Origin of the sequence: Iodobacter sp. CM08 (assembly GCF_033446605.1) — a bacterium.
Classification (GTDB): domain Bacteria; phylum Pseudomonadota; class Gammaproteobacteria; order Burkholderiales; family Chitinibacteraceae; genus Iodobacter.
In genome coordinates, this window is sequence record NZ_JAWQUO010000030.1 from 1 (window position 1) to 56326 (window position 56326).

A 56326-nucleotide genomic window follows, 5' to 3' on the forward strand; every position below is an offset into this window, starting at 1 on the left:
CGGAACTGGAGCTGGCAAGATGAAGTGCAATTGAACCCGGATCGGGTCATTGAGCCAAAAAAAAGCGAGGAATTACAGGCAGCTTAAATCGTAAAAATATCTCAACTACTTTGACAATTACCGAAACGAGCCCTAAAGATTAGGGCTCGTTTTTTTTAACTAACTAATTAACTAATTACTTGTAGCCATAGCATGTGTATTTGATATCTGATTTGTATGCCACTCCACCCATAAAAGGCCCAAAGAATTTATTTTCATTTGTATCAAGATATATATTCCATTTATAGTGCAATTGCCCATTAATCAACTTACTTTCACCAACTGGACCAGTTGATGGACCACCATGCAAAATACTTCCATCGCCTTCGAACTTTATTTCACATTTAGTGAAGTAACCTCCAGTAAATATACCACCTGGATCATCAAATAAACCAACAACATTGCAAGGTGGAGTTCCATTATTATTGACACAAGATTCTCGACCTCCATTAAATACAAAATTTGTAAATTTCCCTCCGAGAGGATCGCCTACAACTGGAATAACCCCCTCACTAATCATCCGTTGTATTGGTGGTGGTGGCGGTGGATTCGGCTTTTCAATGTGGCAAGGGCTCTCTCCATTGTATTCTCTGATATTCACACACTTGACCTGAAATGCTTCATCTGATGTTTTTGCATGATTTGCAACATCAGCCCAGCCTGCTTGATCTGATCGCGTTGATGTATTGGAATGCCCGGCATTGTTTGCATATTGAATATTGCTCAAGCCTCCCCCATTCCCATTAAAGGTTCCTCCTGAATTAACATTGCCCGCGACTTGCACTTGGCCAGCTGCATTCACATTCTGCAAATTTGCTGTGCCCCTAACCCGAACGTCCCCACCAAATGAAGAACTGCCATTAACGATCTGATCACCTGTGATCATGACATTACCATTCGTTGTGTGCGTCCCATTGACGGTGTGCTGGCCATTGCCCACCGCGTTTCTATAAGCCATATCATGCAAAGTAGTTGATCCACTGATATTTAAAGCACCAGAGCCTGCGCCATTCCTAAAACTCAGATCTTGTGCTGAAATATCTTTTGTATACGTTGGCCCGTTTATGGTCGTTGGTCCATTAATTGTGGTCGTTCCGTTGATGACTTGATTCCCATTAATGGCAGATGATCCGTCTGTCCGTACAAAAGTCCCCCAGCCAGAGGCGTTGTAGCCAATGCGCACCGCAACCATTCCCAGCCTATTGGCTGTATTGGGCGTACTCCACGATCCGTCTGGGCCTTGAAAGACGCCTGCATTTGTCGTTGTTGCTGCAAAATCACCCCCCCCTTTTTTTACCAATGAAGCTGCTCCGATCAGATCCGGTTTCCCATTCGGGCTTAATAAAGAAGTGCTCCCTCGAATAATGGCTTGGAGATCGCAGGCTGGCATGACGCAGCCTGCTGGAGCACGTGCAATTTCAATAACGAAATTTCCACCGAACTTCCCAGAATCAGGAAAATCAGGTCGCAAAAATTTTGTATTGCGCAATTCAGCTATAGTCGGTGAAAGAGGATTTGCAAAACCAGGCAATGGTTGATAATTAATTAATTCATTCTGCTTCTTTGATAAATAGGTGCTGTCAACTGTTTTAGCCAATTCAATTAATTGATTTTGGTAAACGCTTAATGCCTGATTTTGTGCTTCTTCACTAATCCAATTCATCGCCATACCCATCAATAGGCCCGCTATTAATAGCGCCCCCATTGACTCAAGTAAACCAAACCCATTACTGCGATTAAAACGGGAATTTACAGCATTCAATTCTTATCTCCATGCTATTATCATAATTAAAAACGATACATTACCATAATGTTACATTAATGCCGGAGAGGTCTTGGTGCATTTATAGGAAGATCGATCTGTTTTGAGATAAATTGCATACAAATATTTAAATGACATTTAACTTCGAGCCAAACCATTAACAAAAAAAGCCCTTATAGGGCTTTTTTAATATGAGAATCATCAATTTCACGAATACCCGTAACAGGTATATTTTATATCTGATTTATAAGCTGGAGGTCCGGGGTAAGCTCCCACCCTGTTAGGATCGACCGCATTAAATTTATGTTCATTGGTATCAAGATAGATATTCCATTTATAGTGCAATTGACCATTAATTAATTTACTTTCGCCTGTTGGTCCCGTATAGGGACCTCCATGCAGAATGCTCCCATCCCCTTCAAACTTCATTTCACATTTTGTAAAATATCCACCTGAAAAAACTCCACCGGGATCTTTAAATAAACCTACTACATTGCACGGGCCTACTTTGTTAAAGTTGACGCATGTTTGTCCACCACCATTAAACAACCAATTAATTTTACTGTAGCTTTTTGTTCCTATTGGGCCAGTGCAATTCTTGTAACTACAATTAAGAAATTTAAATGTATCCGCAATAGGGTCTCCTACAACTGGAATAACCCCTTCGCTGGTAACACGCAGGATAGGTATTGGTGGTGGTGGATTCGGCTTTTCAATGTGGCAAGGACTCTCCCCATTGTATTCTCGGATATTCACACACTTGACCTGAAATGCTTCATCTGATGTTTTTGAGTGATTTGCAACATCCGCCCAGCCCGCCTGATCTGATCGCGTTGATGTATTGGAATGCCCGGCATTGTTTGCATATTGAATATTATTCAAACCTCCTCCATTCCCATTAAAGGTCCCCCCTGAATTTACATTGCCCGTTACTTGGATCTGGCCAGCGGCATCCACATTCTGCAAATTTGCTGTGCCCCCAACCCGAATGTCCCCGCCAAATGATGAACTGCCATTAACGATCTGATCACCTGTGATCATGACGTTACCATTTGTTGTGAGCGTTCCATTGACGGTGTGCTGGCCATTACCAACTGCATTTCGATAAGTCATATCCTGCAATGTGGTTGACCCACTGATATTTAAAGCCCCAGTACCTGCGGCATTCCTAAAACTGAGATCCTGTGCAGAGATATCTTTTGTATAAGTTGGCCCGTTTATGGTCGTTGGTCCATTAATAGTGGTCGTGCCGTTTAATACTTGATTGCCATTAATGGCAGATGTTCCGTCAGTCCGTACAAAAGCCCCCCAGCCAGAGGCGTTGTAGCCAATGCGCACTGCCACCATGGCCAGCCTATTTACGGGATTAGGCACACTCCAAGCACCATCTGGGCCCTGAAAGATTCCGGCATTTGTCGTCGTGGCCGCAAAATTCCCTCCCCCTTTTTTAACCAGGGTTGCCGCTCCGATGAGATCCGGTTTTCCGTCTGAGCTTAATAAAGAGGTGCTTCCTCGAATAATGGCTTGGAGATCACAGGCTGGCATGACGCAGCCAGCTGGAGTACGTACAATTTCAATAACGAAACTTCCACCGAACTTCCCAGAATCTGGAAAATCAGGCCGCAAAATTTTTGCATTGCGTAATTCAGCGATAGTGGGTGCAAGCGGATTTGCAAAGCCAGGTAATGGCTGATAGTTAATTAATTCGCTCTGTTTTTTTGACAAATATGAATTATCAATTACTTTGGAAAGTTCTTTTAATTGATTCTGATATACATTCAAAGCGTGGATTTTAGACTGCTCGCTCATCCAATTCATTGCCATTGCCATTAATAGCCCCGCTATTAATAACGCCCCCATAGATTCAAGCAAACCAAATCCTTTGCAATGAAAGGGATAATTTTTTGTTTTTATAAGCAGCAAACGGTTTATGCACATAACATATACTTAGTCAAAAAATATTAAAGTAATGTTACAGTATTCCAAGCAAACACATCCAAAACAATCGAAATTTTTGTTAAATATAATAAATATTTACTGTTTATTTCTCATAGAGCGAAAATGAGTGCCATGTAAATAACCAAAAAAAAGCCGACAGACATCGGCTTTTTTAATTAAGTAATTTCTGTATGCTAATAGTAGGTGTTGTAACCTAAACAAGTATAGCTAACATCAACATTTCCGAAGTTATTGTAATATGCAAGGTAATGGTCCCATATATAGGTATTCACGCTGATTGAAATTTTCCACTGGTAATGCATGTAACCATTAATCATTTTACCCGGTCCAATTTTATCAACTGAAAGTGAGTTTATAAAAGAGTTTGGATTGTTTGAAAGTGAAATAGAACATTTAGTAAAATAACCTCCAGCTAAATCATAGCCTGGATCAGGAATAGAGGATAAAGGACTTAAATCTAATACCCCACGAGCATCCATACTACATACTGGAGTTTCACCAGGATCATTTGTCGCCCCACAGTTTCTATCAAAAACAGTAGTAGCAATTTGATGAGTAGCCTTTGCGGCTATAGATTGCTGCACTGCGGCTTGTGGAGGAGGATTGTCTGAAGACATCGAACGGCAAGGAGATCCAGAAGTTACATTGCTAATGTTTTGGCACTTAACACTCAATGCTTCATTAGCAAAATTTGCAGTACCTGCAACAGTAGCATTTGCAGCATTCGTTGCATTGGTTGCATTGGTTGCCCAGCCTGCACCATCTGCCCAACCGGCTTTGGCTGCATATTGAATATTATTTAAACCACCACCATTCCCGTAAAATGCCCCCCCGGAACTAACATTACCCCCTGCTTGAACTTGCCCAGCTACATTCACGTTTTGTAAATTAGAAGCGCCCCATACCGTACTTTGTCCGCCAATGGTGGAGTTTCCACTGATAAAAGCATGAGCTCGCGCAAGGAAGTCACCAAACACTGTATGGGAGCCTCCAACAGTATTGCTCCCATTAACCGTATGATTACCTGACCCAGTTGCATTTTTGTAAAGCATGTCTTGCAAAGTAGTTGACCCTGCGACATTTACATTGCCCGATGCAGTTCCATTCCTGAACGTTAAATCTTGAGCAGTAAGATCCTTTGCTACTGTATTTCCGTTGAGTTGTGTTGTGCCCGATACCGCTATGTTGCCGTTAATTGTTTGTGTTCCATTAATAATCGCTGTGCCATTGATGACCTGGTTGCCATTAATAGCAGATGTACCATCAGTCCGTACAAAAGCCCCCCAGCCAGAAGCGTTGTAGCCAATGCGCACTGCTACCATGGCCAGCCGATTTACGGGATTGGGTGAGGACCAGGAAGCATCAGGACCCTGAAAAATTCCAGCATTTGTTGTAGTGGCAGCAAAATCACCCCCCCCTTTTTGCACTAATGAGGCGGCACCTATAGTGTCAGGCCTGCCCTCAGCGTTCAAAATTGGACTACTGCCACGTATGATTGCCTGAAGGTCACATGTCGGCATGACACAACCTGCCGGGGCACGCGCAATTTCAATGACGAAATTCCCGCCAAACTTACCTGCATCAGGAAAATCAGATCTAATTAGTTTTGCATTTCTTAATTCAGCAATAGTTGGTGCCAAAGGATTTGCAAATCCAGGTATGGGTTGATAATTGATTAGTTCACTATACTTTTTGGAAAAATATGTACTGTCAATTGTTTTTGCCAATTCTTTTAATTGATTCTGATATACATTTAATGCTTGGGTTTTTGCTTGTTCACTCATCCATGATATAGCCATTCCCATCAATAGACCCGCAATAAGCAGAGCTCCCATAGATGTAAGCAGACCAAACCCATGCTGATCATGTTGAATATGGTGTGATTTTTTGTGCGAAATTATCACATAACCTCCTTATATACATAAAAAATCCCACTTAATTCAAAATATATGGTGCATCTATTGATGCACAATATTGGGATAAGTGATTGCTTAATCAGTTAGATTAGCCTTTTAAGAAGCTAAAAATGATAGTGTTATTGTTTTGGTTTGTGCATGCAGCAGCCAGCGCACCTTCATTCGCTGCATTGTCAGTAGTGTTTTTAATAGTCGCAGCATTCACAACAACAGTTAGGAACCCAGAGGCTAATTTTTTAGCAACAGCATTACATTGTTGCTGGTTGTAATGATTCGAAGTAATGGAAATTGCATCATTAGCATTGGTAATTGTAGCTGGCGCAAATACAAAGGTGCCACCCAAATTGTTATTAATCACCGCACCATCAATTTTATCTGCAGGAACGGCGCGATTTGAAATAGCCCACGCAGTCGATACGCCGGATGTATTTGGGCTATTAGAAGTAAATGACATGATTTTGGTTTTAGCAAAATTGGCCATATCTACATCTTTTTCCACTTTTGCATCATCCAACATGGATGAAATGGTTGGAGAGACTGCGGCCACTGCTACTGCACCAATGACAAGCGCTCCAATAACTTCGAGCAAACCAAAACCAGCTTGGTTCTTGAATTTTTTAAATGTTAACGATGGATTTTTTTTCATCTGCAAATTCCCTTAAGGTTAAAATAAAAAACAACTTTCACTACACTTTAAAAAAACACTAACGTATTAAAACATCACGCATAACTAATGCCATTGATGCCATATCAAATCCTAACCAGGCAATTAATCCAATAGCGGAAAGCATGATCAAATTTCCAACCAACCCCATTGCACGCTCAACAGATCTCGCCATTCGGTCGAAACTTTGAGTCCCTGTATTTTTTAATAGGTCATTTTCCCTGTTGTTTTTTTGATACCTCGCTAAACGGGAAATAAAATCAGAAGCAAATAAACCAGTATCTAAAGATTGACTAATTTTTACTCCGTTTTCTAAGCTTGATTCAAACCGATCCAGGTGATAATCAAGGTACGGGTTTGAAAACTTCTTGATTGCCGAGATTGCCTCCGAAGCAGTTTCGTTATTGCGAATTAATGCGGAAATAACAATTAATAAATAAGCAGCTTGAAACTGCTTATAAATAATGTAATGAGGTAAGAATTTATCCGCAATATCTCTGCTTGGGCCATGCCAATTTTTTAAAGACCATATGGATAAAGAAATAAATGATACTAATGCAATAAAAATCAGCCATGAATAATGTGCAACAACATTCCATAGGTAGTATGAAAAAATAAAGCTTTTCCCCATGTTTTCGACCTGAACTCCAGCTAGGGTGAAATTAGGGATGACCATAATTCCGAATAGCGCTGAAAATGCCAGAGCCATCAAAAACATATATGCTGGATGGAATGTTTGTGCAACAAAAATGCTAACCAATTTATCCTTGGCCTTGTTGATCTCCAAGGCCGATTTTAATCCTTCAGCAGTATTGTTGTTCTTTTCACCCGTCTCAATAAGCAATTGATTTGCAGGCGAAAAGTATCCAGCAATAGAAAGGGATAAAGGAACCCCTGCATCTAAAAGTGAATGAATTTTCCCAAAAATCATCTTCATAGGTTTAGAGAAGGTCCCTTTTGACCCATCCCTGCACGCTTCTAAATAATCAGTAAGTTTATTGTTTTCTGCTAATTCTTCAATTGCATCTGTAAGAAAATCTTCCTTTTTTTGCGAAGTAAAAAAAATTGGATTAAGAGCTAATTTATCAAAATTCAATTAATCAACTCCTCTTCTTTGTTATGTATTCTGTTTTTATGAACAATCTTCTTCTCATCTACAGGTGTTGATGAAGTAGGAAGTGGCGAGCTATTAGATTTCTTATTTCTTAAATAAAATTCATGTGGTTCAATATTTGCTTCAATTTCACGTGGATCAATTTCGCCTATAGACATTTTGTATACCGCTATTTCATAGGCTGATTTACCTATGCTCGCAGGCTCCCATAATGGCCCTGCCATTGATTCAACATAACGAATTGCTTCAATTTTCTTTTTGGAATTAATTAATTCAAGTAGCTCATAATTCGGCACAAGAATAGAAGCGCATACAGTTCTATCGTAATTCCCTTTTTTACAGCAGTGACATCCTTCTTCATTCCTAATACGGATATTCGAAATATGGCCGCTTAAAAGCGTATTCAAGGTTGCTTTATACTTGAGGCTAATCGTTCCATCATCAACCGCACGTTCTAAAGGAACTGAACATAGTGGGCACAATTTTTTGAGTAATTGCTGGTAAATCACGCCTAATAAAAAATTAGGTGTAGTTAAAGTATCTAAGTCAATGCCAATTTTTTGTCCTGATAGACGATTAAAAGCGCCTAAAGGATTATCAATGTGAAGAGAAGATAGCGTTAAGTGTCCACTTTCAACGAGTTGTTCAAACGCACTTCCGGTATCTTTCCCTCGAATTTCGGAAATCATAGTAATGTTTGGGTCTGAACGGAGAATTCCCTCCACAATTTCTGTAAGTGCCTGATCCTTGGTTTGCATACTATTTGTTTCAGGGTTCATTTTTGGTGTGACTTGTGACTGAGTGGTCCCATAAATTTTGCATTCAACAGGGTCTTCTGCCGTAATAATTTTCGTATTACCATCCACCAAATGGTTAATGCAGGTATACATAGATGTAGTCTTACCTGAACCAGTTGGCCCACCCCAAACAACCCCCCCAGAGTTCTTGCGTAAAATCAGCTCTATCAATTCGGATTGATCTTCAAGGAAACCCAATTTAATCAAATCATCAAAGAGTGTTTTTCCTTTATGAATTTTCCCGCCGGATTGCCAAAGTAAACGCAGTGTTACATCAAAACCATCACTAGCAGGCAAGGATTGGAAGCGCAAATTAATATGTTCATTTTTCTTTTCTCCATTTTGCCCTTCTAATTCCACTTCAACAGGAATGCCCGTCTTCTGAATCGAATTTTCTGAAAAGATTGAGCCCTGATTTGCACCAGTAGCACTTTGTTCCCAGGCCGACTTAATAATTGACAAACACGTAGGGTAGTCAACCTGATAATTACTTCGTACTAAATCACCATCAATCCGAAAAACAATTTGAACGCCCTCTCCTATCCTGGCTTTTTTTCGAGCAAAAAAATGGATGTCTGATGCATTTAAAGTCGCACCTAATTTTACAATTTCCTTTAAAGCTACAAAATTTGGAGCAACCTTTCCGTCTTTTTCTTTTTCTCCTAATTCTTTTTGTGAAATCTGATTCATTAGCAGAGGGATTAGGAATCCTTCTGCAATAAATGTAGTGACATCTAATTTACTTTCTCGCCTGATTGCCATAATTAGTGCGGAACAATGGCCTTTTTTTTCGGCCATGACCGATTTATCAAAGACAACAACAGCTGAGTCAGAAGTTCGCCAATAGACAACTTCATTAGGCAAAAAGTCAACAATATTTGAGTTCTTTGAGGTTAATTCGACAGGGTCAAAGTTTGATGCAAATGCCCCCATTTCCCCAATTGAGTGAACTTCGACGCCACCTGCCAGTTTTTTATTAGTCCCTGAATTTTTCGAGTCAGCACTAGTTACCTGTTGATCGGAGGTCAATAGTTTTTTTTTATTAGAAAAGATAGAAAAAATTTTGGATAACATAAGTCTGACTACCTTTACTTAGGAATTCGCGGCAAAGCAGGAAAAGGTAAATTTGGCAAATTAGGGAAACTTGATGTCCCAGCTGTTTTGTCAGTTGTTGCCAATTCTTTGGGTATTGATGGCATTGCCATCACCCTTCTTAAAGTCATAGTTTTGTATTTAGCAGGAAAACTTTGAACAATTGTTTTACATTTATGTTTCTTTGAGCATTCTTTTTTTGTTCGAAATTTTTCGTCACTAATCTTTTTAGTAATCACAACTGACTTTTCACTGATTTCCTTTGTGATCCAGCCATTCTCAATCTCTTCGCCTTCTTTAACTGAGAATAAGGAACGATCAGCGTTTGATATTTCAGCCGTCAATGCTGTGCCCAGCCCATATACACCTTCAAGCTTGAAGCTAGTTTCATTTTCAGTTTGTACTGGTGCTGATGACAACGATTTTGGCAATTGAATTGCTGCAGGTGAAGCTGGTACTAAAGAACCGTGGGAGCCAGACTCAGCAGGCGTATTTAGTTTTGTTATTTCTGCTTGTGCTTTTGCCGCTTCAAGTTCTAATTGCTTTGAAATGGCATTTAAACGAGCATTTTTTACATCCTCTACTGTCATAGTAGAAACATTAGTGGCCTGTGATGAAAAGGCCGAAATTGAAAGCAAAATGCTTAATAGAATTTTTTTCACTATTTTGTCGCTCCAGGTGCACTATTTGTCATTGGCTTGGTCTCGCTGATCTTTTTGATTTGATGAGAAACTTCAAACCAATAACTAATAAACGTCATTTGAGGGGGTGAGCTCAATGCAATTTTCAGAGAATCGATATAACTGCCCATAGGCATTTCTTTGAATATATCGATGTATGCGGCATCACAAGTTGTTGATACCTGAACCCATTTAATGTCCATATCGTAAAGCGGCTTTTGAGCTGGACCCGAGTTTTGGCCCGCTGCACTGGGTGCAGCTCCCGGTGCAGCGCCTGCTCCCGGCACTGCATGTCCGGTTGATGCATTCATTGCATCACTTGCAATGAGAGCAGGAATAGCAGAAGGAGCGGACATATCCACCTGGCAATTTAAATCATCCAGCTTCTGCAAGAATGGAATCATTTTTGACTTGATTTCCCCTTGTGCCCATAAATTGGCTAACTCGGCTGGAGTCATATGACTTAACTGACTGCCTTTGATGTTGATATCAAACAGCATGTTGTAATCTTTTATTTGATACAACTCTTTAGTAGCCGGTATTTGCTGCTCCGGTTTATCAGCAGAAAATTGATCCCTTTTGTATTGAAGTTCGCACATTCCGTTGCTTTTCGCGCATGCAATACTCAGCAACTTCCACCCTTTATTATTTACGGATAGGTTTTTGATCATTCCTTGTAAATGATCAATAAAAATTGGCGTGATAATTCTATTTTCACTATTAAACCAATCAATAAAAGTATTTGTTTTCACTTCATCAAGCTTAGGCAACTTCGCAATTCTGTCGGCTTCCATGGCCGCTGCTTGCTCAAGTGCTAAACGAGCTCGTTCCTTTTCCAGTTCTTTATTGTGCATATAAACAATGGCTGAAATTACGCCAATTGATGCGAAAATTGAAATAATGGTGAGTGATACCCATTTTGGCACGCCAGTTTTATTGATGGCATGCGCTTTTGTTGGAGGGAAGTCACTCCATAGCTTATCGAGATCATCTGGAATGATCCCATTACTAAGCATGGCGAGCTTATCCATAAGCTCGCCCTCACCAAACAACTCAGGATTTTCTATTTGGGCAAGCAAAAGCTCAATTTTTTTTGGTAGCTCAGAGAGTTGCACGATTTGATCGCAACCACTAAATGGGCTCCCAGCATGAATGGCTCCGATCCAAACTTTCTCACTACCAATCGCTTTCAATGCAATTGCATTGCCTGATTTGGCTACGTGGCATAACCAAATGATCGCAGAAATAAATGGTGGCTTCCCGCCCGGCAACGTAGTGCTAGTAAACCCATAAGCACCAGAATCTGGACTTATTACGTCATAAGTTGCTTTGAATGTACGTCTATATTGTTTTACCTTGGCATTATTTTCTTTTGGATTGGACCCGAGTTCGATCCAATCCAAGCAAAAACAAATACTTTTATTGTTTATTTTAATGACGCGAGACATGATCAGTCCCTTACGCTGACAATTGATAAAGCGGAGAGGACGAGAATTTATTTATATTAAATATTTTCTCTGGGGATACTGCAGCATCGTGGTCAACAAGTATTGGAGTTATTAAAATAAGAATATTTTCTGATTTTGCTTTCTTGATATAAGAGCCACCAATTGAAATACTGCTTTCATTATTAATACTCAGATTATCAAGAGACATCAGCACAGCAGTTTCGCCCATATTGAGTTTGAGCGTTTGGCTTGACGAACGACGAGGCACTGTAGGCGACTTAATTGTGCCATTAGGTGTGACGGTACTTTCAAGATTATCTAATGTTGAAATATCCATCGTATATTGCAGAAGCAATTTATTGTTGTCCAGGATACGTGGCAGTAACTGCATGAAAATACCAGTTGTGACGTCTTTTTGTTCAGTTGTTACCTGGGTAGAACTTTGACCTTGAGACGCGCCAAAAGAATTCACGTATGACTGGGTCGTGGCCATTGTAATAGGCACTGGAGAGTTATTAATTGTCATAGCGTTTAATGTGTTTTTAATTTCAACATTAGCAACAGCTTTTAACGCATTGATCATGACTGAACTACCTGCCCACTGGCTAACACTGCCAAGGTCAGTTGCGGCACCAGGGGCTTTGGATGGGGATAAAATGGACTGTCCAATTTTACCCACAGCATCAGAAACTAACGAAGCAGGTGATTTGAGAGAATACTGTTTATTGCCCTCTGTAAATGCCGCATTAAGTGCTACACCCAGCTCAATACCATCTTTCGCAGTGATTGAAAGTAAATCAATGCGGAAAAAAACAGTACGGCTCATGCGACGATTCTGGTCAGCCAGCAGCTCAGAGACTTGTTTGATTGTCTGAGGTGTGTCGGTCAGCGTGATGGTCCCAATCGACTCATTGGCAGATATTTTTCCACCTGGAGTCATATACGCTCTAATTTCATTTATGAGCGACGGCCAGATTTCCAGTTTTGCACTTTGCTTCTGGCTCACATTAATAATGGAAGAAGAACTTGAGCCGGTTCCGCCTTCTGAGGCTTTGGCTTTGACTTCCCCTGATGAATTAAAGTCAGTCGTCACTTCCTTAATGCCAGCTAATGCATGGATTTCAAAAGTTTTCGTTGCATAACGATAGAGTCTTAGCTTTGAATCACGATATTCCCAAGCGATACCCAAACGAGTGGTACAAAGATCTAAGAACTGAGCCAAAGAGCCTTTGTAATTCAAAACGATATTTTTTTCTAAATCACTGGGCGAACCATTTGACCGAGGGGCGCTCGCCTCTTTTTTTTCAGAACTCGTTTCAGATTGGCGCTGATAAACGTCCGGCATGATTTCGACAGGAATGCCAGTAATTGCCGTGATGCGTTCTGTTACGGTAGTAAGGCTTACTCGCCCCTCAGCACTAGAAAGCGTGATCGGAAATTCCAGAGGCTTCGCAAATGCAGGTGGAAGGATTTTATCGCGTGAAACGGGAATAGACGATGAGCCCAAGTACGCTGTATTGATGGTTGAAACGCGCACAGGCGTTTTATCACCCTTTTCAATTTTTTTCAGGGCCGATTCTGCGAGTTCAGCGACGGCATGGTTTGCTTTTTGGTGCTTTTCAACATCAATTGTTGAACAAGCGCTTAGCATGGCACCGAGCGAAATGATGATTGCAGATTTTTTAAACATTGGGTTCATTACATTTCCTGTCTGGCGAATTAGTTAGCTGCACTTGTAACTCGGACAACGTTGTTGCCCGAATATAAGCGGACTCTAATTGGATCATTCTGTGAAATAGCGCCAATTAACTGATCTATTGCGCTTTTGAAATCGCCGCAGAAACGCGCATTTGCTGATACAGGAAAATCACGTGAGTGCTCCCACAACAGTGTCCAGTGAGCTTGATTTGCCCAAATGGCCAACGTATTCATGATGGTTCCTTGGTCAGGAGAGACTACCCACTCGCAAGAAGACGCTGTGCCTTCCACGGCAACAGCGCCTGGCACGGACGAGCTGCCAGAGCCGCTTTGGCGGGATACCCCAGTAGCTACCGGACGGATGCCGTCAGCAGCGGCTAAAGGGGCGTTGCTAAGCGCATTAGTAGAAGCGCTAGAACTTTTTTCTGAAGATCCAGGCGTTTGGACTGCAGCGGGAACTTCTGGCGCTTCTAAAATGGATTTGGCGGTTTTTTCATTTGCGCAATATTGAGAAAGAATCTGGTTCGCCAATTTCTCTCGGACCGCTTTTTGGCCTTGCTTGCTTTTACCAATGGCGGCAACGCGAAGTTTCTGAGCCGTCTCATTGCTCAAGCTGCCCGCATTGGCCAATCGATCAATCATCGCCAGTTCGTTGTTTAAAGCTTGCTCATCAACCTGACTGGGCTCAGTAGTTGTCGACTTTGGATTTCCAAACCAGCTGCTTGTTTTTGATGATTCAGGAGTGCTCTTGCTCATCTGAGGAGCAGGCGTTTGAGCAGTATTATTTGCAACAATTTGCTTTCCGCCCTCTTCTTCTTTAATCCCATTAATCAGTTCATGAGGAGAAAGGGCCCAAATGTTTTGGCATGAAAAAACAAGTGCGGCGGTAATTAAACGTAATGGGAAACTCGGTAAAGTCATGGGTGATGCCTCAAAGAAGAAGACCGTTGCATTTTTGATCAATCCGTATTTATTAACGCCCTCTCTTCTATTGACGAGACCTGGCGGTAGCTCATCCAGTTATGAGCATGTCAAACAGTATTTTTAACTCTGCTTTTCGCATGCTTGATAAATATCATCCGACATCTTCCAAGTCAAAGACATTTCTTTCGGCAAATTTGAAACGAGGAGTTTTTTGCATTTTGTTACGGTGAGGTTAATACTTTTAGTTGTTTTTGCTTAAAAAAATGATGTTTTCTTAATTTGTCAAATGCAATTGCATTAAATTTTGCGAGAACAAGGGCTTTTTGCCATCCAATTGCAAATTCAGTATTAGGGCATAAATTTACACGCAGAGATTCGACCCAAATAACAAGTATTCGAATGATTGTCAAAGACATTTAACATTTGAAATATGAGATTAGGTTTTTTTTGCAATGAATTTAAGCGCCAATACCACCAACTAAATTGACGGTCAAATGCATTTATCTAGTTTTCTGCGGATTCAGTGTTTTTTTGCATTTTCTTTCCCAGAGTTAAATAGTAATTAACCTCATCATAGTGGCGATGAAGTTTTCTAAAATACTCTTTGGCCAACAAGGTTTGTTCTGAGGAGCGTTTGGGGGACCAATAGGCGGCAAAGGCCTGCCACGTAAAGCCGAACCTTTTAATGTTGGATTTGATTGTCTGTGCTGCCTGAACAGCTGCGGTGAAAGGGTGCGCCAACCTTTGCAGATTTTCAGGGCTCGAGCCGCCATTGAATCGGGTATTGTGTTGAAACAACCCAATATCAACACCAGTAGCAGCGGGCCGCACCAATGTCATTTTAAACATGCTGTTCTCATTCAGCATGTACGCACCGAGTATGGCCGGATCAATTCCCTCTTGTTGTGCTGCCGCGCAAACGTAGTACGAAATATTGTCTCTCTGCGACACTTCTAGTGAGGGTGCCCGAGCCTGGATAAGCAGCATCAAACCCATCATGCATGAAGTCAAATCCATCTAATTAAACGCCCTTTCGCCAAAAACGTGTTTTATAAACATCGGCATGTACATGCCCGGCGTAGAGTCCAACCCCGCCACTTTGTAATGCCCAAAAAAGGCGGGCGTTATCTGTCATCCCAACATTTTCTCTGTATCCATCCACTGCATCACCATACTGGTGCCGAGAAAGGTGAGCCGCTCCTTCAGTTCGGGAGTTTGTACTGATTGCGCGATAGCCACTAGTTACCGTAAACCAGCGTTGCATCCTATGTGAAACGGCCAACTCCTGTGAGGCGAAAATCAAATCAAACAGTAAAGGGCTCATTTGGACAGCCTGATTGCTCTCAATGTCACGAGTAAGGATGCATAACCTTGTCATCCCATCAATCAAGTATTGCCCATTATCCCAATACAAAACCTTGTCTTGTTCGCCAGTATGTTTTCTTTTAAGCCATAGTTCTCGCGGCTTGGACAAATAGGTATCTTGGATTGCAGCCAACCCACTCGCTGGATTAATAAGCACACCACCGGCAAGACAAGCCAAATTACGGAGAAAAAGTCTGCGGTGCATGAACGTTAATCCTAAAGATTGGAGTGAAAAAGGCTGGGTAGAAAGAGGAGGAGTTTAAAGCATTGGCCTTGGCGGCCCCGGGCAAAAAACACTGAATTTCGAGTCTAAAAGTATTTTTTGCGCTCGCATCCTATGGGGTTTTGCGGATACTACATGGACGGATTCGCATATTTCTTATAGTGAAGTGAACTTACTCGTGGAATGCCACATTTTTTGTAATGTACAATATTATGATTTGCATCAGAATGGTTTCATCCGCACTGGTCGGCTACCGGTAATTTGAATGGGGAGAAAGAATTGACATCCTCCCCCACCTCTCGCTAGAGCTTCGTTCGTAGCTCGCCCGACAAGCGGGAAAGGAGGGGGATTCCTACTGCGGTTAGCTAAAATCTAGCTAACTCACTTCGGCGGGTTCCTGCTTCGCAGAAGAGCCTAACTGCGCTACCTCTCCACAGGCTAACAAGCGCTGTCCGCGCTCTAAAACATTGATAGCGCCGACCACATCGGCGTTATTTTCATAGCCACATTCGACGCACTCGAACTTGGCTTGCGTCTGGCGATTCTCGCCTGACACATGCCCGCACGCCGGACACGTTCGGCTGGTGTTATGCGGCGGTACGGCGATGAGATGCCCACCGCACCACATCAACTTATAGTCCAGTTGCCGCCTGAATTCGCCCCAGCCCTGGTCGAGAATCGCCCGATTCAGGCCGGATTTTTGCGCTACTTTTTTGCCATGCGTTTCAGCATTACCCTTGCTGGACTTGGACATATTCCGTATCTGCAAATCTTCAATACACACAATCGCGTGGTTTTGGCTGATGGATGTTGAAGCTTTGTGCAGATAATCCTTGCGGGCATTGCCGATGTTGATGTGAACCTGTGTGACTTTGGCCTTGGCCTTCTGCCAGTTTTTGCTGAACTTCACTTTCTTCGCCATTTGGCGCTGATAGCGTTTCAGCCGTTGCTGGTGTTTCTTGAAACTGTTGAGCGGGTCGAAATGACTACCATCGCTCAGCGTGGCGAAACGGGCAATCCCCATGTCGATACCGACGATACCGCCTTGCGGTAACTCGGTTGCCACTTCGCGCCGCGTTTGGATGCTCACAAACCACTTGCCACCCGACTGACTGACCGTGACGTTGCGCAGCTCGCCCAGTGCTTCACGCGAATTGCGGTAGCGCAACCAGCCCAGCTTAGGTAGAAAGATACGGCCATTGGCTTGGTCGAGTTTGATTTGCTTCGGGTCTGGATAGCGGAAGCTGTCGCCCGTGCCTTTCTTTTTGAAGCGCGGGAAGTCCGCCCGTTTCTCAAAGAAGTTTTTGAAGGCTTTTTCGAGGTCTTTGAGCGCATGTTGCAAAGCTTGCGAAGGTGAATCTTTGAGCCATTCAAAGCCCGTTTCACGTTTCCAAAGCGGTAGATTTGCAGCCATTGCCACATAGCCGATGAACTTTTCACCCGCTTCGTGATTGGTCTTTTGTAACGCCAATGCCTTGTTGTAGACGAAACGACACGACCCAGCGAAGCAGCGAATGTGCTGCGCTTGCTCACCGTTGGGCTGTAGCTCGAATTTGAAGGCTTGAAGACGTTCCATACCTAAAGTATAGTTTGGTCTATGACAATAGACAACGATATTCGACACGGTAGACACTGTGTTTTTCTGATGCACGTTCACTTGGTCTTTGTGACTAAATATCGGCGCAACGTGTTCACCAAAGAAATTCTGGACGACCTGCGCCCACTCTTTGCAGGGGTGTGTACTGACTTTGAGGCCGAATTAGTGGAATTTGACGGCGAGGACGACCACGTTCACTTGCTGGTGAACTATCCGCCTAAAGTGGCGGTTTCCAATTTGGTGAATAGTTTGAAGGGTGTATCAAGCCGAATGATTCGCAAGAAAAACTATCCCAATATTAAGCAAAAGCTGTGGGGTGGTGCACTATGGTCGCCCAGCTATTTTGCAGGTAGTTGTGGCGGAGCGCCGATTGAAGTGATTCGGCAATACATCGAGCAGCAGCAAACGCCGCACTAAAGTCAAAAGCAAGGACGGCTACGCCGTCCGCGCTATTCATCCCCGCCCTGAAGGTCGAGGTTTTTCGCGCAAGAGGGATAAATAAAAGTTAAATTCTTAGAAGCAGCATTACCCACTCAAGCAGAATGACAGATTTTATCAATCCCTGTTAAATTAGCAGGCATCTACACTTTTATCTGTAAAATTGAAATTGGAGTATTAAGTGAATATTGAAATTTTTGTTGCAGTATTTTCAGCGCTGGTAGCATATCGTTTTGTAGCTCCAGTTATTGACCGTTTTAATCCATTGACCCGCACAAAAGATAAATTAATCAGTGCAAGAGGAATTTCTTCCGCAGGCTCAGAAAAACCACAAAGGTTAGCTTAATGGAGTGCTGGTAATAGAAAAGAAATACCGAGTGGCCATCTCATTAAGAGAGGCAAAACTGCAGGCTGACCGATTGTCCTCACGGCTCAAAATGCTGGGTGTCGATATTAAGCGCACACAAGCACTCGAAGCCGTTGCCGCTGTCTACAACTTTCCGAACTGGCTCAAGTTTAAGGACAGTCTTGACAAGCATCATGGCCCAGCACCACAAGCATCGACAGCGGATCGCGGGCCGCACCGCATTCTTCTGCTTCGTCCTGGCGAGGGTAAAACCAGCATCATGGCGATGCTCTTTGAGAATGAGGTGAAAAAGAAGCAAAGTATTCCGTTATGGATTACTTGCGGTGAGACACTACCTCAACACATCTTGTCCGACGACACGCTTGAGTCGGTGTCGATTATCACGGCTGACTTTTCCGACGAAGGTGAGATTCTGGCATTGCCCGGACTGGATAAAGGTTCGACCGGCATTTGGGTCCGGCTGCACCATCCGGCGATGAGCCCTCATACTCCCCATGGGAGATCGATCCGGGCCAAAGCAATGATTGGATTATTGGCATCGATCAAACGTGAGTGGCCAGAGCGGATTGCCTCAGAGATAAATTGGTGCCTGATTGATGAATTTAACCGTCTCGACCAGAATCACCCGGGACTATTAAATAGCGCATTGCCTGATTTTGCCGGAACGAACATCACGCTGGTGATCAGCACACCGCACTTGCCTTCGGCAGCGCCACCCGGCTATCGCATTATATCGAGTCGGGGGACGGCAGAGCTGCCAATGAAGGGCCTTGTTTTTTGCACAGCAAAGGACGTTGTGATTGCGGATGACGACCGAAATATTGTACCGGGAATGGATAGTCCGCCCACGTATGTGGAAGGTATTGCGAAGCAAGTGTTGGGTGCAATCAGGGACAAAGAGAACAACTACCCGGTACGAGGGCGAAATGCACGCAAGGGACAAGCTGCAGCCATTCCTGTGAGGGTAGAAGCAGCGGGCGCACCGGCCTGAGACGCGGGTGCAGGCCAGTGCAACTAAAAACGCACCTTATGGACTGCGGGCGTCCGAAGCAAAGGGATTAGCTATAACCCTAAGCGTCTGAAAAAGAGTCCGTCTGCAGCATTCCTTTTCGCGCTCCGTGGACTGATGGTAGAGGCCCCAAACTCTACCCACCTGAGTACGCACCCTTATTACGTTTGCATAATTAGCTATAACCCGACCCGCGAAAGCGGGCCGGGTTTAGCAGCCTTCAATCCACTCCGTAGCACCAATCGTGCTGATTTCATGCACTGCGGCCTGAAAACCTCCCCCTATCAGCCTCGCTTTTCGCCGGTTTTAGGCCTTCCCCCCCCCACTCTCACACTCTCTGCTCCTTTTTATTGAGCCCAATTCAATTAATTGGAAGCAATTCAAAATTTTGATAGCAATGCGAAAAATTGAGGCCAATGCATTGAGTTGAAATCAATTCGACATATTGGTCACAACTCAAGATGGTCCAGGTCATTACATAATCCAAAAAAAAAAATTTCTTTCCCTAATTCAACCGAATTTAGCACCTAGTCACCTTAATAAAAGTGACTAAAGCGCATTAAAAATTGAATCCAATTCATAATATTGATCACAATTCATGAATTGGGGGCAATAAAAATCGCCCGACACCGCCATTTTTAAGCTTTCAAACGGTGGGAAGTGTCCAAAAAAACCGGAAAAGTCAAAATCAGGCTGTTAAAGGTAGGGCCGAACTTCGAAACTGGCCCATTCAACGGCACGTGTTAGGACAGAAAACCCCCTGCGCAACCCGGTCAGCGGGGACGCGGGTCGGGTTATAGCTAATTACCCGTTAGGAATGATGTCGTCCCCTTCTCTTGCGCTGCGCCATGGCGCTGAAGGCTCTGGGTTATAGCTAATTACCCGTTCTTGCCGCTTTCTGGTGGTGCTGCCTCTATAATACGGTCCGGCTTGCCCTTGCCGCATTCCCCGTGCTTCGGCCACACCTACGCTGCTAACGCCATCTGGCGGACTCCCTTGGCCCCTTTACGTGTGCGCCGCGCATAAAAAAAGGCCCCTTCAATCAGAGGCCATTCCATATCAGTTCTTACTTGCTTTCTTACTCAGCCCACTTCGTTTCGATTTTCAACATCCGCGTTGCCATTTTAGCAAACGGTGAATTCAAGCCGTCATACTTTAAGCCCAACCCAAGCAACAACGCCACATCCTCTGTCTCAGCAATCAGGTTGGTTTCATTCCCATCCACTACAGGCACATAATAAGTATCCCCTGCAATCGTAGCGATCTTCTTTTTGCCCGTGTTCTTTTTAGTTATTACCGTAACCATGCTCTTATCCTCATTTTCATAAAATACCGATCATCTATCTAAATACTGCCTGAATCAGCCTTCATATCGCTGTAAATCAGCATCAACCTGATCTAATTCAGACTGCCATTCTGCCTGCTGTTTCTTCAGCAGAGGCACCAGCATTTGATGAAACAAACCTTCTTCGTGGTGCCCTTGAGATAACGCTCTCGATACGGATAAAACCCCTTCAGACAAATGATTTCGGCGCGATACAAGTTCCGTGTATTGGCACATAACGACTTCCCAACTGGCTTTGGCTATTGATGGCTTTATAATAGCGCATAATGCGCTACACAGCAAGCTTGCCTTCTGCCCTGAATGATCCCGCCAAGTGCTACATTTAACCCAAGCTTTCTTCGGTAATGACATACATCTTCATCACCCTCTTCTTTTCGTCCGGATTTTTTTGCTCTGCCAGCGCCCCATTGTTAATCGCTGTTTTGATCGCATTAAAAACGTTCATTGGTTTATTGTTGTTTAGAAAATGTGCCTTCACATCCTTGGAATTGAAAGGCTCGGTTATCCCTGAAAATAAGGCCCGAGAGACCTTTGCACTCTCCTTCTTATTCCTTGCCATGTCGGCTAATTTCTTATCTGTAGCCGTATTCATCGAAAAAGTAATTTGGCGTGTTTTGGGCACCTTACTGATTACAGTAGGAGCGATTCCAAACAGCGCTTTTTGCCTTGGTGTCAATTCATTTGAATGCATAAAAATCTCTCGGCTAAAGTGAGAACGTGAGGCGTCCTTTCTGAAATGCTAAACCGCTACAACCAACACTCAACAATTTGAGGTTCGTCTTCAGGCGCTCTTGCGATTTTGTTTAAATTCGACGGCAATTTGCTACGCACTTCTTCGAGTGTTTTTTCAATAAACACCTCCTCGGTTTGCTTAATAGCTCCGTCTTGAACAAAAGATTTTCTCGCCACATAATCGTCCGGATAATCAGTGGGGTGTTCGTAAATTGTCCGAACCGCCAAAAATGTCATGTTGATCCCTTTTTGTTTGAATTATTGCTTTAATAACCGTTTATTTTTTTCTTACCGTTCCAAATAAATACTTAAACCATAAAGTATTTGTTTTTTCTTCTACTTCATCGAGCTTATATTTAAAGGCATTAATTTTTTAAATGCCAAATACTTCCTCGCATACAACCAAAGCGCAACCATGAAAAGTCGTATTGTATCTCAACATTACTTCGGCGGTGGGAGTGCATTTGGATAATGCCTTGCCAAAATGTCATTTAGCTTTTCAATGTCAGCCAGATTTAAAAATTTAACGTGAGCGTTCCCATTCTTAAACCATTTAAGAATGAAATATTCATTCATAAACTCCATTTTATTAAGGTTCGACGCTTCGCTGAAGCGTTGACTTATGCCGTTGCGATGATCCGGCTCAGGTCTTGAATGAAGCACCGAAAAAACCCTAACCAAATCATCCAGTGCGTCTGATTTTCTGCCATAACAATTATATGTATGACAAAATTTTTTTAAAATAATTCGCCCCCCGAATTTCTGAGGTAGATTGGTACTATGCTCCCATGATAATTGGCGGAAGCACTCAATGACCCCTCTTTCAAGGAGCTTCTGTCGCGAGTCGTACAGGTCAGCAAATGTATTGCGAATATTTGTTTCATTTAGTTCAGGCGTTTTTCGTTCACAAATTATTGTATCCCATTGATTTCTTGCTTTTGAATCCATAAACGTCCGCAACCCACTTTCGTGCATAAGATATTTCCATGCAGACGCATCCAGGCCTCTTGACATAGTAGGGAGCCAATCCTTACTAAATACATCTATGTGACGCAACAAATAATCAAGTTTCCCCAGCCCGGCCACCTGTGCAATATCATTTGCTTCTTTTAGTAATTTAGAAGCACTCTCTAACCGCTTCGCAATAGCCGCTCGCTGATTAATTAAGTTTTCAATACTTAGTGATTTAACAATCTCGCTCACGATTTAGCCTTGAATATACATTTTCTTTTTAACAGCCAGCCTGGCTGGCTGAAAATATTAAATTTCCAGTCCCTGTTACTTAACCTCACTAGCGGCTAAATATAAAGCAGATAGCAGCGCTTCTGCGTATTCATATGCTTCTACAACAGTTAAATTTTCGTTATCAATTCATTTTAAAGTAGACCAATTAAGTTTTCTTTAACCTGTTCATAAGTAGAAGCATTTTCCATTTCATTCACCATTGAAATCTATTGCGATTGCTGATGAATTAATTATACACAATTAAGCGTGGGCGTCCACGACAATATTAAGTTAACGCGCAGGCGAAATTAGTCCAGCCACAAATACAATGTGTTGGTGCAGTAAGACGTTCTGTTAGAGGATTGTCCAGAACGATCCGGACTCCATTTTTTAGTATTTAGTGAGTTGTACTTCTAAAATAAATCTAGGGATACATTAGCTGCTTGATTTAATAACTGTGGCTCAAAACTCAAGGCGTTATCACATTCCACCTTTATTACATTTATCGGATTTCTGCTCACCCCAGTCCTTAATTCTAGGATTTATTTTATATTGCATGCACCGTTCATGAGTAGCGCATGGCGAATAAGTCATATTGTTCTCGATCAGTGTGAAACTGCATTCAAACAGCTCTGCATGTTTATTGGCTGTAACAGTTGAAGCTTGAGACGCACCACCCCCCACTTTTTTTGAACCCATAGCGACCGAGGATGCAAGTAATACTATTAGAAGACCAAGAAATTTATTCACGACAACCTCTCTGTTTGGTATTAGTCAAATTTCACTCAGAAGGCAATTCTCACTCTGTGCCATCTCAGGGATGGCTTCCGTTCCATTCCTCGACTGGCACTAACGCACGTTCAGGCACATCCATAAGTTTTCCTGCACTTGTTGCTTTTGTTCTCTCAACTTCCCACATTGGTTGTTTACCATAAGGTAGTGCTGGAGCAATGGCCCGGACTTCGTTTCCGGACTTTTTGAAAATGTATGTTTCGCCGATTTTGATCATACTATCCTAATGCCATTTTTTTTAAGGACGATTGGTCTGATTACTATAGCTGCCTCTTTTGAAACTCACGGCCAAAATTTTTCAATCTTCTCACTATTCCTCTTCCTAAATTCTGGCCATGACTCAATAAGCAGTTTAGTTTGGACAGCATTCAAATTTAAGAACTTTTGAAGTTTATTTATCGCGCCTTCAAATTCTTCTTTCAGTAAGTGCCCGTCTTTAATCACCTTTGAAAATCGAATCTCCCTGCCAGTTCGCTGATTGAACCTCACTTGCAGCTTCGGTGAGCGACCTTCCTCTTTACGTTCAATCAAAGTGAAACCACAAGGAGATCCATCGCTTCTTAAAATTTTTGCAACACTTTGTATTAATTTATTTGAACCATTTGATTTACGTTGAGTAAGCCGCCAGCCATAAATTTGCGAAAAGAGAAGAATTTCTTTTTCGACTGAAGATGCTTCTTCCGGCAACACATACCGCTGCTGGCCTGCAAGCTGGATTTTTATTTTATTCCACATCCGGAAGCGAGACATTTATTAAAACCTTTGAATGCTCTGTAAATAGGAGTCTTGTCTATATAACGCTTTTTATATCAATTAGGTCCAACTTAGAGTGCCGTAGTGCGGTTCATAGTTGGCAATGCAAGTATGTCGGCAAGGTCTTTGATGTAAATCACAGCGCTTTGGAGAACAAAGCCTGGGCCTTTGCGTCCAGTATTTTTTAGACAATTAATTTTGCTCGAAGGTAGTCGCTGAATGATTAAATCACATAGCGCTCGACGACTTGACTCACTATCTAGTAGAGAAACTTCGCGCTCTACTGCCGTGAGCTCAAAACCACGTTCCCTCAGCGATTGGTGCCACAAGTGTTTTCTTTCTATATCTGAAATTGGAGTTGGCGAATGAGTTAATAAAGTGCTCAAACGCTCTACTGCAGTCCGTATCGTTTAGATGTCAGAACTATTTGATGCTTCATCTGACATCCCTGCCCCACGTCGCCATTCTCGGTTACTCTCAACGTCTGCGTGCCATGGCCATGGCCCAGCAGATGCAAAAACCACAGGAGCCATTAAGAACAAGCCAAACGGCAGTAGCATCAACCAATGCTGCAATAACGACAAACCAAGATACCAAGTCAACAATGGTGTCACCGTGAGCAATTCCGGTCTAGCTTCAACCAAAGAAGAAATATAAAATGAATTTATTACCGAAAAAGAAATTGCTCTCCTTTGGACGCACCTATGATGCCTGCACGCCTTGCCGCAATGCTCACTAGAGTCGATAAGAATCAAGAACGACTCAATGCACACCGGCCATTCCCGCAAAACACCCTCGCCTCTCTTCGAGAAAAACTGGCACTGGAATGGACATATAACTCCAACGCTATTGAAGGCAACACGCTGAGCCTGCGCGAAACAAAAGTGGTGCTGGAAGGCATTACGGTCGGCGGAAAATCGGTACTGGAGCACTTAGAGGCAACCAATCACCGGGATGCAATTCATTATGTTGAGCAGATTGTCAGAGACAAAGAGCCGCTCTCAGAGTGGCAGATCAAGAATTTGCACAGCTTGGTACTAAAAGGGATTGATCATGAGAACGCAGGCCGGTATCGCCAGGAAAATGTCGTAATCTCCGGGGCCAGCACCACCCCGCCCGACTTCCTGCATCTGGATGAAGAAATGTTGCGGTTAATGGAATGGCATGAACTGGCCGAATCAATGCACCCAGTGATCCGGGCAGCTGAACTGCACACCCGTTTTGTTGAGATTCACCCGTTTATTGACGGGAACGGTCGCACCGGGCGGCTGCTACTTAACTTTGAGCTGATGAAAGCCGGTTATCCGCCTGCCATTATTCGCAAGGAAGACCGGCTGCACTACTACGATGCGCTCGACAAAGCATGTGCGAGCAATGACTACAGCGACATCACACAGCTCGTTACAGACGCCATAGACCGCTCGCAAACGACCTATCTGAGTCTGTTTGAACATGCTTCACCTAAAAAAACACAACCTACACCTACCAAGCCCGGTTCTACGCCAGATTTTGCACCTTGACAGTCCACGTTCCCCAACCACATATCCCCAGAACAGCACCACGACAAGACCAGGTTAACTGCCCTGATCAATGAAAATGCCCTGCTTGCGTCAGGGCATCTTTCTGGAGACCCCCTGTGAGGGGCCTCGGCATTGATCAGACCCTTCATTACCGGGCCAAGCGTATTTTTCTCTTACAACACTTGGCATTCCAGATCAGCACTGCTTGCAAGACGCGGTTACTGGCTTTGCATTAGGCGCGTCAGCGGGGCATACCTCGCGCCACAAAGCATCTTGATCATCGCCCTCGGGAGCATCGGCATACCGCATCCAGATATGCTCCGGCACAGGAAATCCCGGCCCATATTCACCACTCATTGCTGTGGTGGCATGCTCAATATCAACATGGCCCTCTACGAGCAGAATTTCATGATGCTCACCGACGATACAATCCACGTTTAATGATCCAGCCATAATCCAATCCCCAATTCGCTCAAACGCGATAACTCCTGATTATTTTTCGGTATCCGGTGCCAGGCTTGCGCCGATTTCCTCAGTTAATTTAACTTGTTCGGCTCTTGCCCATTCGAGCATCGTCTTTCCAAGTTTTTTATCATTAATCCGGCAATACTTACCATCGAGACAAAAGAAGGTGGAATACATTGATACGACCCAGTACCACGGTGCCGAAAACACTGGTTTGGATTGATGCTTTTCCGTGAATACCTGATAACGTGTCATCGAAATTCTCCGGCATCAGTTAGATGCAGTGGGTTCATCATTTTAGTTTTCATATTCGATCCCTTTGTTTTCGTCATTTACGCAGCAACCCGCCGCAGCAATGACGAATTCGTTGCAGTCGATTTCATGGTTAATCAGTTTATGATCGATTTTCCGTACCACATTTTTGGCACGACCCAGCGTAATAATTGGCAGCGGAAATGAAGGAGCCACAACCGTTACAATGAAGGGGAATTTTTCTTTTTTTGGGTTTATTTATCTGAATGGCCGTCCCCTCAAAAGCCTTATGAATATCTAAACTTTTAGCGGCCACGGACGAGCGCGTTTTTGTTTGAATGTACGATTGGGGCCAGAATTTGACGTTCTCGCCTACAGAGGGATCATCTTTCACGTAAAGCACGGCTTGACCAATATCCGTTGTGCTTTTGCTAGGTTTAGTAACCCAATAAGCATCGTTCCCGTCAAAACGATTATTCACCTGCACATAGAAAAGTTCGTCTGAAATTAGTGCTGCTTCTGACTCATTGAGGTACTGCACATCGACAGTCGGGCGGGACAGTGTGAGCACAGCTACCTTTGGTAGAGGAATATCCGTATTTCGCATATTGTGCTGGCTTAGGGCTTCGGCTTCGGAAAAAACTTCGGCTTGTGCGATATTCGTTGTGTAATCACCGCCCATCTTCCAAAACATCATGTTCCCGCCGCATAGGTTGCGACTATCTTGCAATACGTATTGGTTTTGAACTTCCCCTGCTACCTCACTAATTTCTTTCATCGAATGCCTTTCATTGAGTGCCGAATACTGCTTTAAATGATTTGCTGCTTCGCTATATGCTTCATATCGAGCTTCGCATTGCGCTTTAGTCAGTTTTTTTGTCATGCCTGAAGGTTTACCTAATGATTACTTCATGCTGAGTAAAACATACCCAGGCTCAATTCCGTATTGCCCCCCACGGACAATATGAGTAACTGTACGCCAGCAATCATCATTGCCAATCCGTTCATTGCGTTCAGTATCAAACGGAAAGAGCATCAATATGCTTGCGAACCTCGTGCTGAAAACGCTCAGCACCCGCGATAGCTTCATCTTGCGTTTTGAAGCAATGGAGCCCAGTCAGAGGGTCGGTCACATAAGCTTCGTCGATCATTGGTGCAAAATATTTGATATTGAAAATTAATAATTAATTTTTAGGTAAAGAAAAAACATCATCACATTTAAAGCCGCGACCGTAATTATGCAGCCCAATATTTTCAAGCCACTGAGCCATACCAATGTATTCAGTCATTCCTTCTGTGATAACTACAAGATACGGAGACAGAGCGGGTGTTTGAGTTAGGTCTAGTGTCGCAATTGCAATACGCATCTCGCCCGACCCCCATTCATTTTCACCCTCACTCTTTACGTGCTTAATGATTTGATCGGTGCAATTAAGGCGTTCAGCCTTATCATCCAGAAATTCAAAACGCATATTTTTTCCGATTTCAATTGTTGAAATTGTATTCGAGCTGCACAAAACTTTTTAAGAAGTATCAGTTTCCTTATCGTTGAATCCTTCATTGTTCAATGGTATGGCATCACCAGACATGCTCTGTTTTGCCATAACATACGAAAAAACATATCAAGGCCTTTCAGCAAGTCAGTTTCCATCCAGTTCAAAGGTCGAGCAACAATTGACATGATTTTTTCCAGCGGTTAGGCCCCTTCTGGCAGCTTGAGGGTTCAGCATCATCCTCTGGCAACCCATTCCAGCCGCTACACAGAGTCGTATAGTGGGCAAGAGCAAGTCGCTCCGGCATCGGCCACAACGCACGGATCACGACTGTAATATCACTACTCTGGCCCACATACCGAGAACGGCAAGGAAATTTATTGTGAATACAACGCCTCGGAGCCGAACATTGGTAGTTAAAATTTGGATGAAGCTGTGAAGAACGCGACCAATGACGAATACCCACGCCAATACTGCGGTAAATAGAGTTACGTCGGATTGCAAAAGCAACAAACATGCCGTGTAGAAGAACAACGGCAACTCAAATTGGTTAGTAAGATTGGCACTAATACGAGGCTCAATCTTTGCTAAAGGGTTGCTGCCGTCTGGCCGACAACCAACTCCCCAAATTGCAGGAGCACGAGCTATGGTAAGTGACACATAGAGTAAAGCCGTTAGAGCAACGTGCACCACCATTGGAATGATTAGCTGATGTGGCATAAGCTTTTCCTCGCTATTTGGTGCTTTGAAGGTGCGCAACAATTTTTACTCCTTTCACTATAGTCAGACACCACTCTTGCTTGCATGATGGCGCGATTGGCTTCTAATGCCTCATTTTTTAGAACAATAACGACGGGCCCTTCACGCAAATCTCCGCTCATTGTGCCGTGCAAATCTAACTGCTCCTGATGCGTAAGGTTTTTCCACTTAGCAATCCACTCATAATTGCCAAACAGTAATCCAGTAGGGCCCGTTGCACAGGATTGGCCTACTGACAGCCCGTTTTCCGCACACCAAGCTTGTGCTGCGTACATAGCTTGAAAAGTGCCTTGCTGGGTGAATTCAATTCGCATAATCTCTCCAATAATTTCCATGCTAGCTTTACCTGTGATTACTTCATGCTGAGTAAAACATATCCTGGCTCAATGCCAAATTGACCGCCTCGGACAATATGAGTCACTTTACGATAGCAATCATCATTGCCAATTCGTTCATTGCATTCTGGATCATACGGATAAATAATCAGCGTATCGCCTAGCTGAAAGCCTCGATCATCTTTGCGAATTTCTGCCGTTTTATTGCCAAGTAGTATTTCAGCAAATAGCTCTGGATGAATTTTCAGTTCATGAGTTGCCATATGATTCTTTTCCGATGGTTGATTAACGAATTCGCCCGCGCTCTTTGCCGACTGGCTGCATTACAGCTCGTGCAGCATCAAAAGTTTGTGGCAAATCATCAGGAATCTGAGTTTGCAGATCACCATAAGTGCTACTCGCACTTTCAGCATTTCTTAGTGCTTCAATGGCCTGACGCACCAATGCTGCCCAGTCAGAATTTCTACACAATTGGTCAGTTGGCAGCAATGCAAGACGTTCTTCAAGCTTTTGCATTGCTTCTATTAATGTTCGCCCTGTCACATAAGGAAGCCAGCCAGCTGAAAATACATAGTCCATTGCTGGGGACATATCGTTATCACCTGCGCTTGAAAGATCGTAGACTGTAACAATTTCAAGTTCACTTGTTCCCAATGCAGCCCATACGCCTTTGCTGTAACGGTCATCCCATGCCTGAAAGTGAAAACCTTCCATGGTCACAAGATTGTCGATTCGCTCAAATGTCATTTTGCGATTCCCTGGTATTTCCCATAATCTTTTCCGTTAGTCAAGTTGCTTCCGAAATGAAGTATCTGCTTCATCGAAAATTTCGCGTACCCGACGGTCATGTTCTGCTGTTTCTGGATCGGTATCAATTTTTCTAAATTGGTGTTTCTGAAAACTCTTCATAAATAGAGGCAACAAAACGAGGGCTAGTAGTATCACAACAGGATTTAGCAAGGTAGTATCACAACAGGATTTAGCAAGGTAGTATCACAACAGGATTTAGCAAGGGTTCACCTCGATAACTAATGCCATACCAACCTGCAAAACCAACTAAGAGCATCAGTCACAGGCAAACCAACAGCTTGATCTTTACTTTCAGTACGCTGTTATGGCCTTCCATATATGCAAATTGCAGTTTCAGCGACGGGAGTGAACGGCAATCCGCCAGTTTTCCTGTTTGACCGTGGTCTCTCCCTAATTCTTCTGCTCGTTTGATTGCCATTTTCAGGATGTTGCCCATAGTGTTTACTCCTACAAGGTTAATCGTTGGGATTTTTTCCGTTGAAACTGGTTTGCCCATGCTGACCTTCCAGACAGAATGGGCAAAATAGCTACATCCCCTGCACAGGTTCGCGTTGTGCTTTCAAAGATAAGCGGATAGATGTATTGGCAAGGATAGCCTGAACCTGCTCATCGGTAAGGCTCATGGCTTCGTATTTTTGTAGTTGTGCTTCAGTTACTTGGGTAGGTTGGTACAGTTTGCTTATGTTAGTTTTGGTACTCATGAGGTTTCCTTTTTTGAGGTTAGTGATGAGTGATTTCGGAAATTATTCCGGTTATTGTGACTCAAATGTTGCTTGGTTAGCATCGTATTCGCCTCACGCTCACTGCTAAGTTCTTGCCTCAAGCGTTCAAGCTCTACAATGACATTGCTCTCTGCTAGAGCAATTCCTTCATATCCGATGACTGTAATCTTTTCAAGACGCACGTTCGACTTCTGCAAGACTCTTTCCTGTTGCGACCTCGACCACTAGAAACATCCCAGTGGATAGCGATATCACGCGCACGGGAAAAGGATATTGTGCTGCAATTCGCAGGGATTCGGCATTAATAACCTGCGCACGCTTTTTAGCGCTCCGTTCTTCAATGAGACCTAACAGCCAGCCGATCCCCGCTAAAACAAGTAGCACAAGCAGCGTCCAGCCGACGGCACCGGTAAAGGTACTGGTGAAAATTCTCACGATCATAAAAATAAATAAAATGATAAACAAAGTCATTCCTGCAAAGATTGGCATTTTCTATCTTTTTCCGTGAGGATGCTTAGTTAAGTAAATCGTTGAAGTCTTGAGCGTCGTGAAACCATTTAGGGCATAAGCTCAGTTGAGTTTTAAAGGCCTTCCGTGGATTTTCATTAAAATGACCGTTCAATCCATTCTCGAGCACGAACTGAGCCAAAATTCCCAACAACTCCGAAAGCGCCACACACAACTGCCAAGAGCAAAATACCAACTCGACACAAAGATTCAGCACCATCAGCCTTCACAAACCAGCAAGCCGCCCATAATGCCAACAAAATGGACATTAGGCCAAATGCCTTTATATAAGCCTTCATGAAAATTCCTTATCTGATTAAGCAGCAGTGTTGATGATGAAAAAGTCGCTGTCGTGAATTTTCAAAACAGCATTTCGCTTTGCTGAATCTTCCAAAATGCCTGCGTTTTGATAAATTGGTCGCATTACCTGAATAGGAAGAAATCGCGCACCCCGCCGCTTGCACTCTGAACGCACCAACTCCCCTCGCTTGATCATGCGTTGCATGAGCTCGGATTGTGCTAGATCAGCCTTACCATCCACTGTCATTTTGCGATTCCCTGGTTTTTCCGTCAATTTTTTAAGTTTACGAATAACATCTGCTAGTGAGTTTGCTGCAAGCTTCACTTCATCGACATTTTTTAGATCAATCTCACCGCCTAGCGAATCACAAACCTGAGCGGCCATTTCAAATGCCTCGGCCATCGAAGCTCGATGTGCGGCTTGCCATGCACGGAACGCAAACGTTTTTTCGTACCCCCCACCGCCTGCTCAGCAAAATTGTCCTTGCTGTTTCCACCAGGTTTCAAAGTCCATGTCTTTTCCGTTAGCCTGCACTATCCGTTTTGGTTGGCTCCCAGATCGCAGCATGTTGCGATGCCAACATACCCATCGAAAACATAGAAAAACACAAGGCTGTGATTCGAAGAAGCTCCCAATCTCTCGGTGCATAAGCGAGCACACAACTACCTACCACTCCCATTAAAGCTAAAATCAGAGCAGGCTTCTTGGCTATACACCACTTTCCGCTAAGGCTTTGTCTCATGCTCTTTCCTTTGATTTGCTTTTATTTATGATTCGTCTTTGTTGACGCATAAAAAAGATCCTGATTATGTCTCTTGCTCAACCTCCTTGCTCAAACCACCTAAAAGGCCTAAGGTGAACGAACGTTCTTTTTTGGAGTGGTCGTCATGGCAATCAACCCAATCCAGATGCAAAAGGGGCTGTCGCTGACTGATTTTTTGAAGCAGTACAGCACGCAAGCTCAATGTGAAGCGGCATTGTTCCAAGCGCGTTGGCCACAAGGGTTTCGCTGCCCCGTGTGCCAACATGCTGTAGCCACTGAGTTCTTGCGTAGCAAAACTCGTTTATGGTGCTGCCGTGCTTGCAAACATCAAACTACGCTGACTGCGGGCACCATGATGCATCAAAGTCAATTGCTTCTCAGCAAATGGTTTTTGGCGATTTACTTGGTGACTCAATCTAAGACCAATATTGCTGCCTTGGCATTGCGGCGACAATTGGGAATTAGCTGGAAAGCCGCGTGGTTGCTTAAACATAAGCTGATGGATGCAATGCGCCAACGTGAAAGCGGCCAACCTTTAAGTGGCGATATTCGGGTTGATGACGCCTATCTCGGTGGCGAGTATCCAGGTGGAAAATCTGGGCGGGGCTCAGAGAACAAAACAGCCTTTGTCGCTGCTGTGGAAATGCGTAACGGCCAGCCCAACCGAGTGCGTTTTGATCCCGTTGATGGCTTCTCTTTCGCCGCCTTGATGCCTTGGGCAAGTAGCGCCTTACGAGCGGGGAGCGTGATCACTTCGGATGGCTTGAGCGGGTTTAGGGTCGTGCAGCAGCTCGGCTTTCAACACCGCGTGGTGATTGCGCCGAAGGGGAAAGCAGGCACCGAAATTGATGCGTTTAAATGGCTCAATGTGCTGATTGGCAACCTGAAAACCACGCTGTCTGGAACGCATCATGCATTCAAATTTTCAAAATATGCGGCTCGTTATTTGGCTGAGGTGCAATACCGTTTCAATCGTCGAGCAGACCTGTGCGCTCTGATTCCTCGATTACTCAAAGCCGTGATGCAGGCTAAACCTTGTCCAAGAGGGGTATTTCAAGCCTTAATTGAGCAAGAGACATAATCAGGTAACTATAAGCTGTGCTCAATCGCATTATTTAAAGCATCAAACGCTAGTGATCGTGTCTTAAAGCCTTCTAAGACAGGAAGTCCTTCTAAGTGAGGCACGACAAACCACTCTCCGTTTTGGATTGTGCAATCTACAATCCCTCCATATATTAGGTCAACGTTTGTAGCCAGCCCACCTGGCTCTGATTCACTCCATCCTTCAGGGGGAGCAGATTGAACCAATGCAGCCGCTTCGGAATACAATGTTACAAGCTCGGGGTATTCAGCTAATGCAGCAACTGAGGGTAGAAACACATCAGATGACGCTTCAGTGTCAGGAGATGCCCAATACAATGCGTTATTAACTTCGCGCTTGTGCGCTTGGCGTAAGCCTCCATCTCCCAATGCATCCACAAAACCGAGTGACTCACCCTCAAAAAATACTTCGGCCTTCCGCCCATGATTAATCAACGGTTTGATCATCGCAGCCCTTGCGAACTCGATAAATGTTAGCTGCTGTGGCAAATTCCGTGCTGGAATTGGCACTACACCAATAGGATCGAAAGCAGGCAACGCTTCGCCTGTAGTAAATCTCAGAGTTAATACCCCCCCATCTACGGTGAAGATTTTAATGCCACCATTATTACGGGCTGCATCAATGATTTCTGCACGAAGGTTGTCGTCGGTAGTCCACTTGTCATACGTTACCCCAGCCTCAATCGCAGTTTCCTCAAGTTGAGCACGATTAATTTCTCCGACAGCAAAGCAAATACGGGTGTCAAGTTCTGAACCATGTTCGATAGGGCTTTGCCAGCCGGTCCCTTTCCTTTTTAATTAGCATAAAAATTCACGGTTTCATAAGGTGGAGTGCAGCACCACATGAACAGAGGGCTGCGCAATTACTACGGGCCAAGCCAGACCAGAATAGTAGTTTTCGAGGTCCATTCATTTATTGACAAATGGGACAAAATAGCTCATTATTGATGTGTGGCTTGACCACATAACTAAACCCTGTTTCTGTGTTGTGTCGGTTTGCCGTCAGAGGCAAGTTAAAAACACAACTCTCTTAAACAACAAAGAATAACCAAAAACATGAATCTATGCCTCCTCAAAGCAAACAAACATTTAGACAAAACTAAATACGCACAATCTCTTGGTTATACAGGGGAAAAGCCAGTTGTTGTCCTAGACGGAAAAGTAATCTCACATCGCTCTGTCGATTGGCTTTCTTTCTGTAATAAATTAAGAACAAATAAATATTATTATTAATATTTACGAATTTCAATAGCCCAGTATAAATTACAGGGCATAACCGGATAAATCTGATGAACGAATCACAAATAAACGCAATCAAATGTATTCACGCAGATGCAGTTGGCGCTTTCGAATTTGCGCATATCGAAGGATATTTGAATACAAATAATGGCCATAATTGGGAGGCACATCGAAAATCCATTAAAGAATTGGAATCTGCATTCCCAAATATTTTAGCGCCAGTAGACTTGAATTTTGATTTCTAAGATGCAGGTCATTTGTTTGAATACTGCGCGTGATGCGCTTTAACACCCTTTTAGCGCCATTCTAGCCCTGTTAAGGGGCATACCCATGCAAGTTCGCTGTCTTACGTAGTGCTGCCAGATTGTGGTGCTCCCCGGCAAATGAGCTTCTATCGGTATGCAGGAAAGGATACCCATGGTCTGTCGTTCTCACCCATGATGGGTATGGTGAACATGGGGATTAATCCGATTGGCCTGTTCTTTTCATCCAGTCATTTCGATAATGAGAACACCGAACCCGCATCGCGGTAGCTTGGGCATTTCGTGCACAGGAGTATTGAGCATAGGCGAGATTGGTGCAGGCGACTACTGATATTTGGCTGTCAGGAGCCGTCTGCACAATAGGCGTCAAACCCAGTCAGTTGGTGCAGTCAACTTCTGAAAACGACAGCCATGGACGCTTCTTTACCTCTGAAAGTTCCCTTTCAAAAAAAATCAGCCCGCGTGACGGGCTGATTTTGCTTAATTACTGACTGTCCAACCTTGGCCGTTTCCTCCTTGTACTGACGACCTGCAACTTTGCTAATCAAATAGAATAAAAAATTATCGTCGCGAGCTGCAGTCCAGCCGTTGATGTAGCAGCAATCCATCTGATACAAGTCGAACCATGCGTACAGAGTGCCATCTGAGAGCATCGCCAGTTCGGGATAAAGGGGGCGCAACTCAATGAAGTCCTCCCGTCCGAACTCCGGCACTTCGTTGGTTGGATCGTCCAACATTTCTAGTTGAAGCATCGACGCTCGTGCCCAGATGCCCGCAACATGTTCTCTGGCGTGCCGGGCAGCTCGGGTGCGGTCGTTCAGCCACGTAGCCTCCCGTTTCTTCACATCATCAAACCCCGCCTCATACGTCCAATGGCCCAGGTAGGTGTAGCCAATATAGCCTAAGCTCTCCGATTTCTCCTCACGCTAAATGACAGGTTGCGGTGGGAGCAGTGCCGTATCGAGAGCGTCGCATAGCGTCATGGGCTGGCCATAGTAGGCGAAGCCACCATTCCCAGACTGGATGCCTCCCAATAGCAAACTGACGAAAGCGTCCTGCGCACCATCCTTGCTTTGGAAGATTCCAGGCAGCCGGGCGTTGAACGGGCGATGCCGGATCATCAGTCCGCCTGCGGGATGCACCGCTATCTCGTAGGGTTCAGGTACAACACCCCATGTCGTCCTATTATCTGTGTCGAGATGGCCCGGTCGGTCTCGTGAGCTCAGTTCATTGTGGTTGTTCCGGGCTGGCCACCGTGGCATTAAACGTTCGATGTGAGCCTTCAATCCAGCACCACACTACAAACATCCTCCATTGATGAGTTTTAAGGCCTCCATATGACTCCAAGGCCTGCCAGGTCCACCATAAGTGCCCAATGAGCATATGAAGGGGTTTTTGCCCCGGTAACCCATGCACGATAGACGCTAGATGCTCCTGTCTCATGAAGGGCAAGCCCAATTGCCCCGCCAATCAGAAAATTTAGTTGGCGAGCTGAAGCGGTTTCTTTTTTGGCGTTGATCGCAATTCTGCTCTCTACTTCAATGAACTCACTTGGCAGAGGGGTGACCCAGTCTGGGCCTGAAGCTAAAACTCCGTCTCGAATCCCTCCAGTAAAAGGCTGATCAATAAAGCTAAATCCTTTTGGTCGCCATATGAACTTGTATCCAGCAGCGTGGGCAAGAATCGCCCAAGCAGCATATGGGATGCTACTTGGCTGATCCCCAGATGAAACCCAACGCCTATAGGTGCGTGAATTGCAGGAAGAACCCGATGTCTGCACTTCGAGCCCTAGCATCATCCCAATGCGGCCACCTGTTATTTTGATTCCAGTTTCATGCTTGATCATTTCGGCAAGCACCCGGACCTCATTGCCGGTTGGTTGCACACGGGCCGGGTCAAGTGCCGGGCGTAAAGTCTCATCTCGAATTGAATGGAGTATCAATTTCTTTCTCCCTTTAGATATATTTAAAAAAAAGCGACTTAAACACAGTACACTGCTGTGAAGTCGCTTCAGGTTGTTTTCATTTCGATTTTCGGTCTTGAGCATTTTTGATTGAATCGATTTCAATCAGATCTAATTCATTCTTTTTTTGTTCCGCTTCATAATCTTTATTAGCTTGTTCAATAGAGTCTTCTTTTGTAATGCACAGATGAGCGCCACCCAACCTGCAGAACCAATGTTTTCGCGGAACTGAGCTGCCCACCAGTCTTCAATAACACCACCCAGCCTGACTTTGGTTGGGTAAATCAAGGCCCCATGGACTTTTGTGCTTCCTAAAATCCCTAACATTTTATCTTCCTTCGGAATGACCCAGATTACCCTAAAAGGGTTTATTGATGTGGCCAGTTCACCTAGCCATAGTGAGCTAATTTGTCCCATCCGTCAACGCAATTGTAATTTTTCCGGAAGAAATAACGGGAAGCAGGCAAACTAAGAATTAATGAGCTTTCGGCTCACTGGGGACTTAATACCCTCAATAGAGTCACTCAAGAACAATAAAACTACAGAGCACGTTGCTGTAGCCAGTAATGCAACATGCAAAATTAATTGCTGCTGATGTATCGTAATGAAGTGGTCGACCCACATTGCGTACTCCACTGGGGTCACTTTAACGACATCATTGATTGCATTAATGAAAAAATTTGCTGCGTCATTTACGACGCTTAAACCAAAGTACGATGTATTTTGGGGTATGCGGATTTGAGTGTGTTTTTGGCTCCAAATCCTACGCCTGACATCGTGTAGTAAAACCGGATTTTATTGTTGCAATGGTTGGTTTGTTCCAACATAATGAAACCGGATTACATTGTGGGAACAAGGAAATATATGGAACTCTTTTCTGCTTTAGGCTTTCGATGGGACAGGCTCGCTGTGCCCGCTGCGGTGCCGACGCACTCCATCGAGCGGGTGGCCTTTCGGTTTCATCGCATGCTGCCCGAGTTCGTTTGGGATGCGTCCGTCCTAGAAGGAAACCCGTTCACCTTTCCCGAGGTCAAAACCCTGCTCGATGGCGTGACTATCGGCGGTCGAAAAATCTCTGACCAAGAGCAAGTCCTCAACCTAGCGGAAAGCTCCAAGCATCTTTTGGCTCTGGTGAAGACTGGCAAGTTCTCGTTGGGCAAAGCGACGTTTACTGAGCTGCATAGTCTTGTCGCTCGCAATGAAGCGCTGGAGTGGGGGCACTTCCGAGGCGAAGGTAAAGAGACAGGCTACACGCCGGATGTTGGTTTGGGTGAACAGGGGCGATACACGCCACTGGCAACCGTGGCGGGTGCGCCAGAGTTGAATCGTGTCTTTGCCAGTGGCCTGCAAGCGCTTCAAAGCGACGTGCAGCAACCCTTTGAGAAAGCTGCCGCCTTTTTCCTGTTCGGTGCTTTGCAGCAGTTCTTTTTTGACGGCAATAAACGCACGTCCCGTTTCATGATGAATGGCATTTTGATGTCGGCGGGCATTGATGCTGTCAGCGTCCCCGCAGCAAAGGCGCAGGAATTCAATGAAAACATGGTCAGGTTTTACATGGAGAAGGATGCCACTGAAATGATGTCATTCTTGGTCAATTGCCACCCGGACGCTGAACAGATTCATGAGACAAATCAAACCACTCCAGTCCAAGACAGTGATAACGGAATGGAGCCATGATAAAAAATTACGGCTATCCCAATTTGGCTGTGTTTACCCACAACAAAGTCCGATTTTTTGGAGTTATTGCATGACAAATGAAGTCTTGAACACTGATGCATCCCCGGCACCACGTAGAGGTCGGAAACGTGCCGACGCAACCAATGAGGTGCGGGTTGTTTCACGGTTGCACAGTATCGAAGAACGCCATTACTACACCGCGTTGGAAGCGCCCGACGTGAAAGTGGCGATCCATGATTACGAGGGAGCGCAGGCGCGGCGCGATAGCATCAGTCGGAAACTGTGTGGCGGCTCTACTGCCGTGACTGTGGACGATCTCGGGCGTTGGGAAGCCTCACTTGCGACCGCCAAGAAAACATTGGCGCAACTTGCGCTTCGCACGCCCATTTTGAAACGGCACCCGGCTTTCGCTTCTGTGATTGACCACAGCTAAATCTGGATAGCCTGCATATACAAGTTCAAGAAGCCCTTACAAGCCTGCCTCAAAACAATGACAACGAAGGAATGACGCTATGACTAACGATAACAAGCCGCCTATTTTCGACCCCACTGTAATGTTCGACCCTTCCACTCATGAGCCGCGCACCGGCAAGTCAGCCTTAATGGGTGAACTGATGGCTCAGTTTGCAGACAAACAGGAATCTTTGCAAGCAACGATCATCGGCAATTGCACAACGACGCTGCCGATGAAATTCAAGTTCGACCCGAAAGACAACGGCCACTCATTTGTGATTGGCTCAACGCGCAGCGGCAAAGGTATTGCCCCCGCCTTTATTGCTGACCACTTGGATTCCGTGGCCGAAAAGATGAACGTGAACGACAAAAAAGAGATTATTAAATGAAAGTCACCATTAGCTATCCTCCCGATTTTCGGTTGTCAGGTTGGTCGAAAGAGGTTTTCCACTACCGCTTGATCCAAGCACTACGTGGAGATTCTTTTTATATTTACACGTTGCAGCAGTGCAGGGAGTCGCTTGGTCTGGATGAGAACGAACAGCTACACGATGATCTATCGGTGTTCAGCAGCATGAATTACTCGAAAATGTCTAGCTCCGTTCTCGCTACATTACCATCGAAAATATCCGAGTATCTAGGTGTCAAGATACAAATGCATCGGTTGGCTGGTGCCGGACTGATTGCCAGATTGTTACGATTATTGCTGATTGGAGGTGTTTTAGCTGGTTCTGCTGCATTGGGCGCTTTCGGAATGCTACTGAATTCTGATATCAGAGCAACTCACAATAATGCAACGAAAATTAGTAATTATTCGGAAAAAATACCTAGTCAGACATTGTTTTCCGATGCACCACAACTGCCGAGCATAGGCATGGCAGTACCAGGAGGCCAAGCAGCGTCCTATGGCTCCAATAGCTTTTGTGATAGTGGTGACGTAAGCTGCTCTACTACGATTACTGGCAAGCCGGTTGAAGCATTAGGAAAGCTAATTGCAGCTATTCCTCAAGGAAAAGCCAAAGAATACAAGATTCGGTTGTCAGTTACTCCGGTACCTTGCTGCGAAGAAGAAAGTCGCTCAATTTCAAGATGACCGAGTTTAATTCTGACCTTCTGAGGCTGCTGCGCCTTCATGGCTTCGCACTGACCTTCTATGGCGGCGACGCGCTGCATGCTGGTGTTGGCGCTCCCACCGAGCAACAGACATGGCGCAGCGCTCTTGATGGCCTTGGGGCATCTATCAGCAGAGATGGAGCGGGGACAGCGCAACAGGCGCATGAATTAACCGCCACCATTGAGTCTTGCCTGTTCGATCTGAATGCGGTCGTTCCGAGAGCGGCAGGTGCAGCAGTGGCATCGGCTATCAGTCACGCTACGGCTAAGGTCTAGTCCAGCATGGAGATGCGTTGATCCATGCCAGCCAACATTCTGAACCTCCCCGACTACAAGGTAGTTCGGGTCGAGGAAAACGACCACGATTATCACATCACCGCCGAAGTCTCAAATCCTCCCGTCATCTGCGTGGGTTGCGGTTCTGAGCGATTGATCGGTCACGGGCGTAACGAACAAGTCATCCGAGACATGCCGACCCACGGCAAACGAGTGGCTATCTACGTGGACACTCGCCGATGGCGATGTGTGGACTGTGGTAAGACCTTCATGGAGGTACTGCCCTCCGTTAACGCCAAGCGTGAGATGACTGAGCGGCTGACACGCTGGATCGGCCAACAGAGTTTGAAGCGCACCTTCGCCAGCATCGCCGAGGAAACCGGCTTGGACGAAAAGACCATCCGAAACATCTTCCGCGACCACGTGGCCGTACTCGAAGCTGAATTCAGGTTTGAGACACCCAAGTGGATGGGCATTGACGAAATCTACCTCATCAAGCCGCGTGGTGTCATCACCAACATCGAGAACAACACGGTGCTGGATTTGCTTGTCAACCGCAACCAAGACACGATTGCCAAGTACCTTACTGGCCTTAAGGGCAAGGAGAAGATTCAGTACGTGGCGATGGACATGTGGCGGCCTTATAAGAACGCGGTCAATGCCGTTCTGCCGCAAGCCATCGTTGTCATCGACAAATTTCATATCGTAAAAATGGCGAACGAAGCCATGGAGAAGGTGCGCAAGTCCATGCGGGCGGATCTGACCATCAAACAGAAACGGGGCCTGATGCACGACCGTTTCGTATTACTCAAGCGGGAACGCGACTTGACAGACAAAGAGCAATTCAATCTGGATGGATGGGTGAAGAACTACCCCTTGCTAGGCGAAGCGTACAGGCTCAAGGAAGCGTTCTACGGCATCTACGATGCCAAATCCCAGCCCGATGCACTGCTGGCCTATGAATCATGGCAGAAGTCCATTCCGCCTGAGCTGCACGATTCCTTTCATGACCTGACCCGAGCTTTCCAGAACTGGATGCCGGACATCCTGAGCTACTTCAAGCATCCGGTCACTAATGCCTATACCGAGAGCCTGAACAGCCTGATTCGGGTTATGGACCGCATGGGCAGGGGTTACAGCTTTGATGCGCTACGGGCAAAGATTCTGTTCACCGAGGGCGCTCACAAGCGAACCCTGTCTCGACCTAAGTTTGAGCGTCGGCGGGAGCCTGAACCTGTCGAAATGGGCTTGGGCTTGCCGGAGGATGCAATCGGCTATGGCCTACCGCCTGTGCTCATGCGAAAGACGGTCATGACGCCAAAAGAAAAGACGCCGAATGCAGGCCGCCCACACGAACCATCAGGGCCACCAAAGAACTACGGGGCCGACATAAACACATTGATCGAGCTATTGGAAGCGGGCAAGCTATGACGACTCAAACACAGCTAAATCCGGTTACCCGTTAAACTTAGGCAAGAATAAAACTTTTATGTATCTTTTATGTATCATCCTTCTATACAGGTGTGGTATGGACAGATAAATAAACAGGCTTAACTTCCATTCGTGTTTGATCGCCATATTTGCTTGTATCAATAGGTTTGGTACTGAAATGCACAATAATTTTGTTAATCAACAACACGTAGCCAATAGGCTGCATAATTCTCTTCCATTTAGAAGTTAAATTCACGAACGTAGCTAATAACTTGTTTATCGAGTAATTCTTGTTGAGCTTTGGTAAGTTTTTGTCCCATATCACTACTCCGCAGAACTTATAAATCATAACAAAAGTAACTTCTCTAATTCACCCTGGCTTATAGGATTATTATCATCATTTTCCAGAGGCTGGTAATTTAAAAGAATGACTTGATCATCTTTTAAATCAGCGTTTTTTTTCCTATGCAAGGATGCTACCTGCTTCCTATAGCCTGCAATTTCTTCATAGGTTAAGCCAACAGCACAAGAAGAAACAGTCGCTTCAGAATAACCAGCAATGCCACCAATGCTGGTTGAATTATTAATCGCGAAAACTAAATGATATCTTTGAAAAACACAATTCTTTGCAGAAAATGCAGATTGTGAAAATGAAAAGAATACAACTGAAAGTAATATTAAAATATGTTTATGGCGCTTTCTCATGACATTAAACCTTGTTTGTTCAGCCGGTCAATTTGATCAACACGTATTGATACATGTTGCCTTTAATTTACATAATTAAGCACTGCTCATTACTATGGACAGCATGGGCCATAATGGCCTATATTGCAAGATATATTTGAGTGCTCATAAAATATATCAAACAGTTCCAATTACAACGTCCTATATCAGTCTAATAATTTACTATTCAGGATCAATCACATCATTAAAACTCGAACTTAAACTCTCAACATTATAAATTCCAAACACTTTGGCAACTCTCATTCCCACCGTAGGACGTCCAACCTTCTCAAGGTAAATCATAGCCCCTGCACACATGCTTTCTTGTCTACTCGCCTTATACTCCCCCTCCTCATTCCAACTGCCTCCAGAACGCTTATCATGGACAGTCTTATGACACTGGAACGTGCTGTAATCATCATTCACTAAGTTCTCAATGATACTTTGCAACCGCCCTGGCATAAGATCGATAGCCCCCATCTTTAAGAAGGGACAATTTTTGCAGGGCCGCTTTAACTTGTAATGCGTTACAAGATGGTTCTTAGTCATAATGAGGACTCTAAAGGTATTTTGTTTGACGCCAGTGGCCAAAAGACTACCGTCGTAAAAATCACGTTACATTATATTATCAATGGCTTGCAATTCTTCTGCCATTTCAATAATTGCTTGAGCACTATCTACCAAATTTCCATTCCATCGCATACGCCTAAAACAAAAACGATGTTTTTGCATAAGCTCGCGAACCATATCAGGAGTTGTTGCTGCTGCTCTCGCAATCAATTCGATCTCCTTATATATTTCGAGGACACATTTTTCATCCAGACCGTTATTTCCTTCAACCGTGGTGTGGAATTCGATTGAATAGATTTTCCACTTTTCATTAATTTCGCAGACGTAATTTACTAATGACATAAAATACCCTTATGAGTTTAAAAAATTTCTTTGCTTATTGTAGTAATCAGATTTAGCTTGTGATATTTCCGTCCAGCCACCGCTTCGCTTTACGGTCATCAATTTCACTTCCGTATGCAAATTTAGCGATGTCAACGTACTGGTTATTTTTTCAAATGTAATTTCATCAAACTTTCTTATGTCTTCTGCATCCAATTCCCATACAGGTGGGCAGCGGTTTGAATCAATATAAAACGAACCGATAAAAAATGAAAAATCATTTAAAATATCTTTATTTAAAAACACATTATGTGAATCTACTGGGTACTTAGAGAAATCAAAAACCTTTCCTTCGTATAAATATTTCATTTTTCACACCATTGATTGTTGAATGAATTAATATTATCAAGTCACTGATGACGCGTCAACAATTATATTTGATTGTTTTAGGAATATAATTATAGATTTTTATGGGCAAAGTGATGTACATTATTATTCATAAATAGTTAAACCCAAAACAACCAAGACATGGATATCAGTCATGAATCAAATTGTTAACAGCCCCGTAAATTCAACTAAATTGATTGGTTACAATGAGGAAAGGATGTATTTCTTACCTAAAAACTTTCCGGGCATTTTTTCAAAGTTTGAGAATCTTGTTTATCACTTTTCAGACAAGATGATCGAAAACTATAATGGAGGCTTTTGGGACTATTAAGAGTGCAGCAATGGTGCGGCCTTCATGCAAATGAAAACAAAAAAAGAAGAGCTAATTGTCTTAGGCAGTGATGGCTCTCACCGAACAACGCCAAGAGCTGCCAGTATTATTGTTTGCCTTTTTGCATTAGGAGCTATTGCTAACAGCGCTGAATTATCAGAAGATCAAACAGAAGAAGCAATTAAAAAATATCATTTACTACGCGACTGGATTCGTACTCTTCCAAGTGCAGAGGCCAGCGTAATCTATTCAGTCATAGATTAAAGAAAAGAAAGAATGAAACCCCATAAACCCTAACGAACCGCTCGCCAGGGTTTATGGGGTTCCTAATAATAAGTAATCCCTCATTGTTTGCCTTTACAAAATTTAAAGCTCCGGTATAGTGACAACCAACACGGCCCCTTTCAATAGACACGCTTCAGCTTGTTTATTGCTTAGGGGTTTTTCTTTTTCAGGCCCAGATTAATACCATGCCAGTGGTGAAAGGCGCGATCGCGCAGCCGTCAATGCGGTGCGGTTTGTTGTTCGATGTGGTGCGGTGTCCAGCGTAAGAAATTGCTCAGTGAACGGCAGCATGTGTGCGAGTGCGGGGCAAATTGCAGCCGCGATGAAAACGCCGCTAAAGTCATGTTGAACTGGGCAGTAACGGGTAGCGGGCAGGAACTGTCCGATGCAGCGAGCCAAGACGTTTTGGTGTTGACCTGCGAAACTCACCTTATAGCCGCGTAGCGGTTTAGGGGAAGTAGTTCATATGGAAGGTTCCAGTATTTATCTGCCTAATGATGCTGGGCTTAAAATCCCATTTTTCATTCACTCCTGACACAACAGCCTCCCCCTCCAAAACCTTATTGTCATCCGAAAACCTTCCATGCCTCGCCAAAACACTTAACTCAACAATTGGAAAATTAAATGCACCTAAAACCTTTGCTATTTCCAATCTCCAATCATTAAGATTCGCAATAAAGTACCGTGGCACTCCATCATAAATGGAAAATACGACTAAATAACTAATAGCAATATCACGTTGCATTTTAATCGCCAATTTGATTTTAATATTTCAAGCAAAAAAGAAGTTTATCTCCTTTTTTGCTTCGATCATCTTTTCGTATATTTTGTTAGCATTATTCTCTATTTCTCCTGAATATCACTCTCTGCTTTTGCCTCTGCCAGGATAGATGCTACGTCTAATCCAGATTTTTGCTTATCACAGATTTTCTGCATAATTTCTACAGCTCTCAATGAAAAATCTATTTTGCCCATATTCAATTCCGAGGCAATTGAAGCTGCAAAGTTTCCAACTTGGCGAGAAATTATTGAACTCAATTCGCGCAATGATTCAATACGTTGCAACTTTGCTTCCTCCTGCAAACGAATTCGTAATTCAGAATTAGTAAGTCCTCCATTCTCTTCACGCTCTTTTTGCAAGGATGCTTCATACAAATTAATTTTAACGTCTAACTTTGCTTTGCGTAGTTCGGATTGTTTTTCAAGACGTATTTTTCTTTGAAACACTTGTGTTTCTGTTAGCAATTTAATGTCATTAGATTTTTTTACGCAATCTGATCCGATACTGAACTTTTTCCCATTTGCATCTTGCACTAAACAATTTACTTTAATGGCTCGGCCACAGTATGCGCACATCCCAAGAGAATAGCCTTTTGGCAACTCTGCCATTGCGATTTGGTAGGCTGATGGATTGGCTTCTCCCAATGATTTTTAAGGCATAGAAGCAATACCAACTACACGAAATGGTGCAATGCCAACTCCACCATCTTGCCAAATATGCACTGTCATTGTCTTTACGATATTCGAAACAGAGTTTGCATTTAACATCATTAGCACCAAGGAATAATGGGATATAAATTCAATAGGTAAATGATAGGCCATAATGGCCCACTTGTCAATAATACTTACTTTTCCAGATAAATAAATGGACTTTATCAGTCCGTTTATTTAAATAATACCTTTAGTCAAAGCTCATTTGGCAACCAACTATTTTGCCAATTATAGAAATACTATTTAAATATGCCTGAGATACATTATTAGATGATTGGCCTCGATAAGGTAAAAAATTCCAGCCTTGTACGGTTGGAAAGAAAGCGCCAGCAAACCAAGAATTTTCATCAACAAATAATATATTTTCACCGGGTGAATGCTGTGTTGTGGGTGTGAAAAATATAACGGCATCAGTCAAATTCGGCAGCTGGCTTTTATAATCCGTTTCTATACATAATAGTGGGATGTCTTCCTCGCCCTGATAACTTTCAAACTCTTTTATACCAAGATCAACACTTGTCTTTTGCAGATCAATTGAAACACAATTTCTACTGTGAGTGATTTTCACAAACTTGACTTCATTTAGAACAAAACTTTGTCTATCTCTGTCAACGTATGAATTATTAAGCTTATCTGCAGAAAAAGTTAAAAATAAATCTGGCTTATTTACAATATTCATTAGGGTATTTATCCATCTTTATTTTATTAATTCATATAAAAAAACTAATATATATTTTAGATTTACTTACTTATTTAGGCCCCTAATCAATTTAATCAGCATTTCAATCATGCGTGGTTCAAGCTTATTGTTTTTCCACAAATCAATTAAAATGACTACTATTGGTTTAATTCCTCCCGGTATCGAAGATCCTTCATTTCCAATTGTTACATTTGAACAGGATGCGGTGCCTGTAACAATATACAAGATATCGACTCCTACTTTGTGAAGTGACTCTAAATAGCCAGCATCAGGATAGCGCTCACTCCGCTCGTAGTTGCTCTGTGCTTGTTTAAGAACGCCTCCTATTGCACCGAAAGCTGTCTGGCTCAGCCCTAACCTTATTCGTTCACTTTTAAGACGATGTCCAATAGTTTCCATTTGAAAGCTCGCTCACTTCATGCCATGAGTTGTAAATTTAAGTCCGTTAATCATTTTGACCCATACCTCAACCATAACGGGATCAAGTTTTTTACTTTGCCAAAGACTGATTAATGCATTCAATATCGGCTTGATATCTTCTGGCAGAGAATATGCTTGCTCATTGGGCCATAATGGCCTAATATACATCCATCGAAAGACAAAAACCCAATCCGAATTTATTCACTCTTAAGGAAAAAATCATGCATGATACATCAGATAATGTTACCGATTTTTTAGTTACTGGCTCAATTAAATCTGCGATGAAAGGGACAAAGAGCGTCGACCTTTGGCAACCCAATGTCGAATTATTAAAAGTGCTCCCTAATTTTAATGTCCGCCTCAAAAATGAGGAAAATGCCGCACATATCCGCTTCCTTGCCGATAGCATGAAAGCACACGGTTTCATGAAATCCGGTGCAATCGTGGTCTATGTAGCAAAAGAAGGACTGGAAGATGTCATCTATATCGTTGATGGGCACTGCCGATATCAAGCGGTACTACTGGCCAACTCAGAATTAAGTGAAGCGGACCAGATTAAAACTGTTTACGCCATGACAGTACCGGCTGGTACTTCAATGGAAGACATCACTCTTGGCATATTCCAATACAATTCAGGGAAACAACTTGGTCAATATGAAAAGGCCCTTCTATTTAAGCGCCTAAGTGTGCAGTTTGGTAAGAGCCCTGCAGAAATTGCTGCTAATGCTTGCGTATCAGTCACTCACGTAGATCGTTTATTACTATTGATGTCTTCCCCGTTACGAGTTCGCCAATTGGTGGAGATGGGCTACGTCGCTGTGGATGTCGCAATTGATGCTATCAAAGCACATGGAAGTGATGTTGTGGCTGTCCTTAACAGTGCACTGGCAGAAGTAACTGCGAAAGCTGATGAATCTGCTGCAGCAAAGGGGGTTGTCGCTGATAAAACCGCTCGATTAAAGATTACCAATAAACATCTAAATCCGCAGTCAGCGCATCAAAAGCAATTAAAGAAAGCCGCTCCAGAATTGTATGAAACCGTTGCAAAAGTGCGGGCCCATGAAGCGTTTAATAACCTGCCGGTTGAACTTCGCCAGGAAATTATGGACCTAATGGCAAAATTAGCTGAAACTAAAAATACTGACGCTGACCTTCAACAGGAGCTTCCTCTGGAAGCAGAAACGGGTGTTGAAGCAGCATGATTATCTTAAACAAATATAGCCCTCGCTTAGTATGTTTTTAAAAGTATTAAGTGAGGCTAATTTAATACCTTGTGAAACGCGATTTTGCTTACAAAATCGATTAATCAAATCGTTAAATGGCAACAATAATGAACACAAATCATAAACTCGTTTCTGAATTGAAAAGCGCATTAAGTGGTACTTTGGAGTATATTGATGCGATCCCTTCTGAATTTGGCAACAAATTACCTTCAATGCGTGAATTTAATCGCGAACATATAAACGTCTTACTTCAAGGGGTCTCGTCAGTTTCAGATCTTCAAAGCGCATTACGTGCATCTCTTGAATATATTGATTCAATTCCTTCTGCCGTAGCTGACTTTTTTCCCTTAATGCCTGGCATTGACCGAGACTGGGCCGATAATCTATTAGACGGCTGCACATCCGATGACGCATAAAGATCATGTTCTTGAATTAAACTAGTAGTTTTTCCTATACTGGTTTATTAGCCTGTATAAGAAACACTATTATTTTTTGAGGTTGAAAATGAGTCGTGCTTATAATAAGTATCGCTTTGTTTGGAGAAGATTAAATAACGTGAGGAAAAACACATGGCAAGAAAAACATGTATTGGCGTCCGGGCCGGAACTGGCCGTTGAAAGATTTTTTCTGCATGTTCACTCTTATTTGAATGACAAAGACCTTGCCGAAATTGATCATTTATTTTTTGAGATTAAGTCGGGCGGGCTTTCCGGAAATGACCGACTGGACTATACAATGAAGGCAGACTATGAAAATAACACTACAAAATTTATTAAACCTTTAACTGATCATCAAATTATTATTTCATGAATTTTTTATCATAAAAAAAACCTGCGTTTTTTAAATAACGCAGGTTTTTTTCTTATGAATAAGCACCTAATCTGTCATCCGTTGCAATGGCCATAACATAGCCATCTTGAGCAGCATGAGCATCGAATACTGCTACATCATCCTGTACCACAGCACCACTTGAACAACCACTATCAATTGATACATGATGCGGTATTGGCGTTGACGAACATGAGCTCTTCATCTCTATAGAATGCAAAGCCTCTGGGGAATGTGAGAAAGCATTCAGCAAGAGGGTGCGAAAGCTCGTAGGGATGTCCATCATCATCCAAAGCCACAACATGTCCGATTGATGACTAGGCTGCAGGGTGCTCTCATGCCCCCCTAAAAAGCGATTGCTCCCCGCTTGTAGCTGGGCCTGCTCTGCCCTGCTAGTATTGCGACCACGCTGTGCAAGCAACTTGATGCTATTTTGCACTTCTGGTGGTAATCGCATTTTCGACCTTAGAGCCTTCTCCATTAATCCGAGAATCTCAAGTGCTTCAGATTGCTGCCTCGAAATGACATTTTGCTCATATTCGAGATCCATGATTAGTTTGTCATGACAGTCCATATATCTCTGGCGCTCTAAATATACTTTTAATTGAGCTTGCAGGGATCTCAGTACCTCACGGTAGCCGGGCGGCTTAATGAGCCAAAAAATCTTTTTATACTTTTTAAAGATATCCTTCAATTTGTGCTCTTCAACAAATTCAGGAGCGGCATATATTAATCGCTTCAAAGTGCCATTTGAAATATTGGGCACTAAGCTGTTCACCATGTGATTGAAGAATTCAATACGCTGTTGTTTGGCTGAGATAAGTTGTTTGCTCAGAAGGCGCTGGCGTTCCTCCATTGATTCTAGGGCGCTTGAAAGTGCTCCTATGGCACCTGGTAAGTTTGTAGACATAACCACCTTTCATCAAAAATTAGACGATCACTGGGCCATCTTCTTGGCGCATGGCAAAGTAATTTGCAAAGTATTCACGCAAACCCTGTTTGTTCATTCCTGGAGCCCACTCAAGGGGATAACCTGGTCGAGCGACCAAATCAGTATGTGGGTCATACCCCAGATCCGTGATTTCATGCATACGCAGGAAATAGCGCCGATTTGCCGTGTCGCCATGCCATAAATGTCGAATGTGGCCGGGCACAACTCCAAGGCTGCCATTCACTATTTGGTGAAATGTTGTTCCCCATGCTTTTAGGTGAGCAATCTGCTTGAGATCATGCTTCAGTGCATTCTCTACACAAAACCCATAGTGCCCAAAAATAGCATGGGCCATGAAATGATCAGCACTGCCACTCACTGCAGCTTCGTACAGTCCCACCTCATCAAAAATCTCCCGGCGCATTGCCCAGCCATATCCTGTGTGCCCGTGTATGTCATAGCGCCCACATTCTAGTGAGGCAGGATTCGTGCTCATGACAGATGCAAACGAATGGGACAATCCATCAACTTCAATCTCTTCATTCGGGCCCAATTTTTGGCAAGTTTCAAATACCTGCGCTACTTTCTTCTTTTTGAGCACCTTTACTAAATCGTGAGCCCAGCTAGCGTTATCAAAAAGAATATCGCAGTCGAGCCATGCCACGTACCGACAAGATTGAGGCAACCATGAAGCCGCAAGGTTAAGCAGCCTTTCTTTCTGCCAGAGTAGGGTATTAGCACGAACACGAATGACATCCAATGATTCAGGGAGCTCAAAACTCTGCCCAGGAAAAGCACATTCGACAGTGATACATTGCACCCCAGATGCACGCATTCCAGCCATGAAGAGGTCATAATTTCGCCGTCGCGACTTGTAACCGCATGGATTAAAATAAGTGGTAATAGCGATGAGATTTTTCATTGCTTAAAAACGATCCTTTGTCCTAACACTATGTAGAAAAGAGGCTGATCTGTTGCCAATCGAATTTTGAATTTGCTGCTGCGTCCTGCCGTGGGTAGATGCGGATTACTTTTTCTAGTGATGATTGCTTACGCTCAGTTTTCCGGGCTTCAATATTCCTACGTTCTTCTAATTCATCAACACCCATTAATTTCACACTATCGGGCTCACACATTGCGATCAACTTCTCTGGTGATTGTTGTCCGGCCAGCCCTTTCATTTCACGCCAATTTGAACGACACAATATTTCGTCGTGATCTATGGAAGTATTGGTACTCATATTAATTGCGCCCATTCGCAACCAAAACAGATATCCATTAGTGAAGGTTGGCCGTGTTGAATCGTTCAGAGCTGCAATATCTTCTGGCATAAAATCAGAAACCATCTCGTAGGTTTCATTGTGAACAGTGAACATTGGTGTGTTATCAATATTATCGGGGATTACAGCACCACCACCGGTTTGACGCGTACCACCGCACCCTGTTGCCAATCCTGTATCAAAAGTAGCCATTTCAGCCTCCAGTGAGCGGAGTCCACCAAACGCCATTTCATTGGCCCAGCGAAGTTCATGAACCTTCAACTTGCCTTGTTGGAATTTTGTGCGAGGAACGTAAGGCACATTTGGGACGTCATAGCGTTTCTTTCCGGCCATGATTTCGTGATACTCGTTAATTGCTGTATTTGGTGCATGGTATGCATTTAACGACCACATCAGATCCAGGGAGAATGCTTGATTAAACGTGATGGTCGTCATGCGTGGGTCATCGTACTGAATAGTGAGTAAATAACGATAAATTTCTAATACCATGGCCGGGCTGTAGGTATCAGGCTGAATTAGAATCGTGTTCTCACCATCTTTAGATATGGTGCGGCCAATCCAGTGACGGCGCGACCAGTCCCAACGAGTATTCATAAGGAAATTTCGAAGTTTATTGCCAGCTCGCATGAAGCCATACTCTTTTTCATTTCCTTCGATCATGGTTTCTACACTGCTATCGCTTGCAACCGCCGTGCACAAAAAACAGCCAAACCGAGCAGAACATTTTGCTGGTGGTGCTGGTTTTGTTAATTGCTCGTTTTCAAATTTGATATCCGACTTGTAGCCGCACGACGTACCGCCTCCTGCATCACCATATAGCTTGTCAGTTTCAGCAAAGTCAGAATATGACACTCGCTCACCATCCCGATGCTCAAGCAGAAACATCCACACCTCTTCGGTAGACCAGTTACCGATTGGCGCAAGGACCAAGCTACCGCTATCGCTACGTTGTGGAGTGTCAGTTGAGTCTCCCCGGCGGGCCATATTTGCACCACGAGCAATACTTTCACTACGCCGCACGCCCAAAGCCAAGACAGGCTCATTAGGTTGGTTCTTGCCAACTTTTAATTCTGGGTGCTTGGATTTGATTTCCTTAATCATGGCGCTGCGCGCTCTCTCCTGCCCAGAGATTTTGTAATCTGAGCTGCAATCGCCTGACCCTGAAGGAAATGTCGGAAGCCCTTTGCCGGAGAGAACCTTTCCCACAAAACTTAATAAAAAGCTTGGTGTGCTCACTGCGGTATAGATTTCAATATTTTTGGATTTCGCGTATGCGTGTGATTTCTTTAATTCACGTCGAGCGTAGGGAGCCATAATTGGGTTATCAATTAATGTATCTCCTGTAGTAATGGAAATAATTGGATTTAATCCATTTTGCTTAGCGCGTATTGCTGCCAGAAATACTACGGCTATTAATGTCGCTGAATCTTTACCATAGCTGGAACCGCAATGCAAAGGTCTGTCCTGTTCAAAAACGGAATATATTGCATTAATAGCAGCAAGAATATGCGCGTCCTTTTCAGTTTCTAATTCTGTATGCATTTCTTTGCCACCATTAAATATTCAATGGTGCAATTATAGTCCGTTGAACGGTACATGTACAGAAAATAATGTATCTCTCAACGAACTATTTTTAGTAAATTATTCATCTCTTTTTTATTTATAATGCCCCAAGAAATTAGAGTATAAATGGCTCCATTTTTTACAATTTCAACGCCATACTGTTCGGGTATGACATTAATCGCTCTATTCACTTCTGCTCGGGTTGCACCTATATCAAGAGCAATATAATGTAATGAGGCCTTTTCTTTCAGACGGTATATTGCGTCAATAATTACAAAGTGACGCCTTGCGTCATACTTCGGGAATGACTTATATAATGGGGGTTGATGCATTTAATTAATCCAAATTATTAGCCATTTTTAAACCTAATCTGGCAATGGCTCTTTTTCAGCCTCAATAGGCATAAAAATTTCTTCAATTCTAGGGTTCTCTTGAAACCCTTCTCGGAATGTAAAACGCAATCCTTCTCCTAAAGTTCGGAACAAGCCATACGCTTTCCAGTCGCATGGCTTGTTCGATTTGGATTGTATGCCGCTATTGCAGTCATAGGGATTGGACGACACTCCCTTGCAAGCAGGACAGCGATATTGCTTAGATGGGTATTGTTTAAACAAATCTTGCAGATTATCGAAAATTCGCACTCCGGCCAGCGAAGGTAAATTAGCCTCCTGATAGTAACTAATCGCTGAATAGGTGCGTTTAGCTTCTAATGCAGAAAGCAACTCGCCCTGATCTCCCCCCATTACTGACGTATATTCTGCGAGCATTTTTCGCACGAATCGCTCCAGCTCATCAGCCCGTTGTTCGCCATGTTGACCAGAGGATGATTCTCTTGCTTGTTCTTTTAGCTTTTCGATCTGTAGTTCCATGATGCTGCTTTCCCTAGGTCACATTGCTAATTTGTTTACAGCTAAATATTCATCGAGCACGGTCCGAGCAGGGCTAGGGCACAATGCGCGTTCTCGCCTTAACGCATGTGCCAGACACCACGCCTCAGTGGATGCTTAAACTAATCTGCTTAGGCCATCTGGCATAATACAAATTAAATCCATTTTTATTCCACGAGCGATACTCAACCATGTGTCATATGAGGCTTTTTTGTTCCCATAATGGACAACATTTACCTCAGTTAGCCAATTAGCAAGTTCTTCTGGACTTGGAAATGCAGGACTCATAGGCGTCCCTTCAGTTGTTATCTCATACATCACATAATGTGTGGCGATAAGTTGATTCCATACTGGCATATAAGAATCAGCAGAAGGCCTTGCCCCATTCCATTCCTCGAAAGTTAACTTTCTATTTTCTTCATTAGAATATTCAGGAAACTCTCCTCGCGCCCACTTTGCAGCCTCCTCATCCCATTATTTGACCTTGGCTTCATAGTCCGCGCCATCAAAAAGCGGAATAAACTTGCCATTTTCATTCTTAGGATGCAGCCAATCGGCAGGAACTTTTCTAACTTGGCGACTCATCATGCTTCCTTTGTCCAAAATTTACTGTGGATTAATCTTTGTGGTTTAAAATGTGCTTATTTGAGCAGCTGGTATTGATTCCAAAAAATCTACCAAGTTTAGCCGAGAGCCGGACTTTACAGATTCAACATAATCATAAACATTCTTCGTGGCTTGCTCCTTAGTCCATCCCTTTCGATTCATAAGACTTTTAACGTATAGATAATTCACTTTGGCTTTAATGGCTTTAGTGAGTCGAGCGTTAAATTTCGGAGTAACGTTCATGATTAATGTTCTCATGGTTGATACTGCATAGTAGCGCATTATGCGCTGAAATGCACTATAGCTTTACAACCTCCCTCTCCCAGAACAGAAGCTTAACGATGCCTTCTTTTTCTGTTACTGTCGATTACACCACTCATCATGGACGAACATTCGTTAGTTCTGGCCAATGGCGGCAAGGTCTGGAATTTCTATTTGATTTGATTCGGCTGCTGACTTGATTAAAGAATTACGTTACTCAGACAAGATAGGTTAATAGCCTTCCCCGGCTGAAAACTTAACAAGACCAAATTATTCTGCACTTATACTTATAAGTGAGTGATAAACTATACTAACAGTCTATATATAGATTATTTATCATGAGTAAAAAACAAACATCGCTAACTGAACAAGCCCTTTCAACCCTTAACCTCGTGGGCAAGCAGCTTAGAACTGCTCGGCTTCGGCGTAATCTCACTATCGAGCATGTCGCAGGCCGAGCGGGCCTTTCTCTCGGCACAGTCACCCGGCTGGAAAAAGGTGATCCTGGTGTTTCACTTGGGGCACTTACAAGCGTCCTGACGGCGTTAAATTTAGAAACCTCACTTGAAACTGTGGCACACCCAGCTGCTGATTTAGTAGGCATAAACCTCGATTCCCTGAAAAAGCGCAAACGCGCACGCACAATTAAGGATGATGATCGTGACTTGGACGCCGATTTCTAAAGCGTATGTATTTCTGAAGCTATCATCGGCAGAACCTACTCCCGTAGGAATTATTCGGCTCCATAATGCTCAATTTGAATTCAACTACGCAAAATCATGGCTTGAACGTGAAAATGCATTCCCACTTGACCCTCTCCATTTGCCATTGCAAGAGCAACCATTTTTTTCTGATCGTATGTTTGATTCGCTCATGGACGCTACGCCAGATAACTGGGGTAAACGCGTTTTAGCAACCCTCCATAAGCAATTGCCTCAGAATGATATCGAATGGCTGCTGGCGAGCCGTAGCGGCGGTGTAGGAGCTACTGTTTTTACTGCCTCAAGGGATCACCAACTCACGCCACTCCGCATTCCGGATTTTGATGATTTAGTTTTGCTCGCGGAAGCATCTTCCGAGATCGATGCAAGAGAACTCGTTCAAGACGAGCGCATATTAAAATTGATGTGGCATGGCTCGAGCATGGGTGGGGCCAGACCAAAATCCACAGTCAAATATGAAGGTCAGGAGTGGATTGCCAAGTTCACCAAGTTCAGTGACCTGTTCGATGAATCTCGGGCTGAATATGCCAGCTTGGCCATGGCTAAAGATGCGGGCATTCTCGTGCCAGATACGAGGCTGATTGAGCTGCCTGAGCATACAGTCATTTTAGTGAAACGGTTTGATCGTGGTCCTGATCAGCAAAGAAAGCATTACATCAGCGCTCATGCAATGCTGGGGATGAGCCGCATCAAGCCAGAAGACCTTTACAGCAGATACAGCTATTCTGGCATAGCGGAATCAATCAGGAAAATTTCCAACAGGGCAACGCCAGACCTTCACCAGCTTTTTAGACGTATGGTGTTTAATGTAGCGATCAGTAATACCGATGATCATCTAAGAAATCATGGCTTTCTATATCAACCCGGTGAGGGATTTCGATTGTCCCCTGCTTTTGATATTTTGCCGCACCCAACTCAATCAGAACTGCATGCAATTGGAATTGGCCGTGAGGGGAGAAAGTCCAGTCTTGATAATGCAATTAGTCGAGCTGACCAATTTTTATTAAGCAATCAAGATGCTCTTGAGATTGTTGATCAAGTAAGAGATGTTACGCTGAACTCGCGACGTTACTTTGCTGAGGTGGGAATGAGACAAAACGATAGCAATCTCCTTACTCGTGCCTGCAATAAACCATCTCCTATTCAGCAAGCAAAAAACAGCAAAATTACAAGCAATGATTGTCCATCGCCTTAGCCATGATTTTGTGGTGCTGGGAATAACGAACATAGCTTTAGATTTAGGATTACCCGGTAATCCCCCCATTTTTAAGCTCACTTAAAAGTAGAGGTCTGGCATGTAATGCCAGTTTTTGTTTCGGGGTGATACCGCCCAATCCCATATGCGGACGTTCGTTATTGTAAGTCCAAAGCCATTGCGTTGCAGTTTCTTGCACTTCAGCAAGGCTTTCAAAGTCA

At 43.7% G+C, this 56326-nt stretch carries 69 protein-coding genes and 1 pseudogene; 17 read left to right on the forward strand and 53 right to left on the reverse strand.

The annotated features are described in order from the left end of the window. Positions 1–175 precede the first annotated feature (175 nt). The 13 genes from R6242_RS16035 to R6242_RS16095 all read right to left on the reverse strand — a co-directional run bounded on the left by R6242_RS16035 (position 176) and on the right by R6242_RS16095 (position 17257). Entirely contained in the window at positions 176–1801 is a 1626-nt protein-coding gene (locus R6242_RS16035; RefSeq protein WP_318428648.1) for a hypothetical protein, read from the reverse strand. A gap of 207 nt (positions 1802–2008) precedes the next feature. Further along, the gene (locus R6242_RS16040) at positions 2009–3673 is read right to left on the reverse strand and encodes a hypothetical protein (protein ID WP_318428651.1); all 1665 of its coding nucleotides are present in this window, start codon (positions 3671–3673) and stop codon (positions 2009–2011) included. A 260-nt stretch (positions 3674–3933) separates the two neighbouring features. Then, positions 3934–5664 (reverse strand): hypothetical protein, encoded by a 1731-nt coding sequence (locus R6242_RS16045; RefSeq protein WP_318428653.1) that lies wholly within the window; start codon positions 5662–5664, stop codon positions 3934–3936. A gap of 100 nt (positions 5665–5764) precedes the next feature. Then, positions 5765–6322 (reverse strand): type 4 pilus major pilin, encoded by a 558-nt coding sequence (locus R6242_RS16050; RefSeq protein ID WP_318428655.1) that lies wholly within the window; start codon positions 6320–6322, stop codon positions 5765–5767. A 58-nt stretch (positions 6323–6380) separates the two neighbouring features. After that, positions 6381–7436, reverse strand: coding sequence for a type II secretion system F family protein (locus tag R6242_RS16055; protein ID WP_318428657.1), 1056 nt, complete (start codon positions 7434–7436; stop codon positions 6381–6383). Continuing rightward, the gene (locus tag R6242_RS16060) at positions 7433–9325 is read right to left on the reverse strand and encodes a GspE/PulE family protein (RefSeq protein ID WP_318428659.1); all 1893 of its coding nucleotides are present in this window, start codon (positions 9323–9325) and stop codon (positions 7433–7435) included. Before R6242_RS16060 ends, R6242_RS16055 begins: the two co-directional genes overlap by 4 nt. Before the next feature lie 14 nt (positions 9326–9339). Further along, entirely contained in the window at positions 9340–10005 is a 666-nt protein-coding gene (locus R6242_RS16065) for a hypothetical protein (protein WP_318428661.1), read from the reverse strand. After that, positions 10005–11471: a hypothetical protein gene (locus R6242_RS16070; protein WP_318428665.1), complete on the reverse strand. Its 1467-nt coding sequence runs from the start codon at positions 11469–11471 to the stop codon at positions 10005–10007. The genes R6242_RS16065 and R6242_RS16070 overlap by 1 nt, the downstream gene beginning before the upstream one ends. 10 nt (positions 11472–11481) lie before the next feature. After that, positions 11482–13170, reverse strand: a complete 1689-nt coding sequence (locus tag R6242_RS16075) for a hypothetical protein (protein ID WP_318428667.1) — start codon at positions 13168–13170, stop codon at positions 11482–11484. Between the two features lie 20 nt (positions 13171–13190). After that, positions 13191–14132: a toxin co-regulated pilus biosynthesis Q family protein gene (locus tag R6242_RS16080; RefSeq protein WP_318428669.1), complete on the reverse strand. Its 942-nt coding sequence runs from the start codon at positions 14130–14132 to the stop codon at positions 13191–13193. A gap of 465 nt (positions 14133–14597) precedes the next feature. Beyond that, positions 14598–15110, reverse strand: coding sequence for a hypothetical protein (locus tag R6242_RS16085; protein WP_318428671.1), 513 nt, complete (start codon positions 15108–15110; stop codon positions 14598–14600). 4 nt (positions 15111–15114) lie between these two features. Next, positions 15115–15663 carry a DUF882 domain-containing protein gene (locus tag R6242_RS16090; protein ID WP_318428673.1) on the reverse strand — a complete coding sequence of 183 codons (549 nt, stop codon included), beginning with the start codon at positions 15661–15663 and terminating at the stop codon, positions 15115–15117. Positions 15664–16057: 394 nt separating this feature from the next. Then, the gene (locus R6242_RS16095; protein ID WP_318428675.1) at positions 16058–17257 is read right to left on the reverse strand and encodes a transposase; all 1200 of its coding nucleotides are present in this window, start codon (positions 17255–17257) and stop codon (positions 16058–16060) included. A gap of 21 nt (positions 17258–17278) precedes the next feature. Between R6242_RS16095 and tnpA the strand changes: the two genes are divergently transcribed. The 3 genes from tnpA to R6242_RS16110 all read left to right on the forward strand — a co-directional run bounded on the left by tnpA (position 17279) and on the right by R6242_RS16110 (position 19074). After that, entirely contained in the window at positions 17279–17695 is a 417-nt protein-coding gene (tnpA, locus tag R6242_RS16100) for an IS200/IS605 family transposase (protein ID WP_318428676.1), read from the forward strand. Between the two features lie 202 nt (positions 17696–17897). Next, positions 17898–18062, forward strand: a complete 165-nt coding sequence (locus R6242_RS16105; RefSeq protein WP_318428678.1) for a hypothetical protein — start codon at positions 17898–17900, stop codon at positions 18060–18062. 31 nt (positions 18063–18093) lie between these two features. Continuing rightward, positions 18094–19074, forward strand: coding sequence for a glyoxalase superfamily protein (locus tag R6242_RS16110; RefSeq protein ID WP_318428680.1), 981 nt, complete (start codon positions 18094–18096; stop codon positions 19072–19074). A gap of 1096 nt (positions 19075–20170) precedes the next feature. Here the strand turns inward: R6242_RS16110 and R6242_RS16115 are convergent. The 9 genes from R6242_RS16115 to R6242_RS16155 all read right to left on the reverse strand — a co-directional run bounded on the left by R6242_RS16115 (position 20171) and on the right by R6242_RS16155 (position 24543). Further along, positions 20171–20398 (reverse strand): hypothetical protein, encoded by a 228-nt coding sequence (locus R6242_RS16115; protein WP_318428681.1) that lies wholly within the window; start codon positions 20396–20398, stop codon positions 20171–20173. Between the two features lie 54 nt (positions 20399–20452). Continuing rightward, positions 20453–20653, reverse strand: a complete 201-nt coding sequence (locus R6242_RS16120) for a hypothetical protein (RefSeq protein ID WP_318428683.1) — start codon at positions 20651–20653, stop codon at positions 20453–20455. Between the two features lie 106 nt (positions 20654–20759). Continuing rightward, complete coding sequence (locus R6242_RS16125) at positions 20760–21128, reverse strand: hypothetical protein (protein WP_318428684.1); 369 nt, start codon at positions 21126–21128, stop codon at positions 20760–20762. Between the two features lie 56 nt (positions 21129–21184). Then, positions 21185–21406 (reverse strand): hypothetical protein, encoded by a 222-nt coding sequence (locus R6242_RS16130; RefSeq protein WP_318428685.1) that lies wholly within the window; start codon positions 21404–21406, stop codon positions 21185–21187. 204 nt (positions 21407–21610) lie between these two features. Further along, positions 21611–22372: a DUF4942 domain-containing protein gene (locus tag R6242_RS16135; RefSeq protein ID WP_318428687.1), complete on the reverse strand. Its 762-nt coding sequence runs from the start codon at positions 22370–22372 to the stop codon at positions 21611–21613. A 501-nt stretch (positions 22373–22873) separates the two neighbouring features. Continuing rightward, a complete protein-coding gene (locus tag R6242_RS16140; protein WP_318428689.1) occupies positions 22874–23143 on the reverse strand; it encodes a hypothetical protein in 270 nt (89 codons plus the stop codon). 64 nt (positions 23144–23207) lie between these two features. Then, positions 23208–23402 carry a hypothetical protein gene (locus R6242_RS16145; RefSeq protein ID WP_318428691.1) on the reverse strand — a complete coding sequence of 65 codons (195 nt, stop codon included), beginning with the start codon at positions 23400–23402 and terminating at the stop codon, positions 23208–23210. Positions 23403–23467: 65 nt separating this feature from the next. Beyond that, positions 23468–23935: a hypothetical protein gene (locus R6242_RS16150; RefSeq protein ID WP_318428693.1), complete on the reverse strand. Its 468-nt coding sequence runs from the start codon at positions 23933–23935 to the stop codon at positions 23468–23470. 413 nt (positions 23936–24348) lie between these two features. Next, positions 24349–24543: a hypothetical protein gene (locus R6242_RS16155; protein WP_318428695.1), complete on the reverse strand. Its 195-nt coding sequence runs from the start codon at positions 24541–24543 to the stop codon at positions 24349–24351. Positions 24544–24642: 99 nt separating this feature from the next. Here R6242_RS16155 and R6242_RS16160 point away from each other — a divergent pair, with 99 nt between their 5' ends. Next, positions 24643–25458: a Fic family protein gene (locus tag R6242_RS16160; protein WP_318428697.1), complete on the forward strand. Its 816-nt coding sequence runs from the start codon at positions 24643–24645 to the stop codon at positions 25456–25458. 195 nt (positions 25459–25653) lie between these two features. Here R6242_RS16160 and R6242_RS16165 read toward each other — a convergent pair whose 3' ends face one another. From R6242_RS16165 to R6242_RS16220, 12 genes are all read right to left on the reverse strand, one after another. Then, positions 25654–25911, reverse strand: a complete 258-nt coding sequence (locus tag R6242_RS16165) for a hypothetical protein (RefSeq protein WP_318428699.1) — start codon at positions 25909–25911, stop codon at positions 25654–25656. A gap of 39 nt (positions 25912–25950) precedes the next feature. Beyond that, complete coding sequence (locus tag R6242_RS16170; RefSeq protein WP_318428701.1) at positions 25951–26178, reverse strand: hypothetical protein; 228 nt, start codon at positions 26176–26178, stop codon at positions 25951–25953. Positions 26179–26317: 139 nt separating this feature from the next. Next, on the reverse strand, positions 26318–27058 hold the full coding sequence (locus R6242_RS16175; protein ID WP_318428703.1) for a hypothetical protein: 741 nt from the start codon (positions 27056–27058) through the stop codon (positions 26318–26320). Positions 27059–27359: 301 nt separating this feature from the next. Beyond that, the gene (locus R6242_RS16180) at positions 27360–27647 is read right to left on the reverse strand and encodes a hypothetical protein (protein WP_318428704.1); all 288 of its coding nucleotides are present in this window, start codon (positions 27645–27647) and stop codon (positions 27360–27362) included. A gap of 345 nt (positions 27648–27992) precedes the next feature. After that, complete coding sequence (locus tag R6242_RS16185; RefSeq protein ID WP_318428706.1) at positions 27993–28430, reverse strand: MAPEG family protein; 438 nt, start codon at positions 28428–28430, stop codon at positions 27993–27995. Beyond that, the gene (locus R6242_RS16190) at positions 28373–28762 is read right to left on the reverse strand and encodes a hypothetical protein (RefSeq protein ID WP_318428708.1); all 390 of its coding nucleotides are present in this window, start codon (positions 28760–28762) and stop codon (positions 28373–28375) included. The genes R6242_RS16185 and R6242_RS16190 overlap by 58 nt, the downstream gene beginning before the upstream one ends. A 17-nt stretch (positions 28763–28779) precedes the next feature. Next, entirely contained in the window at positions 28780–29025 is a 246-nt protein-coding gene (locus R6242_RS16195; RefSeq protein ID WP_318428709.1) for a DUF3850 domain-containing protein, read from the reverse strand. Positions 29026–29047: 22 nt separating this feature from the next. Continuing rightward, positions 29048–29509 carry a hypothetical protein gene (locus tag R6242_RS16200; RefSeq protein WP_318428710.1) on the reverse strand — a complete coding sequence of 154 codons (462 nt, stop codon included), beginning with the start codon at positions 29507–29509 and terminating at the stop codon, positions 29048–29050. 322 nt (positions 29510–29831) lie between these two features. Continuing rightward, positions 29832–30068: a hypothetical protein gene (locus R6242_RS16205; protein WP_318428711.1), complete on the reverse strand. Its 237-nt coding sequence runs from the start codon at positions 30066–30068 to the stop codon at positions 29832–29834. A gap of 31 nt (positions 30069–30099) precedes the next feature. Continuing rightward, positions 30100–30273: a hypothetical protein gene (locus R6242_RS16210; protein WP_318428713.1), complete on the reverse strand. Its 174-nt coding sequence runs from the start codon at positions 30271–30273 to the stop codon at positions 30100–30102. Between the two features lie 192 nt (positions 30274–30465). Next, entirely contained in the window at positions 30466–30783 is a 318-nt protein-coding gene (locus tag R6242_RS16215; RefSeq protein WP_318428714.1) for a hypothetical protein, read from the reverse strand. Between the two features lie 334 nt (positions 30784–31117). Beyond that, positions 31118–31504 carry a hypothetical protein gene (locus R6242_RS16220; RefSeq protein WP_318428716.1) on the reverse strand — a complete coding sequence of 129 codons (387 nt, stop codon included), beginning with the start codon at positions 31502–31504 and terminating at the stop codon, positions 31118–31120. A gap of 485 nt (positions 31505–31989) precedes the next feature. On the opposite strand from R6242_RS16220, the gene R6242_RS16225 reads away from it, so the two are divergent. Next, positions 31990–32946, forward strand: a complete 957-nt coding sequence (locus R6242_RS16225) for an IS1595 family transposase (RefSeq protein WP_318428718.1) — start codon at positions 31990–31992, stop codon at positions 32944–32946. Positions 32947–32954: 8 nt separating this feature from the next. Here the strand turns inward: R6242_RS16225 and R6242_RS16230 are convergent, their stop codons facing one another. Next, positions 32955–33503, reverse strand: a complete 549-nt coding sequence (locus R6242_RS16230; protein ID WP_318428721.1) for a hypothetical protein — start codon at positions 33501–33503, stop codon at positions 32955–32957. A 752-nt stretch (positions 33504–34255) separates the two neighbouring features. On the opposite strand from R6242_RS16230, the gene R6242_RS16235 reads away from it, so the two are divergent. Then, positions 34256–34450: a hypothetical protein gene (locus R6242_RS16235; protein ID WP_318428723.1), complete on the forward strand. Its 195-nt coding sequence runs from the start codon at positions 34256–34258 to the stop codon at positions 34448–34450. Between the two features lie 461 nt (positions 34451–34911). Here R6242_RS16235 and R6242_RS16240 read toward each other — a convergent pair whose 3' ends face one another. The 3 genes from R6242_RS16240 to R6242_RS16250 all read right to left on the reverse strand — a co-directional run bounded on the left by R6242_RS16240 (position 34912) and on the right by R6242_RS16250 (position 36758). Then, positions 34912–35220 (reverse strand): hypothetical protein, encoded by a 309-nt coding sequence (locus R6242_RS16240; protein ID WP_318428725.1) that lies wholly within the window; start codon positions 35218–35220, stop codon positions 34912–34914. Between the two features lie 572 nt (positions 35221–35792). Continuing rightward, positions 35793–36536 carry a hypothetical protein gene (locus R6242_RS16245; protein ID WP_318428727.1) on the reverse strand — a complete coding sequence of 248 codons (744 nt, stop codon included), beginning with the start codon at positions 36534–36536 and terminating at the stop codon, positions 35793–35795. A 6-nt stretch (positions 36537–36542) separates the two neighbouring features. Then, the gene (locus tag R6242_RS16250) at positions 36543–36758 is read right to left on the reverse strand and encodes a hypothetical protein (RefSeq protein WP_318428729.1); all 216 of its coding nucleotides are present in this window, start codon (positions 36756–36758) and stop codon (positions 36543–36545) included. 537 nt (positions 36759–37295) lie between these two features. Here R6242_RS16250 and R6242_RS16255 point away from each other — a divergent pair. The 5 genes from R6242_RS16255 (at position 37296) to R6242_RS16275 (ending at position 41381) form a co-directional block, all read left to right on the forward strand. Then, positions 37296–38108, forward strand: a complete 813-nt coding sequence (locus R6242_RS16255) for a Fic family protein (protein WP_318428732.1) — start codon at positions 37296–37298, stop codon at positions 38106–38108. Between the two features lie 70 nt (positions 38109–38178). Then, entirely contained in the window at positions 38179–38541 is a 363-nt protein-coding gene (locus R6242_RS16260) for a hypothetical protein (protein ID WP_318428734.1), read from the forward strand. A gap of 79 nt (positions 38542–38620) precedes the next feature. Continuing rightward, the gene (locus R6242_RS16265) at positions 38621–38950 is read left to right on the forward strand and encodes a hypothetical protein (RefSeq protein ID WP_318428736.1); all 330 of its coding nucleotides are present in this window, start codon (positions 38621–38623) and stop codon (positions 38948–38950) included. Further along, on the forward strand, positions 38947–39654 hold the full coding sequence (locus tag R6242_RS16270) for a hypothetical protein (RefSeq protein ID WP_318428738.1): 708 nt from the start codon (positions 38947–38949) through the stop codon (positions 39652–39654). The genes R6242_RS16265 and R6242_RS16270 overlap by 4 nt, the downstream gene beginning before the upstream one ends. 320 nt (positions 39655–39974) lie before the next feature. After that, positions 39975–41381: an ISL3 family transposase gene (locus tag R6242_RS16275; protein ID WP_318428741.1), complete on the forward strand. Its 1407-nt coding sequence runs from the start codon at positions 39975–39977 to the stop codon at positions 41379–41381. A gap of 345 nt (positions 41382–41726) precedes the next feature. Here R6242_RS16275 and R6242_RS16280 read toward each other — a convergent pair whose 3' ends face one another. From R6242_RS16280 to R6242_RS16295, 4 genes are all read right to left on the reverse strand, one after another. After that, complete coding sequence (locus R6242_RS16280; protein ID WP_318428743.1) at positions 41727–42086, reverse strand: hypothetical protein; 360 nt, start codon at positions 42084–42086, stop codon at positions 41727–41729. 201 nt (positions 42087–42287) lie between these two features. Continuing rightward, positions 42288–42653, reverse strand: coding sequence for a hypothetical protein (locus tag R6242_RS16285; protein ID WP_318428744.1), 366 nt, complete (start codon positions 42651–42653; stop codon positions 42288–42290). 66 nt (positions 42654–42719) lie between these two features. Further along, positions 42720–43016 carry a hypothetical protein gene (locus R6242_RS16290; RefSeq protein ID WP_318428746.1) on the reverse strand — a complete coding sequence of 99 codons (297 nt, stop codon included), beginning with the start codon at positions 43014–43016 and terminating at the stop codon, positions 42720–42722. 9 nt (positions 43017–43025) lie between these two features. Beyond that, complete coding sequence (locus tag R6242_RS16295; protein ID WP_318428748.1) at positions 43026–43364, reverse strand: hypothetical protein; 339 nt, start codon at positions 43362–43364, stop codon at positions 43026–43028. A 364-nt stretch (positions 43365–43728) separates the two neighbouring features. On the opposite strand from R6242_RS16295, the pseudogene R6242_RS16300 reads away from it, so the two are divergent. Beyond that, positions 43729–43977, forward strand: a pseudogene (locus R6242_RS16300) (antirestriction protein); the annotation flags it as partial. A 469-nt stretch (positions 43978–44446) separates the two neighbouring features. On the opposite strand, the gene R6242_RS16305 reads toward R6242_RS16300, so the two are convergent. From R6242_RS16305 to R6242_RS16320, 4 genes are all read right to left on the reverse strand, one after another. Next, complete coding sequence (locus R6242_RS16305; RefSeq protein ID WP_318428750.1) at positions 44447–44743, reverse strand: hypothetical protein; 297 nt, start codon at positions 44741–44743, stop codon at positions 44447–44449. Positions 44744–44841: 98 nt separating this feature from the next. Then, complete coding sequence (locus tag R6242_RS16310) at positions 44842–45423, reverse strand: hypothetical protein (protein WP_318428752.1); 582 nt, start codon at positions 45421–45423, stop codon at positions 44842–44844. A gap of 256 nt (positions 45424–45679) precedes the next feature. After that, positions 45680–46168, reverse strand: a complete 489-nt coding sequence (locus R6242_RS16315; protein ID WP_318428754.1) for a hypothetical protein — start codon at positions 46166–46168, stop codon at positions 45680–45682. 66 nt (positions 46169–46234) lie between these two features. Beyond that, complete coding sequence (locus R6242_RS16320) at positions 46235–46588, reverse strand: helix-turn-helix transcriptional regulator (protein ID WP_318428756.1); 354 nt, start codon at positions 46586–46588, stop codon at positions 46235–46237. A gap of 242 nt (positions 46589–46830) precedes the next feature. Here R6242_RS16320 and R6242_RS16325 point away from each other — a divergent pair, with 242 nt between their 5' ends. The 3 genes from R6242_RS16325 to R6242_RS16335 all read left to right on the forward strand — a co-directional run bounded on the left by R6242_RS16325 (position 46831) and on the right by R6242_RS16335 (position 48642). Continuing rightward, on the forward strand, positions 46831–47811 hold the full coding sequence (locus R6242_RS16325) for a ParB N-terminal domain-containing protein (protein ID WP_318428757.1): 981 nt from the start codon (positions 46831–46833) through the stop codon (positions 47809–47811). A gap of 128 nt (positions 47812–47939) precedes the next feature. Beyond that, a complete protein-coding gene (locus R6242_RS16330; protein WP_318428759.1) occupies positions 47940–48248 on the forward strand; it encodes a hypothetical protein in 309 nt (102 codons plus the stop codon). 88 nt (positions 48249–48336) lie between these two features. Further along, positions 48337–48642, forward strand: coding sequence for a hypothetical protein (locus R6242_RS16335; RefSeq protein ID WP_318428761.1), 306 nt, complete (start codon positions 48337–48339; stop codon positions 48640–48642). Between the two features lie 52 nt (positions 48643–48694). Here R6242_RS16335 and R6242_RS16340 read toward each other — a convergent pair whose 3' ends face one another. From R6242_RS16340 to R6242_RS16365, 6 genes are all read right to left on the reverse strand, one after another. Beyond that, a complete protein-coding gene (locus tag R6242_RS16340; RefSeq protein WP_318428764.1) occupies positions 48695–49570 on the reverse strand; it encodes a hypothetical protein in 876 nt (291 codons plus the stop codon). A 19-nt stretch (positions 49571–49589) separates the two neighbouring features. Next, positions 49590–50513, reverse strand: coding sequence for a hypothetical protein (locus tag R6242_RS16345; RefSeq protein WP_318428767.1), 924 nt, complete (start codon positions 50511–50513; stop codon positions 49590–49592). A gap of 28 nt (positions 50514–50541) precedes the next feature. Continuing rightward, the gene (locus R6242_RS16350) at positions 50542–52413 is read right to left on the reverse strand and encodes a hypothetical protein (protein WP_318428770.1); all 1872 of its coding nucleotides are present in this window, start codon (positions 52411–52413) and stop codon (positions 50542–50544) included. Between the two features lie 77 nt (positions 52414–52490). Further along, positions 52491–52766 carry a hypothetical protein gene (locus R6242_RS16355; RefSeq protein ID WP_318428772.1) on the reverse strand — a complete coding sequence of 92 codons (276 nt, stop codon included), beginning with the start codon at positions 52764–52766 and terminating at the stop codon, positions 52491–52493. A gap of 33 nt (positions 52767–52799) precedes the next feature. Next, positions 52800–53303: a hypothetical protein gene (locus R6242_RS16360; RefSeq protein WP_318428775.1), complete on the reverse strand. Its 504-nt coding sequence runs from the start codon at positions 53301–53303 to the stop codon at positions 52800–52802. A 135-nt stretch (positions 53304–53438) separates the two neighbouring features. Further along, entirely contained in the window at positions 53439–53609 is a 171-nt protein-coding gene (locus R6242_RS16365; RefSeq protein WP_318428777.1) for a hypothetical protein, read from the reverse strand. Between the two features lie 917 nt (positions 53610–54526). Here R6242_RS16365 and R6242_RS16370 point away from each other — a divergent pair. Both R6242_RS16370 and R6242_RS16375 read left to right on the forward strand, forming a co-directional pair. After that, positions 54527–54871, forward strand: coding sequence for a helix-turn-helix transcriptional regulator (locus R6242_RS16370; protein ID WP_318428779.1), 345 nt, complete (start codon positions 54527–54529; stop codon positions 54869–54871). Next, a complete protein-coding gene (locus R6242_RS16375) occupies positions 54849–56105 on the forward strand; it encodes a type II toxin-antitoxin system HipA family toxin (RefSeq protein ID WP_318428781.1) in 1257 nt (418 codons plus the stop codon). Before R6242_RS16370 ends, R6242_RS16375 begins: the two co-directional genes overlap by 23 nt. Positions 56106–56154: 49 nt before the next feature. Here R6242_RS16375 and R6242_RS16380 read toward each other — a convergent pair. Then, a partial coding sequence (locus R6242_RS16380) for an integrase core domain-containing protein (protein ID WP_318428783.1) occupies positions 56155–56326 on the reverse strand: 172 nt, incomplete at its 5' end.

What these genes read in the sequence shown, in the direction of transcription:
- R6242_RS16280 (WP_318428743.1), bottom strand. Translation starts at nt 42,086, where the DNA reads ATGAGAAAGCGCCATAAACATATTTTAATATTACTTTCAGTTGTATTC.
- R6242_RS16145 (WP_318428691.1), bottom strand. Translation starts at nt 23,402, where the DNA reads ATGATCAAAATCGGCGAAACATACATTTTCAAAAAGTCCGGAAACGAA.
- R6242_RS16355 (WP_318428772.1), bottom strand. Translation starts at nt 52,766, where the DNA reads ATGCATCAACCCCCATTATATAAGTCATTCCCGAAGTATGACGCAAGG.
- R6242_RS16345 (WP_318428767.1), bottom strand. Translation starts at nt 50,513, where the DNA reads ATGAAAAATCTCATCGCTATTACCACTTATTTTAATCCATGCGGTTAC.
- R6242_RS16060 (WP_318428659.1), bottom strand. Translation starts at nt 9,325, where the DNA reads ATGTTATCCAAAATTTTTTCTATCTTTTCTAATAAAAAAAAACTATTG.
- R6242_RS16340 (WP_318428764.1), bottom strand. Translation starts at nt 49,570, where the DNA reads ATGTCTACAAACTTACCAGGTGCCATAGGAGCACTTTCAAGCGCCCTA.
- R6242_RS16205 (WP_318428711.1), bottom strand. Translation starts at nt 30,068, where the DNA reads ATGGGCAAACCAGTTTCAACGGAAAAAATCCCAACGATTAACCTTGTA.
- R6242_RS16085 (WP_318428671.1), bottom strand. Translation starts at nt 15,110, where the DNA reads ATGGATTTGACTTCATGCATGATGGGTTTGATGCTGCTTATCCAGGCT.
- tnpA (WP_318428676.1), top strand. Translation starts at nt 17,279, where the DNA reads ATGACAATAGACAACGATATTCGACACGGTAGACACTGTGTTTTTCTG.
- R6242_RS16330 (WP_318428759.1), top strand. Translation starts at nt 47,940, where the DNA reads ATGAACACAAATCATAAACTCGTTTCTGAATTGAAAAGCGCATTAAGT.
- R6242_RS16335 (WP_318428761.1), top strand. Translation starts at nt 48,337, where the DNA reads ATGAGTCGTGCTTATAATAAGTATCGCTTTGTTTGGAGAAGATTAAAT.
- R6242_RS16320 (WP_318428756.1), bottom strand. Translation starts at nt 46,588, where the DNA reads ATGGAAACTATTGGACATCGTCTTAAAAGTGAACGAATAAGGTTAGGG.
- R6242_RS16305 (WP_318428750.1), bottom strand. Translation starts at nt 44,743, where the DNA reads ATGCAACGTGATATTGCTATTAGTTATTTAGTCGTATTTTCCATTTAT.
- R6242_RS16095 (WP_318428675.1), bottom strand. Translation starts at nt 17,257, where the DNA reads ATGGAACGTCTTCAAGCCTTCAAATTCGAGCTACAGCCCAACGGTGAG.
- R6242_RS16290 (WP_318428746.1), bottom strand. Translation starts at nt 43,016, where the DNA reads ATGTCATTAGTAAATTACGTCTGCGAAATTAATGAAAAGTGGAAAATC.
- R6242_RS16115 (WP_318428681.1), bottom strand. Translation starts at nt 20,398, where the DNA reads ATGGTTACGGTAATAACTAAAAAGAACACGGGCAAAAAGAAGATCGCT.
- R6242_RS16360 (WP_318428775.1), bottom strand. Translation starts at nt 53,303, where the DNA reads ATGGAACTACAGATCGAAAAGCTAAAAGAACAAGCAAGAGAATCATCC.
- R6242_RS16050 (WP_318428655.1), bottom strand. Translation starts at nt 6,322, where the DNA reads ATGAAAAAAAATCCATCGTTAACATTTAAAAAATTCAAGAACCAAGCT.
- R6242_RS16325 (WP_318428757.1), top strand. Translation starts at nt 46,831, where the DNA reads ATGCATGATACATCAGATAATGTTACCGATTTTTTAGTTACTGGCTCA.
- R6242_RS16160 (WP_318428697.1), top strand. Translation starts at nt 24,643, where the DNA reads ATGATGCCTGCACGCCTTGCCGCAATGCTCACTAGAGTCGATAAGAAT.
- R6242_RS16240 (WP_318428725.1), bottom strand. Translation starts at nt 35,220, where the DNA reads ATGCTTCAACTAGAAATGTTGGACGATCCAACCAACGAAGTGCCGGAG.
- R6242_RS16120 (WP_318428683.1), bottom strand. Translation starts at nt 20,653, where the DNA reads ATGTGCCAATACACGGAACTTGTATCGCGCCGAAATCATTTGTCTGAA.
- R6242_RS16220 (WP_318428716.1), bottom strand. Translation starts at nt 31,504, where the DNA reads ATGGCCGAGGCATTTGAAATGGCCGCTCAGGTTTGTGATTCGCTAGGC.
- R6242_RS16195 (WP_318428709.1), bottom strand. Translation starts at nt 29,025, where the DNA reads ATGGCAACTCATGAACTGAAAATTCATCCAGAGCTATTTGCTGAAATA.
- R6242_RS16250 (WP_318428729.1), bottom strand. Translation starts at nt 36,758, where the DNA reads ATGTTAGGGATTTTAGGAAGCACAAAAGTCCATGGGGCCTTGATTTAC.
- R6242_RS16075 (WP_318428667.1), bottom strand. Translation starts at nt 13,170, where the DNA reads ATGAACCCAATGTTTAAAAAATCTGCAATCATCATTTCGCTCGGTGCC.
- R6242_RS16150 (WP_318428693.1), bottom strand. Translation starts at nt 23,935, where the DNA reads ATGTCTCGCTTCCGGATGTGGAATAAAATAAAAATCCAGCTTGCAGGC.
- R6242_RS16175 (WP_318428703.1), bottom strand. Translation starts at nt 27,058, where the DNA reads ATGACAAAAAAACTGACTAAAGCGCAATGCGAAGCTCGATATGAAGCA.
- R6242_RS16190 (WP_318428708.1), bottom strand. Translation starts at nt 28,762, where the DNA reads ATGGAAATTATTGGAGAGATTATGCGAATTGAATTCACCCAGCAAGGC.
- R6242_RS16270 (WP_318428738.1), top strand. Translation starts at nt 38,947, where the DNA reads ATGAAAGTCACCATTAGCTATCCTCCCGATTTTCGGTTGTCAGGTTGG.
- R6242_RS16165 (WP_318428699.1), bottom strand. Translation starts at nt 25,911, where the DNA reads ATGGCTGGATCATTAAACGTGGATTGTATCGTCGGTGAGCATCATGAA.
- R6242_RS16215 (WP_318428714.1), bottom strand. Translation starts at nt 30,783, where the DNA reads ATGCCAATCTTTGCAGGAATGACTTTGTTTATCATTTTATTTATTTTT.
- R6242_RS16255 (WP_318428732.1), top strand. Translation starts at nt 37,296, where the DNA reads ATGGAACTCTTTTCTGCTTTAGGCTTTCGATGGGACAGGCTCGCTGTG.
- R6242_RS16370 (WP_318428779.1), top strand. Translation starts at nt 54,527, where the DNA reads ATGAGTAAAAAACAAACATCGCTAACTGAACAAGCCCTTTCAACCCTT.
- R6242_RS16315 (WP_318428754.1), bottom strand. Translation starts at nt 46,168, where the DNA reads ATGAATATTGTAAATAAGCCAGATTTATTTTTAACTTTTTCTGCAGAT.
- R6242_RS16170 (WP_318428701.1), bottom strand. Translation starts at nt 26,178, where the DNA reads ATGACACGTTATCAGGTATTCACGGAAAAGCATCAATCCAAACCAGTG.
- R6242_RS16210 (WP_318428713.1), bottom strand. Translation starts at nt 30,273, where the DNA reads ATGAGTACCAAAACTAACATAAGCAAACTGTACCAACCTACCCAAGTA.
- R6242_RS16090 (WP_318428673.1), bottom strand. Translation starts at nt 15,663, where the DNA reads ATGCACCGCAGACTTTTTCTCCGTAATTTGGCTTGTCTTGCCGGTGGT.
- R6242_RS16125 (WP_318428684.1), bottom strand. Translation starts at nt 21,128, where the DNA reads ATGCATTCAAATGAATTGACACCAAGGCAAAAAGCGCTGTTTGGAATC.
- R6242_RS16365 (WP_318428777.1), bottom strand. Translation starts at nt 53,609, where the DNA reads ATGAGTCCTGCATTTCCAAGTCCAGAAGAACTTGCTAATTGGCTAACT.
- R6242_RS16235 (WP_318428723.1), top strand. Translation starts at nt 34,256, where the DNA reads ATGAACGAATCACAAATAAACGCAATCAAATGTATTCACGCAGATGCA.
- R6242_RS16295 (WP_318428748.1), bottom strand. Translation starts at nt 43,364, where the DNA reads ATGAAATATTTATACGAAGGAAAGGTTTTTGATTTCTCTAAGTACCCA.
- R6242_RS16265 (WP_318428736.1), top strand. Translation starts at nt 38,621, where the DNA reads ATGACTAACGATAACAAGCCGCCTATTTTCGACCCCACTGTAATGTTC.
- R6242_RS16275 (WP_318428741.1), top strand. Translation starts at nt 39,975, where the DNA reads ATGCCAGCCAACATTCTGAACCTCCCCGACTACAAGGTAGTTCGGGTC.
- R6242_RS16285 (WP_318428744.1), bottom strand. Translation starts at nt 42,653, where the DNA reads ATGACTAAGAACCATCTTGTAACGCATTACAAGTTAAAGCGGCCCTGC.
- R6242_RS16200 (WP_318428710.1), bottom strand. Translation starts at nt 29,509, where the DNA reads ATGACATTTGAGCGAATCGACAATCTTGTGACCATGGAAGGTTTTCAC.
- R6242_RS16130 (WP_318428685.1), bottom strand. Translation starts at nt 21,406, where the DNA reads ATGACATTTTTGGCGGTTCGGACAATTTACGAACACCCCACTGATTAT.
- R6242_RS16225 (WP_318428718.1), top strand. Translation starts at nt 31,990, where the DNA reads ATGGCAATCAACCCAATCCAGATGCAAAAGGGGCTGTCGCTGACTGAT.
- R6242_RS16180 (WP_318428704.1), bottom strand. Translation starts at nt 27,647, where the DNA reads ATGCGTTTTGAATTTCTGGATGATAAGGCTGAACGCCTTAATTGCACC.
- R6242_RS16350 (WP_318428770.1), bottom strand. Translation starts at nt 52,413, where the DNA reads ATGCATACAGAATTAGAAACTGAAAAGGACGCGCATATTCTTGCTGCT.
- R6242_RS16260 (WP_318428734.1), top strand. Translation starts at nt 38,179, where the DNA reads ATGACAAATGAAGTCTTGAACACTGATGCATCCCCGGCACCACGTAGA.
- R6242_RS16070 (WP_318428665.1), bottom strand. Translation starts at nt 11,471, where the DNA reads ATGTCTCGCGTCATTAAAATAAACAATAAAAGTATTTGTTTTTGCTTG.